The sequence below is a fragment of the Microtetraspora sp. NBRC 13810 genome, from assembly GCF_030268685.1.
Classification (GTDB): domain Bacteria; phylum Actinomycetota; class Actinomycetes; order Streptosporangiales; family Streptosporangiaceae; genus BSRQ01.
Genome location: NZ_BSRQ01000015.1, coordinates 1 through 52,895 on the forward strand (window position 1 = coordinate 1; position 52,895 = coordinate 52,895).

Annotated in this window: 64 protein-coding genes, 1 tRNA gene and 1 pseudogene (1 of these 66 running past the window's edge); 50 read left to right on the forward strand and 16 right to left on the reverse strand. The window is 68.4% G+C overall.

Features of this window, described 5'->3' with window-relative positions:
- Positions 1-188 precede the first annotated feature (188 nt).
- Positions 189-728, reverse strand: coding sequence for a DinB family protein (locus tag QSK26_RS26650; protein ID WP_285778000.1), 540 nt, complete (start codon positions 726-728; stop codon positions 189-191).
- A gap of 246 nt (positions 729-974) precedes the next feature.
- On the opposite strand from QSK26_RS26650, the gene QSK26_RS26655 reads away from it, so the two are divergent.
- Positions 975-1,232: a PIN domain-containing protein gene (locus tag QSK26_RS26655; RefSeq protein ID WP_285778001.1), complete on the forward strand. Its 258-nt coding sequence runs from the start codon at positions 975-977 to the stop codon at positions 1,230-1,232.
- A 59-nt stretch (positions 1,233-1,291) separates the two neighbouring features.
- Here QSK26_RS26655 and QSK26_RS26660 read toward each other — a convergent pair.
- Positions 1,292-1,576: pseudogene (locus QSK26_RS26660) on the reverse strand (inositol monophosphatase family protein); the annotation flags it as partial.
- Between the two features lie 15 nt (positions 1,577-1,591).
- On the opposite strand from QSK26_RS26660, the gene QSK26_RS26665 reads away from it, so the two are divergent.
- The 3 genes from QSK26_RS26665 to QSK26_RS26675 all read left to right on the forward strand — a co-directional run bounded on the left by QSK26_RS26665 (position 1,592) and on the right by QSK26_RS26675 (position 3,589).
- Positions 1,592-1,855 (forward strand): site-specific integrase, encoded by a 264-nt coding sequence (locus QSK26_RS26665; RefSeq protein WP_285778002.1) that lies wholly within the window; start codon positions 1,592-1,594, stop codon positions 1,853-1,855.
- Positions 1,856-2,036: 181 nt separating this feature from the next.
- Positions 2,037-2,540 carry a SigE family RNA polymerase sigma factor gene (locus QSK26_RS26670; protein WP_285778003.1) on the forward strand — a complete coding sequence of 168 codons (504 nt, stop codon included), beginning with the start codon at positions 2,037-2,039 and terminating at the stop codon, positions 2,538-2,540.
- 5 nt (positions 2,541-2,545) lie between these two features.
- Positions 2,546-3,589, forward strand: coding sequence for a hypothetical protein (locus QSK26_RS26675; RefSeq protein ID WP_285778004.1), 1,044 nt, complete (start codon positions 2,546-2,548; stop codon positions 3,587-3,589).
- Positions 3,590-3,832: 243 nt separating this feature from the next.
- Here the strand turns inward: QSK26_RS26675 and QSK26_RS26680 are convergent, their stop codons facing one another.
- Positions 3,833-4,429 (reverse strand): hypothetical protein, encoded by a 597-nt coding sequence (locus QSK26_RS26680; protein WP_285778005.1) that lies wholly within the window; start codon positions 4,427-4,429, stop codon positions 3,833-3,835.
- A gap of 167 nt (positions 4,430-4,596) precedes the next feature.
- Here QSK26_RS26680 and QSK26_RS26685 point away from each other — a divergent pair, with 167 nt between their 5' ends.
- Positions 4,597-4,851, forward strand: coding sequence for a site-specific integrase (locus QSK26_RS26685; RefSeq protein ID WP_285778006.1), 255 nt, complete (start codon positions 4,597-4,599; stop codon positions 4,849-4,851).
- A gap of 270 nt (positions 4,852-5,121) precedes the next feature.
- Here the strand turns inward: QSK26_RS26685 and QSK26_RS26690 are convergent, their stop codons facing one another.
- The gene (locus QSK26_RS26690) at positions 5,122-5,394 is read right to left on the reverse strand and encodes a hypothetical protein (RefSeq protein ID WP_285778007.1); all 273 of its coding nucleotides are present in this window, start codon (positions 5,392-5,394) and stop codon (positions 5,122-5,124) included.
- Between the two features lie 15 nt (positions 5,395-5,409).
- On the opposite strand from QSK26_RS26690, the gene QSK26_RS26695 reads away from it, so the two are divergent.
- From QSK26_RS26695 to QSK26_RS26705, 3 genes are all read left to right on the forward strand, one after another.
- Positions 5,410-6,147, forward strand: coding sequence for a hypothetical protein (locus QSK26_RS26695; RefSeq protein ID WP_285778008.1), 738 nt, complete (start codon positions 5,410-5,412; stop codon positions 6,145-6,147).
- Between the two features lie 296 nt (positions 6,148-6,443).
- Positions 6,444-6,959, forward strand: coding sequence for a hypothetical protein (locus QSK26_RS26700; protein WP_285778009.1), 516 nt, complete (start codon positions 6,444-6,446; stop codon positions 6,957-6,959).
- Between the two features lie 311 nt (positions 6,960-7,270).
- The gene (locus QSK26_RS26705) at positions 7,271-7,744 is read left to right on the forward strand and encodes an SMI1/KNR4 family protein (protein WP_285778010.1); all 474 of its coding nucleotides are present in this window, start codon (positions 7,271-7,273) and stop codon (positions 7,742-7,744) included.
- A 46-nt stretch (positions 7,745-7,790) separates the two neighbouring features.
- Here the strand turns inward: QSK26_RS26705 and QSK26_RS26710 are convergent, their stop codons facing one another.
- Positions 7,791-8,249 (reverse strand): hypothetical protein, encoded by a 459-nt coding sequence (locus QSK26_RS26710; RefSeq protein ID WP_285778011.1) that lies wholly within the window; start codon positions 8,247-8,249, stop codon positions 7,791-7,793.
- Positions 8,250-8,584: 335 nt separating this feature from the next.
- Between QSK26_RS26710 and QSK26_RS26715 the strand changes: the two genes are divergently transcribed.
- Positions 8,585-9,070, forward strand: a complete 486-nt coding sequence (locus QSK26_RS26715) for a DUF4265 domain-containing protein (RefSeq protein WP_285778012.1) — start codon at positions 8,585-8,587, stop codon at positions 9,068-9,070.
- 200 nt (positions 9,071-9,270) lie between these two features.
- Positions 9,271-9,609, forward strand: a complete 339-nt coding sequence (gene cutA, locus QSK26_RS26720) for a divalent-cation tolerance protein CutA (protein ID WP_285778013.1) — start codon at positions 9,271-9,273, stop codon at positions 9,607-9,609.
- Here the strand turns inward: cutA and QSK26_RS26725 are convergent.
- Positions 9,569-11,020, reverse strand: a complete 1,452-nt coding sequence (locus tag QSK26_RS26725) for a helix-turn-helix domain-containing protein (protein WP_285778014.1) — start codon at positions 11,018-11,020, stop codon at positions 9,569-9,571. The two genes, cutA and QSK26_RS26725, sit on opposite strands and share 41 nt — an antisense overlap.
- 340 nt (positions 11,021-11,360) lie before the next feature.
- Here QSK26_RS26725 and QSK26_RS26730 point away from each other — a divergent pair, with 340 nt between their 5' ends.
- From QSK26_RS26730 to QSK26_RS26765, 8 genes are all read left to right on the forward strand, one after another.
- Entirely contained in the window at positions 11,361-11,627 is a 267-nt protein-coding gene (locus QSK26_RS26730; RefSeq protein ID WP_285778015.1) for a hypothetical protein, read from the forward strand.
- A gap of 98 nt (positions 11,628-11,725) precedes the next feature.
- Positions 11,726-12,457 (forward strand): GntR family transcriptional regulator, encoded by a 732-nt coding sequence (locus tag QSK26_RS26735; protein ID WP_285778016.1) that lies wholly within the window; start codon positions 11,726-11,728, stop codon positions 12,455-12,457.
- A 121-nt stretch (positions 12,458-12,578) separates the two neighbouring features.
- The gene (locus QSK26_RS26740; protein ID WP_285778017.1) at positions 12,579-13,001 is read left to right on the forward strand and encodes a plasmid replication, integration and excision activator; all 423 of its coding nucleotides are present in this window, start codon (positions 12,579-12,581) and stop codon (positions 12,999-13,001) included.
- Positions 12,998-13,291 carry a hypothetical protein gene (locus QSK26_RS26745; protein ID WP_285778018.1) on the forward strand — a complete coding sequence of 98 codons (294 nt, stop codon included), beginning with the start codon at positions 12,998-13,000 and terminating at the stop codon, positions 13,289-13,291. The genes QSK26_RS26740 and QSK26_RS26745 overlap by 4 nt, the downstream gene beginning before the upstream one ends.
- An 85-nt stretch (positions 13,292-13,376) precedes the next feature.
- On the forward strand, positions 13,377-14,804 hold the full coding sequence (locus QSK26_RS26750) for an FtsK/SpoIIIE domain-containing protein (RefSeq protein WP_285778019.1): 1,428 nt from the start codon (positions 13,377-13,379) through the stop codon (positions 14,802-14,804).
- A 44-nt stretch (positions 14,805-14,848) separates the two neighbouring features.
- On the forward strand, positions 14,849-16,462 hold the full coding sequence (locus QSK26_RS26755; RefSeq protein WP_285778205.1) for a replication initiator: 1,614 nt from the start codon (positions 14,849-14,851) through the stop codon (positions 16,460-16,462).
- The gene (locus QSK26_RS26760; RefSeq protein WP_285778020.1) at positions 16,459-16,713 is read left to right on the forward strand and encodes an excisionase family DNA-binding protein; all 255 of its coding nucleotides are present in this window, start codon (positions 16,459-16,461) and stop codon (positions 16,711-16,713) included. The genes QSK26_RS26755 and QSK26_RS26760 overlap by 4 nt, the downstream gene beginning before the upstream one ends.
- Complete coding sequence (locus QSK26_RS26765) at positions 16,713-17,891, forward strand: tyrosine-type recombinase/integrase (protein WP_285778021.1); 1,179 nt, start codon at positions 16,713-16,715, stop codon at positions 17,889-17,891. Before QSK26_RS26760 ends, QSK26_RS26765 begins: the two co-directional genes overlap by 1 nt.
- Positions 17,892-18,125: 234 nt before the next feature.
- Here the strand turns inward: QSK26_RS26765 and QSK26_RS26770 are convergent, their stop codons facing one another.
- A complete protein-coding gene (locus QSK26_RS26770) occupies positions 18,126-18,611 on the reverse strand; it encodes a hypothetical protein (RefSeq protein ID WP_285778022.1) in 486 nt (161 codons plus the stop codon).
- 752 nt (positions 18,612-19,363) lie between these two features.
- Between QSK26_RS26770 and QSK26_RS26775 the strand changes: the two genes are divergently transcribed.
- Both QSK26_RS26775 and QSK26_RS26780 read left to right on the forward strand, forming a co-directional pair.
- Positions 19,364-20,047 carry an HNH endonuclease gene (locus QSK26_RS26775; protein ID WP_285778023.1) on the forward strand — a complete coding sequence of 228 codons (684 nt, stop codon included), beginning with the start codon at positions 19,364-19,366 and terminating at the stop codon, positions 20,045-20,047.
- Between the two features lie 204 nt (positions 20,048-20,251).
- On the forward strand, positions 20,252-20,812 hold the full coding sequence (locus QSK26_RS26780) for an NUDIX hydrolase (protein WP_285778024.1): 561 nt from the start codon (positions 20,252-20,254) through the stop codon (positions 20,810-20,812).
- Here QSK26_RS26780 and QSK26_RS26785 read toward each other — a convergent pair.
- Positions 20,793-21,923, reverse strand: a complete 1,131-nt coding sequence (locus tag QSK26_RS26785) for an NsdA family TPR-like regulatory protein (protein WP_285778025.1) — start codon at positions 21,921-21,923, stop codon at positions 20,793-20,795. The two genes, QSK26_RS26780 and QSK26_RS26785, sit on opposite strands and share 20 nt — an antisense overlap.
- Before the next feature lie 203 nt (positions 21,924-22,126).
- Here QSK26_RS26785 and QSK26_RS26790 point away from each other — a divergent pair, with 203 nt between their 5' ends.
- The 3 genes from QSK26_RS26790 to QSK26_RS26800 all read left to right on the forward strand — a co-directional run bounded on the left by QSK26_RS26790 (position 22,127) and on the right by QSK26_RS26800 (position 23,645).
- Positions 22,127-22,537 (forward strand): hypothetical protein, encoded by a 411-nt coding sequence (locus QSK26_RS26790; RefSeq protein ID WP_285778026.1) that lies wholly within the window; start codon positions 22,127-22,129, stop codon positions 22,535-22,537.
- Positions 22,534-22,836, forward strand: a complete 303-nt coding sequence (locus QSK26_RS26795; RefSeq protein WP_285778027.1) for a hypothetical protein — start codon at positions 22,534-22,536, stop codon at positions 22,834-22,836. Before QSK26_RS26790 ends, QSK26_RS26795 begins: the two co-directional genes overlap by 4 nt.
- Before the next feature lie 92 nt (positions 22,837-22,928).
- The gene (locus QSK26_RS26800; protein WP_285778028.1) at positions 22,929-23,645 is read left to right on the forward strand and encodes a GntR family transcriptional regulator; all 717 of its coding nucleotides are present in this window, start codon (positions 22,929-22,931) and stop codon (positions 23,643-23,645) included.
- An 87-nt stretch (positions 23,646-23,732) separates the two neighbouring features.
- Here the strand turns inward: QSK26_RS26800 and QSK26_RS26805 are convergent, their stop codons facing one another.
- Positions 23,733-24,086, reverse strand: a complete 354-nt coding sequence (locus QSK26_RS26805; protein WP_285778029.1) for a hypothetical protein — start codon at positions 24,084-24,086, stop codon at positions 23,733-23,735.
- A gap of 307 nt (positions 24,087-24,393) precedes the next feature.
- Here QSK26_RS26805 and QSK26_RS26810 point away from each other — a divergent pair, with 307 nt between their 5' ends.
- From QSK26_RS26810 to QSK26_RS26845, 8 genes are all read left to right on the forward strand, one after another.
- Entirely contained in the window at positions 24,394-24,828 is a 435-nt protein-coding gene (locus QSK26_RS26810; protein WP_285778030.1) for a plasmid replication, integration and excision activator, read from the forward strand.
- Complete coding sequence (locus tag QSK26_RS26815) at positions 24,825-25,133, forward strand: 4a-hydroxytetrahydrobiopterin dehydratase (protein WP_285778031.1); 309 nt, start codon at positions 24,825-24,827, stop codon at positions 25,131-25,133. The genes QSK26_RS26810 and QSK26_RS26815 overlap by 4 nt, the downstream gene beginning before the upstream one ends.
- 86 nt (positions 25,134-25,219) lie before the next feature.
- Positions 25,220-26,662, forward strand: coding sequence for an FtsK/SpoIIIE domain-containing protein (locus tag QSK26_RS26820; protein ID WP_285778032.1), 1,443 nt, complete (start codon positions 25,220-25,222; stop codon positions 26,660-26,662).
- Positions 26,655-26,810 carry a hypothetical protein gene (locus QSK26_RS26825; RefSeq protein WP_285778033.1) on the forward strand — a complete coding sequence of 52 codons (156 nt, stop codon included), beginning with the start codon at positions 26,655-26,657 and terminating at the stop codon, positions 26,808-26,810. Before QSK26_RS26820 ends, QSK26_RS26825 begins: the two co-directional genes overlap by 8 nt.
- On the forward strand, positions 26,810-28,423 hold the full coding sequence (locus QSK26_RS26830; protein ID WP_285778034.1) for a replication initiator: 1,614 nt from the start codon (positions 26,810-26,812) through the stop codon (positions 28,421-28,423). Before QSK26_RS26825 ends, QSK26_RS26830 begins: the two co-directional genes overlap by 1 nt.
- Before the next feature lie 13 nt (positions 28,424-28,436).
- Complete coding sequence (locus tag QSK26_RS26835; protein WP_285778035.1) at positions 28,437-28,643, forward strand: helix-turn-helix domain-containing protein; 207 nt, start codon at positions 28,437-28,439, stop codon at positions 28,641-28,643.
- Positions 28,643-29,440, forward strand: a complete 798-nt coding sequence (locus QSK26_RS26840) for an N-terminal phage integrase SAM-like domain-containing protein (protein WP_285778036.1) — start codon at positions 28,643-28,645, stop codon at positions 29,438-29,440. The genes QSK26_RS26835 and QSK26_RS26840 overlap by 1 nt, the downstream gene beginning before the upstream one ends.
- Complete coding sequence (locus tag QSK26_RS26845) at positions 29,437-29,964, forward strand: site-specific integrase (RefSeq protein WP_285778037.1); 528 nt, start codon at positions 29,437-29,439, stop codon at positions 29,962-29,964. The genes QSK26_RS26840 and QSK26_RS26845 overlap by 4 nt, the downstream gene beginning before the upstream one ends.
- Before the next feature lie 102 nt (positions 29,965-30,066).
- Here QSK26_RS26845 and QSK26_RS26850 read toward each other — a convergent pair.
- Positions 30,067-30,140: transfer RNA gene (locus QSK26_RS26850), tRNA-Gly, on the reverse strand.
- Positions 30,141-30,290: 150 nt separating this feature from the next.
- Between QSK26_RS26850 and dcd the strand changes: the two genes are divergently transcribed.
- The 3 genes from dcd (at position 30,291) to QSK26_RS26865 (ending at position 32,841) form a co-directional block, all read left to right on the forward strand.
- Positions 30,291-30,866: a dCTP deaminase gene (gene dcd / locus QSK26_RS26855; RefSeq protein WP_285778038.1), complete on the forward strand. Its 576-nt coding sequence runs from the start codon at positions 30,291-30,293 to the stop codon at positions 30,864-30,866.
- Between the two features lie 352 nt (positions 30,867-31,218).
- A complete protein-coding gene (locus QSK26_RS26860) occupies positions 31,219-31,836 on the forward strand; it encodes a DUF47 domain-containing protein (RefSeq protein ID WP_285778039.1) in 618 nt (205 codons plus the stop codon).
- A 6-nt stretch (positions 31,837-31,842) separates the two neighbouring features.
- Positions 31,843-32,841, forward strand: coding sequence for an inorganic phosphate transporter (locus QSK26_RS26865; protein ID WP_285778040.1), 999 nt, complete (start codon positions 31,843-31,845; stop codon positions 32,839-32,841).
- A gap of 7 nt (positions 32,842-32,848) precedes the next feature.
- On the opposite strand, the gene mshD is transcribed toward QSK26_RS26865, so the two are convergent.
- Entirely contained in the window at positions 32,849-33,733 is an 885-nt protein-coding gene (gene mshD / locus QSK26_RS26870) for a mycothiol synthase (RefSeq protein ID WP_285778041.1), read from the reverse strand.
- A gap of 104 nt (positions 33,734-33,837) precedes the next feature.
- Between mshD and QSK26_RS26875 the strand changes: the two genes are divergently transcribed.
- Positions 33,838-35,556 carry a bifunctional metallophosphatase/5'-nucleotidase gene (locus tag QSK26_RS26875; RefSeq protein WP_285778042.1) on the forward strand — a complete coding sequence of 573 codons (1,719 nt, stop codon included), beginning with the start codon at positions 33,838-33,840 and terminating at the stop codon, positions 35,554-35,556.
- Positions 35,557-35,619: 63 nt separating this feature from the next.
- Here QSK26_RS26875 and QSK26_RS26880 read toward each other — a convergent pair whose 3' ends face one another.
- Positions 35,620-36,333, reverse strand: a complete 714-nt coding sequence (locus tag QSK26_RS26880; RefSeq protein WP_285778043.1) for a winged helix-turn-helix transcriptional regulator — start codon at positions 36,331-36,333, stop codon at positions 35,620-35,622.
- Positions 36,334-36,542: 209 nt separating this feature from the next.
- Between QSK26_RS26880 and QSK26_RS26885 the strand changes: the two genes are divergently transcribed.
- The 10 genes from QSK26_RS26885 (at position 36,543) to QSK26_RS26925 (ending at position 42,578) form a co-directional block, all read left to right on the forward strand.
- Positions 36,543-36,794: a MoaD/ThiS family protein gene (locus QSK26_RS26885; RefSeq protein WP_285778206.1), complete on the forward strand. Its 252-nt coding sequence runs from the start codon at positions 36,543-36,545 to the stop codon at positions 36,792-36,794.
- Positions 36,795-36,867: 73 nt separating this feature from the next.
- The gene (locus QSK26_RS26890; RefSeq protein ID WP_285778044.1) at positions 36,868-37,551 is read left to right on the forward strand and encodes an LmeA family phospholipid-binding protein; all 684 of its coding nucleotides are present in this window, start codon (positions 36,868-36,870) and stop codon (positions 37,549-37,551) included.
- Entirely contained in the window at positions 37,532-38,095 is a 564-nt protein-coding gene (locus tag QSK26_RS26895; protein WP_502888751.1) for a sigma-70 family RNA polymerase sigma factor, read from the forward strand. Before QSK26_RS26890 ends, QSK26_RS26895 begins: the two co-directional genes overlap by 20 nt.
- Before the next feature lie 2 nt (positions 38,096-38,097).
- Positions 38,098-38,910 (forward strand): anti-sigma factor family protein, encoded by an 813-nt coding sequence (locus QSK26_RS26900; RefSeq protein ID WP_285778207.1) that lies wholly within the window; start codon positions 38,098-38,100, stop codon positions 38,908-38,910.
- Between the two features lie 87 nt (positions 38,911-38,997).
- A complete protein-coding gene (locus QSK26_RS26905; protein WP_285778208.1) occupies positions 38,998-39,363 on the forward strand; it encodes a TlpA family protein disulfide reductase in 366 nt (121 codons plus the stop codon).
- Between the two features lie 84 nt (positions 39,364-39,447).
- Positions 39,448-39,531, forward strand: coding sequence for a putative leader peptide (locus QSK26_RS41890; protein WP_352244406.1), 84 nt, complete (start codon positions 39,448-39,450; stop codon positions 39,529-39,531).
- A gap of 57 nt (positions 39,532-39,588) precedes the next feature.
- Positions 39,589-39,990 carry a DUF4395 domain-containing protein gene (locus QSK26_RS26910; RefSeq protein WP_285778046.1) on the forward strand — a complete coding sequence of 134 codons (402 nt, stop codon included), beginning with the start codon at positions 39,589-39,591 and terminating at the stop codon, positions 39,988-39,990.
- 14 nt (positions 39,991-40,004) lie between these two features.
- Positions 40,005-40,844: a sulfurtransferase gene (locus QSK26_RS26915; protein ID WP_285778047.1), complete on the forward strand. Its 840-nt coding sequence runs from the start codon at positions 40,005-40,007 to the stop codon at positions 40,842-40,844.
- Positions 40,844-41,149: a DUF1416 domain-containing protein gene (locus QSK26_RS26920; protein ID WP_285778048.1), complete on the forward strand. Its 306-nt coding sequence runs from the start codon at positions 40,844-40,846 to the stop codon at positions 41,147-41,149. The genes QSK26_RS26915 and QSK26_RS26920 overlap by 1 nt, the downstream gene beginning before the upstream one ends.
- A 211-nt stretch (positions 41,150-41,360) precedes the next feature.
- Positions 41,361-42,578 carry a hypothetical protein gene (locus QSK26_RS26925; RefSeq protein ID WP_285778049.1) on the forward strand — a complete coding sequence of 406 codons (1,218 nt, stop codon included), beginning with the start codon at positions 41,361-41,363 and terminating at the stop codon, positions 42,576-42,578.
- Here QSK26_RS26925 and QSK26_RS26930 read toward each other — a convergent pair.
- The 3 genes from QSK26_RS26930 to QSK26_RS26940 form a co-directional block, all read right to left on the reverse strand.
- Positions 42,562-43,605, reverse strand: coding sequence for a hypothetical protein (locus QSK26_RS26930; protein WP_285778050.1), 1,044 nt, complete (start codon positions 43,603-43,605; stop codon positions 42,562-42,564). The genes QSK26_RS26925 and QSK26_RS26930 overlap by 17 nt on opposite strands.
- 80 nt (positions 43,606-43,685) lie before the next feature.
- On the reverse strand, positions 43,686-44,399 hold the full coding sequence (locus QSK26_RS26935) for a hypothetical protein (protein WP_285778051.1): 714 nt from the start codon (positions 44,397-44,399) through the stop codon (positions 43,686-43,688).
- Positions 44,396-44,992, reverse strand: coding sequence for a hypothetical protein (locus QSK26_RS26940; protein ID WP_285778052.1), 597 nt, complete (start codon positions 44,990-44,992; stop codon positions 44,396-44,398). The genes QSK26_RS26935 and QSK26_RS26940 overlap by 4 nt, the downstream gene beginning before the upstream one ends.
- 239 nt (positions 44,993-45,231) lie before the next feature.
- On the opposite strand from QSK26_RS26940, the gene QSK26_RS26945 reads away from it, so the two are divergent.
- The 4 genes from QSK26_RS26945 (at position 45,232) to QSK26_RS26960 (ending at position 52,330) form a co-directional block, all read left to right on the forward strand.
- Positions 45,232-47,172 carry a hypothetical protein gene (locus QSK26_RS26945; protein ID WP_285778053.1) on the forward strand — a complete coding sequence of 647 codons (1,941 nt, stop codon included), beginning with the start codon at positions 45,232-45,234 and terminating at the stop codon, positions 47,170-47,172.
- A 115-nt stretch (positions 47,173-47,287) separates the two neighbouring features.
- Entirely contained in the window at positions 47,288-50,332 is a 3,045-nt protein-coding gene (locus QSK26_RS26950) for an ATP-binding protein (protein ID WP_285778054.1), read from the forward strand.
- 59 nt (positions 50,333-50,391) lie between these two features.
- Entirely contained in the window at positions 50,392-51,621 is a 1,230-nt protein-coding gene (locus QSK26_RS26955) for a Mur ligase family protein (RefSeq protein ID WP_285778055.1), read from the forward strand.
- Positions 51,611-52,330, forward strand: a complete 720-nt coding sequence (locus QSK26_RS26960) for a type 1 glutamine amidotransferase (protein WP_285778056.1) — start codon at positions 51,611-51,613, stop codon at positions 52,328-52,330. The genes QSK26_RS26955 and QSK26_RS26960 overlap by 11 nt, the downstream gene beginning before the upstream one ends.
- Before the next feature lie 55 nt (positions 52,331-52,385).
- Here the strand turns inward: QSK26_RS26960 and QSK26_RS26965 are convergent, their stop codons facing one another.
- Entirely contained in the window at positions 52,386-52,748 is a 363-nt protein-coding gene (locus tag QSK26_RS26965) for a DsrE family protein (RefSeq protein ID WP_285778057.1), read from the reverse strand.
- A gap of 92 nt (positions 52,749-52,840) precedes the next feature.
- Here QSK26_RS26965 and QSK26_RS26970 point away from each other — a divergent pair, with 92 nt between their 5' ends.
- Positions 52,841-52,895: the start of a heme-binding beta-barrel domain-containing protein gene (locus tag QSK26_RS26970; protein ID WP_285778058.1), read on the forward strand. 452 nt of this gene lie beyond the right edge of the window; 55 of the gene's 507 nt are visible here — the first part of the coding sequence; it begins with the start codon at positions 52,841-52,843; the stop codon falls past the right edge of the window.

Sequence of the window (52,895 nt, forward strand, 5' to 3'; positions counted from 1 at the left end):
CAACCGCCTGGTCGGCATCCTCCACGGCTGCCTCAAAACACATACCCCCTACGACCAGGCAACCGCCTGGTCACACCGGCAACACGACCTCGCCGCTTGACATTCCGGCTCCAGGGATGTCTGACCCTGAGAGTCCGATCACGGGCGGCCCGTCGGCGACGAGGCCCTCAGGCCGCCCTCTGTCACAGTCAGGCGGTGCGCAACCGGCGGAGCAGGCCGATCTCGCCGGCGTTCTTCATCAGCTCGATGTTCACCCAGGCCAGCACCTGCCCCAGCGGCAGGTCCCCGCCGGCGAACCAGCCGCTGCGCGCGGTGGAGCCGAGATCGTCCTCGGTCAGTGAATCCAGCGCCTCGGCCCAGCGATCACGACACGCCGTCAGCCAAGCGACCCCGGCCTCCGCGCTGCCCGGCCACGGTGTCACCGCCGCGCTCGCGGTGAAGTCGAGGGTCTTCCCCGAAGCGTACGCGTCGCCGAAGGTGTGGCTGTAGGCGTGGTCCCACCAGAAGCCGACGTGCCACATCACCCAGCCGACGCTCGTCATCGGGACCGGATCGGGCTCCGGCATGGCCCAGTCGGCGGCCCAGGAACCGTCAGATTGCGGGCGCACCGACCAGGAGCCGGGGGCCGGCTCCCACACACACTCCTCATCGGTCAGTTTCTCAAGGTTGAGCGCCGTCAGCGACCAGGACACGTCGAGCTGCCAGCGCAAGAGGGGAATCGCGTTCACCGGGACAACCTACGGCCCGGCCCTGATGATCCACTAATGGTTTTATCCGCGCCCGCCGACGCGGACGCGCGGATCCTCGTCGGCCCCGGGCCCGGCGCGGTGCACCTCGCCGAGGGCGCTCCGAGGCGTGGGCGCGGGCGACCGCGCCGATCGTCGGCCGGGCCAAATTAATGCAGTCGACTCCAAATATAGAGCGCCCGTGCTGACGACCTCCGCGTCATCACCTCTGCCGCCACCCTCGTCGAGATGGTCCACCCTCACGTCAACCGGCCGGCTCTGGAGTGGACGCTGTCCCGCCTTACCATCGAGCCGGTCACCGAACCGATCGCCCGCCACGCCGCCACACTCTTGTCCAACGCCGGCTTGCACGGGCACAAGTACGCCATCGATGCCCTGCTCAGCGCCACCGCCCTCGCTGCCCCTGGCCCCGTCACGGTCCTCACCTCCGACCCCGAGGACCTCGCCGCACTGTGCGGTGTACGCGTTACTGTCATCAAGGTTTGAGCTATGCCCCATGGTTCTGACAGGGTGATCATGACCCTATCGCCGATCGCCACGATCGCGGTTTGCAGGCCGCAGGCATCGCTCACTCGAATTGCGGACCCGTTGGCGACAGCGCCGGTACCTTTGGCCGCCGAGTAACGGAGGTTGAAGAACGGCAGGTCGATCACCCCGAGTGTGGGTGTGTCCTTGTCGACCAGCCCCAGAGAGACGCCGCAGAGCGGGATGCCGTGCAGGAAGTTGGCAGTTCCGTCCACAGGGTCCAGTACCCATGTCAGGCCGTCGCCCATACGGCTGACGCCTTTCTCCTCGCCGAGGAATCCGATCTCTGGCGTCTCGCGTGACAGGAACTCCCGTACGGCGTGAGATGGCGGGCCGACCTTCTCGGCAAGGGCGTGTCACCGGGCATGATCGCGAAGGCTTACCGCCTGCTGAGGGCTGTGCTCATGACCGCTGTGGAGGACGACGGGATCATCCCGCGCAACCCATGCCGGATCCGCGGTGCACACGCTGAGCATGCCGAAGAACGTCCAGTGCTGACCGTGCCTCAGGTCTTCGAACTGGCGGACCGCCTCGGCCGTCGTCCTTTCGGCAACGTGCGCAAGGTCAAGGACGCCCGGCGGTGATCGGCGGTTCGCGACTTGGGCGTGAATATGAGCGGTCGTAAGGGACTATTCGCCGCAGGCGCGCCCAGAAGTCCGCTGCGGAGCCGATGGAACGCCGAGGCGCTGGATCGCGTCGCGGGGCAACCTTCTCGCGCCCCGGCGGCGTAGGACGGGTGACTGTCGTTTTGAGGGAGGCCGGTGAATGGCGGATCGGTCGGAGTACGACGCGTTCGTTGCGGCGGTGTGGCAACGGTTGCTCCGTACCGCCTACCTGCTGACCAGGGACTGGGCGGTGGCCGAGGACTTGGTGCAGACGGCGCTGATGAAGGCGTGGCTGGCTTGGCCGCGCTTGGGGAACGAACGCGAGGCGTACGTCCGCAAAATCATCGTCAATGTGCACGTGTCGTGGTGGCGGCGGCGCTGGAGACAGGTGGAGGTCACGACCGGATCGCCGCCTGACCGAACACAGGCGGCCGACGACATGGGACAGGCCGATGAGCGCGAATTCGTCTGGCAGGCGCTTGGACGGCTGCCCGCCCGGCAGCGAGCTGTGGTGGTGCTGCGGTTCTTCGAGGACATGACTGAGGCCCAGGCCGCCGAGACGCTGGGGTGCAGCGTGGGGACGGTCAAAAGCCAGACCAGTAAGGCGCTGGCCAAACTGCGGGTCGACGACTCGTTCGCGTCCACGTTCGTGAGAAGGGGGTAAGCCTTATGCCCATCAACCGGCGAGATCTCCATGACCTTCTGGAGGAGCGCAGCCGTCCGGCGGTCGAGCGCCCGATCCCGTGGGAGTCGCTGCGGACACGGGTGCGTGGCGTCCGGCGCCGCCGTTTCACCGCCGTCACCGCCGTCGCCGTCGCAGGCTTCGCAGCTGTGGCGGTCGTGGCGTCGGGGAGCCTGCTGAACCTGCGCGGGCCTTACGAAGACGGCCAGATCATCGCGTCCGTCGCCGGCCAGATCCCGGCTCAGTTCCAGGAGGCGGACGGGACGGTCTACCGCAGGGTCGCCACGGCGACGCTCGATGCCCCCCGCAAGAAGTCGGTGACGTTCGACGTGGAGGTGCGAGGCAAGCCTCTGGCGGTCCTGGCGGACTGCCCTACGGAGTCCATGTTCATGATGCCGCACGTCACCGTACGGGTGCCGGGCGTATCCAAGGTGTTCACCCTGTCGCCCGGACCCTCCCTGTCGACCGGATGCCAGGGCAACAGGCCGGTCGATGTGATGCCGCTCCCGGCCGGGACGCGCCGGGCGACGTTCACCGTCGAAGCACCCAAGGGGTTCGAGAACGTCGCTCCGCACGAGCGCCTGGAGAGATGGCGGTTCGGCGTCTACGAGTGGACGCCTCCTGCCACGATGAAGGCCGCGTCGCCACCGGCCGAGCCGCCCGCGGCTTTCGGGGGGCGGCCACCCGAGTTCAACCTGATCACGAAGAAGAGCGACACCTGGCCGGCTGCCCGCGAAGTGACGATCATCGTGCCGAACAGGGGCCGGTCGCTGGCCTTCGTGGTGTACTGCGGAGGCGACATCGCGGGCCGCCTTATCCCGGAGCTCCGAGTGAACGGCCGCCTGATCAAGGGCCCCCTCGACTGCCCCGCCGCGTTCACCAACCGAGGGGGCGGCTACACGGACTTGGGCGGGCCGAAGCCGCGTAACCAGAAGACGGTGACCATTCAAATCCGGCTAGTAGCGAAGATATCTGAATATCGGCAGCGGCCGGGGACGCTGACGGTAGCCGTCTACGAGAAGTCCGGGTGAGCTCCGACCTGGCGAGGCGGCAGCAGCGCGGGCACGACCGCGAGTCCGGAAGGCGGCGATGCGGCCCGGGGCGAGGAAGCGGGCCTTGGTCTGCTCGGCTTGTCCCGGGGCGATGGTGGGCGGGATGATCAGGCATCCACCCCAGCCACCTACGGACCCAGACAGCCGACGCGGCGATCATCCCGGAGCCGGAGAGCCCCCGCCGGAGGCATGGGTCTGAGGGTCACGTCCGGTCGGCTGCGTTCACTCCTCATTCCAGTTGTCGAGGATGATGACGGGTGCCTCTTCTACATCCAGCCATTCGCTTTCAAGGCGCATGCCGGTGGATGCCTCGATCAAGGCGAATGCCGCGCTGAGCTTGCCGCGGTAGTCCTCCGGGTGGAGGCTGTCGAGCATAGGCAGGAAATCGGCCAGGATGTTGGGGTCGCCCTCCTGGATGCGGTGCTCGGCGAAGATGAAGTAGCCCATCCTTGCCTTGATCTCGCCGTTGGCCGCGTAGAGGACCGTGTATCCCCCGAAGGTGTGCCAGGTCGTCATCCATACCCGTGACGACTTGCTGAGTTCGACGAGGATGTGATCGGGTGTGGCGTAGCCGTAGCTGAACTCCAGAAAGCCGTAGGTTCCTTCGCCCTTGAAGGCGAAGAGCACCGGCTGATCCTCCGTATAGGCCCTCTCCGTGGGATATTCCATGGTGCGTTGTTGGGGCTCGCGGCCTCCGTTCAGCCGCAGCAGGAGGTCGTCCACGGTGATCTCTTCGTCCAGTGGTTGCACAACGGTCCAGCAGAGCGCGTCCTCTAACCACTGGTGCCGGTCGAAGAGATTGCGGTAGTGATCGATCACGGTGCTGATTGTCGCGGAAGACACCAGGCGGCGGCGTGGCAACCGTGCTCGGAGCGTTCGGTCGGTGCGGCGGGGCCGGCGCGCGGTGCCTGGCCCGGTGTCCCGCCGCCGTCCGGGACCGGCCACCAGGCCGCACGCCCGGACGGCGGGCGGGCGGAGGGCCGGGGGTGCGGCGCCGCGCCGCCGCCATGGGCCTGCCCGGTCTCCACCTCCATGATCTACGTCACACGGGCAACATGTTCGCCGCCGAGTCCGGTGCCGGGCTCAAGGACCTGATGGCCAGGATGGGTCACGACAACGTGAGGGCCGCGATGATCTACCAGCATGCCGTACGTGGTGCCGACGAGGTGATCACCGATGCGATCAACAGGCGGCTCGAAACGCGGGACGACGGCCAGCAGGACGAGGCGCCCACCGGATGATCCCGAAGCTAATGGCCCGCTAATGGCCCGAGAAGATCGAACAGCCCCAACAAAGATCAAGGCCCGGGTCGGGAAAGCATCCCTGACCTGGGCCTTGGTGTGTGGAGCGGGTGACGGGAATCGAACCCGCGCTGTCAGCTTGGGAATCGTATGGATCACGCCTCGTAGGACGGCTGACCTGCGCTTCGGACCGGTTGTGGGTGACCGTGGCTGACCCCTTGTTACCGGGGTTAATGGCACGCTAATGGCACGACGATCAAGTTCGTGGCCTCAGTCGTTGTCACCATGAAGGCCTGATGACACGAGCAGCTGTCCCACGCGGTGCCTCACCTGTGACGGCGTACTTGAAGAAGCCTCAAGGTCATGCTCGGTCCCGTTGTTGATCCGCTTGGCGACCTTGTTGTGCGGGTAACCTCGAAGTCCCTCAGGGCTCTCCACCGCGGCGACGTTCTCGGTGGTGCAGTACACCCGCATCCAGTCGCTATATAGAGGCGGCGTCTCAGTCGTCTTCCTTGGCGGCTTCTGTGCGAAGTCGAGCAGCATGGTTGGATAACCGGCATGACGGATTGGTCCCGGCTTACACATGCCCATGGCTCCGCGGAGAACGTTCCCGAACTGCTCGATCAGCTCGTACCGGATTCCCGCGCCGCAGTGTGGGACGAGCTGTGGTCGTGCATCTGCCACCAGATGACCGTCTACCCGGCGAGCTTCGCCGCGCTTCCACGTCTGGCCGAGATCGCCCGAAGTTGGGCCCCTGCCGACCGCACGATGATCCTCTCCCTGTGTGGCTCGATCGTGGCCGGGGCGAGACAGCCACACGGAGCCGGGGACGTGCGCATGATCCATGCTGCGGAGATCGAGGAACTGCTGCGCTTGACCAATGAGACCATGCATGCCGCGATCGACGAGGACTCGTTCATCTACATGCTGCAGGCGGTGCTTGCCTTCGAGGACGTGCCGGTGTGGGACGAAATGCTGGAGCAGTTGCTGCAAGGGGAGTACGAGCTGGAGAACTGTCCCGGCTGCGGTGTCCATCTTCTCGTCGCGATTGGTGCGGACGGCTATTTCGCTACCTCGGGTGACTACGCGATCGAGGACGACCCTGCCAAGGGCGAGCTGGCTCCCGCAGTTCCCTCCGAGCTTGACCATGTGGCGCGCCGAATGTACGACACGGCCCAGAGTCTCGGCCGGGAGAACCTCACGACGAGACTGCTTTACCTCTTCGGAAATGCGACCTGCCCCGACTGCCGGACGACGTTCCAAGTGGCCGACCAAGTGATCAAGCAGTACAGCTAGGCCCCGGGTTGGGAATCATCCGTTGACCTGGGCCTTTGCGCGGGTGGCGGGGATCGAACCCGCGCTGTCAGCTTGGGAATCATCTACTGACCTTGCTGCCCTGAGCTGGGAAAACAGGAGTGCAGGTCAGGGTGGGTCGAGTCCCCGTGATTCCCCGTGAATAACCGTGGTTCCCCGCCTGTTCTGGCACGCATCTGGCACGGGAAACGCGCTCGTCGTCCATCCCTTGACGGCAGTCTGGTTGCGCTGCCGCTGATAGCTGATCTTGTCGGTGGCGGAGTTTATGCTTCCCGTCCATGACCAGAGACGAGACTTCTGTCGTGCAGGTCAAGCAGCTGGAGGTGGAGGTGGATTACAGCCAGGTTTATCTCGTGGATGAGGGGTGTGATACGTCCGGCCAGTTCGACGACGTGCCGGGCCACCCTGTGGGAATCATCCGAGTGGAGACAGGCAAGGCTATCTTGATCGTGGGCCCTCAGTGGGGACCGGTGGAGTTCACGGTGGCTGCCGCCGATCGGGATCCTGGTGCCGACCTCGACGGCTACGAAGACATCGTCGAGATCAGCTACGAGTCCCCATCGGGTCGGCTTTCGCTGCAGGAGTGGGGAGGAGGGAGGACGTATCCTCTTCCTCCGCTGTCCGCCGGTCCCGGAACATATCGTTTGCGATACCACGTCAGAGGTATGGACGAAGAAATCGCAATCGAAATAGGTGATCACTACTTCCTGCAGATCTGGCCTGAACCGCCACATTATCCCACCGTGCTCAAATCAACGAGTTCATCCTTTCAATGTTGGCTGAACCCTGGATGATCCAGGCAAGCTGGCGTGGAATAGAGCGATCTGCATTGTCAGCTTGGGAAGTCTCTAACGCACCTGGTCGCTGAGCTGGGAAGACGTTGACCTGCGGGGGAGTGCTTCGGTTACCCGTCATTCCCCGTGAGTTCCCCTTGCTCCCTCTACTGACGGGCACGGGAACATCTGCTCCTTCGTCGCCCTGATGCTCGGTGGGCTGGGACTGAGGTACGAAGTCCCGGACCGTCGATCGCCCCCAGCCCTGTAGAAAGATCAGCCACCGCCGGGCGATCGTGAGGGTAGTAGCCGCGCTGATTGAGGCACATGAAGTGGGCTTCGATTACAGAGACGGTGCCGGCGTGGACTTTGAGCCATACCCCCAGTTCCTGACGGCAGCCGATACCGCGCAGTGGTGGCGGGCCTGGATGGGAAACCCCTCTGTCGATGGAGCCGAGTTTCGGGTGTTCGGGCAGGACGGTACTGGCGGTATGGCGGCGTTCTGGCTCGTCCGCAGCGGTGAGCCGCTCACGCAGCAGCCGGTGGTCTTCCTCGACTCTGAGGGCAGGACTGGGCTCGTAGCCCGCAACCTGGACGGCTACCTATGGCTGATTGCGGCCGGATTCGGCCCGTTCGAAGCAATGATGTACCCGACACATGAGCATGAGCCGCGCGCTGACGCGAGACTGACGCAGATCGCCGAACGCTGGGCACCGTCAGCCCGCCAGCCCGCGGCCGAGGTGATAGGCACCGCGCGGCAGGAGTTCCCGTACTTCGACGAGACGGTGGAGTCACTGTGTCGCTGAGGGACCGCTCGTCACCCTGGCTAATGGCACGCTAATGGCACGACGATCAAGGCTCTGAGCTGGGCTCGGCAAGGGACTCGGCGGCGATCGTGCGGAGTCGCGTGATCTCGGCGAAGATCTCTTGGTCGCTGAGCACGGACATGACGGTGAGCCCTTGCGGTCCCGGTTCGCTGTGGTACTTGCGGAGTGAGAAGCAGAGGCTGGCTCGGAGGTCTGCCAGTTCCCGGCGGAGCGCGTCGCGTTCGTTGGTCAGCTCTTCTACGTCGTCCAGGGTGAAGTGCGTCTGGGTGGGGCCGTCCATGGTCCTGTCGTGCTGGCCGGGATCCCAGAAGATGTCGACCTCGACGCCTTCAAGAGGGTCGCCACCGGGTGTCGCGTCTTGGGTGGTGGTCACGTTGAGATCTTCTATGCGGAGGGACCAATCCCCGGCGTTGACGTCGACCACGACGGGGGTTTCGCCGGGCAGGCCGGTGAGGTAGTCGAGGAGTTGGCGGACGGTGAGCATAGGCGCAGGGTGGCATGGACTGCGCACCTACGTACACTCCGCCCGTCTGATCATCCCGTCCGCCGTCGACCCGCCCGAAGGGGAAGCGGGACAGGGCCAGGGGTCAAGGTGGAGCGCCCCGCGGACGAACGACCTTGACCCCTGGCCCTGGTCTGCTCGGCTTGTCCCGGGTCGATGGCGGGAGGGATGATCAGGCCCTTACCTCAACTGTTGAGGACCGGATGGCTTTCGCGGGTCCTCGGCGATCATCCCGGAGCCGGAGTGCCCCCGCGCCTGAGACGAAAAGATCGAATGACCTACACTCTGCCGCACTAGGTGACGGCAAAGGAACCACGATGTCCCTCGACAATCACGTGAAGGTCATCTTTCCCTTGGAACGAGACGAGGACGATTGGCCGCCAGCGGGTGAGGAGTCCATATGGGCGGAGGTCACCGACGAGCCGGAGGTTGTACGCCTGGCGAACACGCCGTTCTTTGTGCGTGGGGTGGCTTGGGGTGATCGGGTCCACGTACGCCGAGACGCTAACGATGGGTCCTGGCAGTACGAGGCGTTAGTTCAGGAGTCGGGTCACTCGACGGTGCGCATCGTGCTATCTGACGAGGGATACGTGTCAAAGATCCATGCCAAACTGGCGGAGTTGGGATGTGAGTGGACGGGCATCCGCGCGTTCCCCAACTTAATCGCGGTTGATGTTCCTCCGGGCCTCCCCTACGGTCCGCTTCGGGCCTGGCTCGATGAGGGGGAAAAGGCCGATCGCCTTGGGTTCGAGGAAGGATGCATTTCTGCTCACCACCGCGCAGGCTGGGATCAGACGCGCTGAGCACTGACCTCTACGCCGGGGATCGATGGCGGATGCATGCATTGAAGGTCTACCGCGGACCGTATTGGTGCGACCCGAGCTGCTGCCGGCCGGGACCGGCCCCCAGGCCGCATGCCCGGCCGGCGAGCGGGCGTTGGGCGCGAGGCGGCGCGGAGCGACGCCCTTGATACCCATGAGATCAATTCGGCAATGTTGCGGGCATGGCTGAGTTCATCGAGGTGCACGTGACGGCCGGTGATCGGGATGAGGCCGAGCGGATGTGTTCGGCAGTGGTGGAGCGGCGGCTGGCGTCGGCTGCCCAGGTGGTCGCGCCGATCTCCTCGACCTACTGGTGGGCGGGTGAGGTCCGGCGGTCGGAGGAGTGGCTGGTGTTCATGAAGACCACCGGTGATCGCTTCGAGGAACTGGCGGCCTGTGTGCGAGAGCTGCACTCCTATGAGGTGCCACAGATCATCGCCGTCCCGCTGGTGTACGGCACGGCCGACTACTTGGAATGGATCAGGCGGGAGACGTCCCCCGGGACCGGCGGGTGGCGATGATGTCGCCGAGGAGTTCCCGGGCGGCCTGGTCGGGCCTGGTGGCGAGTGCCTGTTCCACCTTGGCGAGGTGTTTCATGCCCCAGGTGGATTCGGAGCGCTGGGCGGCTTCCAGGGAACGGCGGGCGTAGGAGACGCCCTCGCTCACGTCGCCGATCTGGAGTTGGGCTTGGGCGATGTCGGCGTAGATGACGGCGACTATCTTGCGGTCGGAGTCCTGGGCGGCCGAGGACAGAGCGGCTTGCCCGGCCTCGATCACGCGGCGTTCGTCGCCGAGTCGTACGTAGGTTGAGAGCTGGAAGGCAGCGATGCGGCCGGGGTCGAGGAAGCGGGTCCAGGCGCGCTCACGGTGGGGGCGGGCTCGGCTGTATGCCTCTTCCGCCCGGTGCAGGCGGTCGATGGCCTGCCGGTCGCCGAGGCCGGCCAGTTCTTCGGCTTCGCGGCACAGCAGCCATGCGCGTGTGGCGTCGTCGCCGTCCGCGGGGAGGTACGCCTGTGCCTGTCGCAGGACGTCGACGGCGGCTCGGCCTTCGACGGCGTAGGACTTGTAGCCCAGGCCGCACGCCTGGATGACCGGGTGTCCGCTCTCCTTGGCGGTCAGGGCGGCGACGCGATCGAATGAGGCAGACTGGCCGGGCTGTTTGAGGTCCCAGGCGATCCAGGCGGCCAGGGTGGCGGCTTCTCCGGCGCTGGCGGCCAGGCGGCGGCGGTACCGGTCGGCAGGGTTGCCGTGGAGCAGGGTGCTCAGTTCGTTGATATGGCCGGTGAGCCCTTGGTAGATCGTCCTGGCGGGGAGTACCGATTCCAGCCGGTGGAAGCCGATGGTCCGGGCCTCCAGGCGTTCCACGATGTCCTCGTCGAGCGACTGCGGGCCGCTAAGGGCGCGTGACAGCCGCTCCCAGGGGTCGGTGATGCTGGCGCCGACTTCGGCGGTCATACCGGCGGCCAGGAGCAACATGGTTCTTCGGTCCATGCGGGTGTCCAGCCTTCCCACTACCCAGGCCAGCGTCGGGAGATCGATATCTCCGGGATCGCCCGTCTGGTGGTCGTCCACAGCAACTTGTCCCACGGTAGGCAGGGCACTTGCTGGGGTTCCATCCCGACGCGGGATGCGTGTGGGCTGGGCAGGTGCCAGGCCAAGGGTCATGCGGGCGGGGTCGGGCAGGTGCAGGCCGTCGGCGATGCGCTCGATGACCTCGAACGAGGTGACCTGCACGGTTCCTTTCATGATTTCGCTGATCTTGCCCTGGCTGAGGTTCACCGCGACGCCGATGCGGGTCTGGCTGACTCCGGCGTACTGGCGGACCAGTCGCAAAATTGTGCCGATGTCGCGATTTCGGAGGGCTGTGAGCATTTCGGGGCGTTGCCAGAGGTCAGCCGGTATGACGACCGGTTGTGCCGCATGTGCGGGCATCTGCCTTATCCCCTTGCGTCCTTGGACTGGCGGTAGTCCAACGCTCACGGCTTGGAGTCATCCCGTCAAGGGATACCGGCCATCCGGCGCAGGGATGTCGCCTCGGGATGGGATGCGTATCCCCTGGTGAAGAACCTTGATCCATGACGACCAAGGGGGAGCCGAGAAGCGAGAGGTGCCGAGCCTGCCGGGGTAAGGGCTGGCGCTGGGTCCGCAAGAGCCGGGCCGGTGCCGGGCAGCGCCTGGACGGCGGGGCGATCGAGCTGGGGCAGGTCGGCTGCTTTGAGTGCTCTGGTGTGGGGAGACGGCGGGTGGCGTGATGGAGATCATCATGAGCTGTATGAGCCCGCATGTGTCGCTGGCTCGGCGGGATCACATGCGGCTGGTCTGGCAGGAGCCGTATCACGGTGTGGAGCGGGTCCGGGTGCTGTTGTGGACATGTGACTGCCGGGCAACGGTCTATGAGCTGTGCCAGGCGGGCGGGCAGACGTTCCTGCGCCGGACGCTGCGGTTCGAGAAGGAACGGCAGGTGCACGAGACGTACCGGTGGACGTTCGCGCAGGCGTACGAAATCTGGGTGGCGTTGCTCTGCGGCGCGGCCCGGTAAGTCCTGGTGACGGTGTCCTGTCGGTTGAAGGGGTTCGCATGGGCAACATGCGCTGCTAGCCTGCTTGGCTAGGCAGGCATGTTGATTGTGGGGCTCTGATGACGTTTGAATATACGCCGCCGAAGTATGCGCAACTGATCGCGGAGCTGGAACGGCGCATCGATTCGGGCGAGTACCCGCCGGGTTCCCCGCTGCCCAGCGAACACCAGCTCATGGCGGAGTTCGGGATGGCCCGCCCGACCGTGGTCAAGGCGCTGGGCGTACTACGCGATCAAGGCTGGATCGTCACGCATCAGGGCAAGGGCCGCTTTGTGCGCGGGCGTCCCGCGATGCCGACCGCCCAGCAGGTCAGGACCGGGCGTGAGCTGCTGGATCGGAACGAGGCCCAGGTATCCGGGCGGCTGCTCAGTGCCGGTGAGGTGGAGGCGCCCAACAGGATCGCGACCTATCTCGGCATCAAGCCCGCCTCGCCGGTCGTGCTGCGCCGGTCGTTGGTGGAGCATGACGGGGAGCCGATCGAGATCTCTTCGGCGTGGCTGCCGGTCGCGGTGGCTGACGGTACGGCGCTGGCCGAGTCCGCCGATCTCAAGCACGGGGTCCGCCGGTATGTGGAGAGCGCGGCCGGCGCTTCCCTGGATCACATCGTCGAGCACGTCACCGCGCGGAACCCGACCAAGGAGGAGTGTGGCCTTCTCGGGGTGAAGAGTTCAGCCGCGCTGCTGACCGTGTACGCGGTCGCCTGTGACGCGACGGGCAGGCCGTGGGTGGTCGTGGAGACCGTTCTTCCCGGCGATCGTCACGAGCTGGAAGACGCGTATCCGATCTTGTAGCTCCAACTTTCTCGCGAAGCCCGCTTGGTGCACTTGACTGGCCAAGTGGGCTTCGTGCTTAATGGAGTCACACAGCTTGGTCAGTCAAGCAGTCTGACCAGTCAAGAGAGGAGATCGCATTATGGCTATCCAGGGACCCATTCCGGTGACGTTCGGGCAGGTCTTCCCGCACGGCTGCTTCGCCGTGGGAGACGTCGAGCCCGTCAAGGACTTCGAAGCCTCCACCAACGGCCGGTTCGTCCAGGCCAGGGACAAGCAGACGGGCGAACTCGTCTGGCAGATCCCGGTCATGGACGCCGACCCGACCCTCAAGGCGGCACAGAAAACGGTGTCGGTGAAGCTCCTCGGCGCGGTACAGCCGGTTCCCCCGGCGCCGGTGGCGGGCGTGCCGTTCGTCCCGGTGGAGTTCGACGGCCTGACCATCACGCCCTACGTCAACGGCGCGGGACGGCTGGCCTACTCGATCAAGGCGCGGCAGATCCTCGCTCCGCGCACCAACACCAGCACGACCAAGACCACGAGCAAGGAGGCAGCAGCGGCATGACCGGCTTCACCTACACCAGCGTCTCACTGGCACCCGGTTCTGAGCCTCGTGTGGCGATCTCCGTCTTCCTCGATGAGAGCACAGAGGTCAGCTACTTCCCAACTACGCCCGATGGGCGGGCATTCATCGCGATCAAGCACGGCAAGGTGTCCGTGCACCTCGGAATCTCCTCGGACGCCGAGATCATCGATGAAGACCTCCGGCTCGCCCGGGAGCTGCACGACGCGACGGCGCGGTTCCTGGCCGATTGCGAGCGCCTGCACGCCGATCAGGACTCGGCTGCGGCCTGACAGGTAAGCGGGGCCGCTGGAAGCGGCAACTTCCGGCGGCCCCCTGGATCTCTCCCGACACCTCATCAAGAGAGGACATCAGCATATGTGGCGACGACTGCCCGGCGAAGAAACCGCGGGACTGGTCTCCACGAGTCCCGGGACACCGGTCGTGTTCCGGCCCACCGTGGTCCCCACCCCCGCCTTCATCACGATCATCATCTTGACGTGGCGTCTGATCTGGGGCGCCCTCATCACCATCTATCTGCACCCGATTGCGGCAAGCCTCGTAGCCGCGACCGCGACCGCGACGGTAGTGCTCGGCTGGAAAGTCACGCTCTTCGGGGCGGGGGCCGTGGCGTCTGCCCTTGCGCTGTGGGCGAATCTGGCCTTCCCTTCATTCCTCACCTGGGTCGGCTGGCCGCTGCTGGCGTTCTGGCGGTGGCTGTGGATCTACCGGCGTCACTGGCTCGCCGTCGTCGCCGTTTCCGGCCTGGGCCGCTCCCTCAAGGGGCGCGACTTCACTCCCCACCTCGTGGGCGTCCGCTGTGACGGCCAGGTGGACCGGGTGACGGTAAAGATGCTGAAGGGCCAAAGCGACAAGGAGTGGTGCGACCGGAGTCCCAACCTCGCGCACGGCTTCGGCGCTACCTCGTGCCGGGTGTCGGTGGAAAAGGCCGGCCGACTGGTGCTGACCTTCCCGCGCCGTGACCCGCTGGCAGTGCCGTTGCCTGCGCGGCCTCTGCCCGAGTGGCCATCCGTGGGACCGGTGGAGATCGGCCAGTGTGAGGACGGCACGCCGTACAAGCTCAAGGTGCATGGCACGCACATCCTGATCGCCGGAGCGACCGGGGCCGGTAAGGGGTCGTGGCTGTGGTCGGTGATCCGTGGGCTGTTGCCTGCGGCGCGTGCTGGGCTGGTCCAACTGTGGGCGATGGACCCCAAGCTCATGGAGCTGTCATTCGGCCGGTCGCTGTTCCACCGCTACGCCGACGCCCCCGAAGATTGCGCCTACCTGCTCGAAGAGGCCGTGAAGGTCATGCAGGAACGGGCGGCACGGTATGCCGGGGTCCGGCGCAACCACGTCCCGACGATCGCCGACCCGTTCATCTTGCTCCTGGTGGATGAGCTGGCGTTCCTCACCGCGTATCAGGCCGACAAGGGCCTCAAGCAGCGCATCACGGCGGCCCTGGCCACGTTGACGACGCAGGGCCGGGCGGTCGGTGTCGGGGTCATGGCGGCGTTGCAGGACCCGCGCAAGGACGTCGTGTCAATCCGCAACCTGTTCCCCGACAAGGTCGCGCTCAGGCTGGATGAGTCCGAACAGGTGGACATGGTCCTCGGCGACGGCGCTCGGGACCGGGGCGCGCTGGCCGACCTGATCTCACCCGATCCCGCGATCGGCGCGGGCGTCGGATACGTCTGGCTGGAGACCTCGCCCGATCCGGTGCGGGTGCGGGCGGCATACGTGTCGGACAACGACATCCGGCACATGGTCCTGCGCTACGGCCGGGGGACAGGTGAGGCCCTGTGACCCATGCCAATGACCGGAGCATCCCCCGTGCCCTCCGCCAGTCCATGCCCGTCGCGCTCGACGTGGCGGAAGAGATCGCCAAGGTCAACGGGGTGTGTCTCCAGCCGTTGGAGTTCAAGCGCATCGACACCCTGACCGGACAGATCACGCTCATCGATGTCCCGTGCGGGGCCACGCTGGAAAGCAAGTGCGCCCCGTGTGCGAAGCGGAACCGGCAGCTTCGCATGGTCCAGTGCCGGGAAGGCTGGCACCTCGACCACGAACCGGTCACCACCCCGGATGAGCCGACCGACGAACAGTCCTGGCTGGTGGAGTTCCGCGCCGACCTCCAAGCCCAGCGCGACGCCGCCGAAACGGCCGGGCAAGACACCGCCGACCTGGACGCCGCGATCCTGGCCGTGGACGACGAGATCAACGCGGCGGGAATCCGCGGGAACGTGCTGGGCCGGGCGGTCAAGAAGCGCAATCGCTCGACCCGCCGCCGCCAGGACGCCCCCGACCTGCCCAGGCGACCGATGACCAACACAACCCTCGGCCGGACCTTCACCGGCAACGACGGCAAGGTCTACCGGCCCTCGATGTTCATCACCCTGACCCTGCCCTCCTACGGCAAGATCCGAGACGGCGCGCCCATCGACCCATCGGCGTACGACTACCGGGCGGCTGCTCGCGACGCGTTGCACTTCTCCAAGCTGGTGGACCGGTTCGTGCAGAACCTGCGCCGGGTGGCCGGGTATGACGTGCAGTACTTCGCCACCGTCGAACCTCAAAAGCGGTTCGCCCCTCATCTGCACCTGGCGATGCGGGGCACCCTGCCTAGGGCCGATGTCCGGGCTGTCGTCGCGGCGACGTATCACCAGGTGTGGTGGCCACCGGCCGACCGGGTCCTCTTCGAGGGTGACCACCTGCCGGTGTGGGTGGAACGGGAAGACGGCACACAGCAGGCCGGGGACTACTGCGACCCCGCGACCGGCGAAGTCCTGCCCACCTGGGACCAGGCGCTTGACCTCCTGGACGCCGACCCGGACGCCGAACCCCTGCACGTGGTCCGCTTCGGCACCCAAGTGGACGTGCAAGGCATCCTCGCCGGGTCGTCCGACGCAGACACCCAGATACGTTACCTGTCGAAGTACCTGACCAAGTCCCTTGGCGTCGGCTCCCTCGACCCCGAACAGGCCACCTACCAGGCCCGGCGGGACCACGCGGCCCGGCTGTGTGACGCGCTGCGGTACGAACCGTGCTCACCCTCGTGCCCGAACTGGCTGCGCTACGGAGTACAGCCCAAGGGCGCCAAGCCCGGGATGGTGCCGGGCCGGTGCAGGTCCAAGGCGCACAAGCCCGATCACCTCGGCTACGCCGGGCGGCGGGTGCTGGTCAGCCGCAAGTGGTCGAACAAGACCCTGGCCGAACACCGCGCCGACCGCCGTACCTGGGTCCTGGAAGCCCTCGGCCTCGATGCCGGCCAGTCTCCGCCGGACCCGCACCGGTTCATCTGGTGTCCCGTCCCGGCCGGGGACCCGAGTGCCACACCACGAGCGAAACGGCTGCTACGCGGGGTGGCCGAACGCTTCCGGTGGCGCAGATCGATGGAAGAGCTACAGGCCAGAGCGGAGGGACCACCGATCACGGATCTTTCGGCAATGCGGGGGGCCGCATGACACGGAAGACCACGACCGAGCCGACCAGTGCGCTCCCGGAGCTGGCGCGGGGACGGCTGCTCACCGTCCAAGAGGCCGCCGAACGGCTCAACACCACGGTTCGCTTCCCTCGCCGTCTCATCGAAGAGCGGCGCATCACCTTCGTCCACGTCGGACGCAACGTCCGCATCCCCGAAGCCGCGCTAGAGGCGTTCATCGCGGCCGGGGTCGTCCAGCCGATCACCACCACACGACGCAGAAAGGTTGCCTGATGACCACGACCACGAAGGACGAGCCCCGGCGTTCCACGGCCAAGAAGGGGAGCATGAAGCGGCGCTTCGGTCGCGTTCGGCAACTCCCGTCCGGACGGTGGCAGGCTCGATACAAGGGGCCTGACGGGCTGGACAGGGCGGCTCCTGAGACCTTCTCGACCAAGCGGGACGCCGAGGTCTGGCTGACCAAGAAGGAAGCCGAGATCATCGAGGGCGGCTGGACGAACCCGGACCTCGGCAAAGTCGCGTTCAAGGACTACGGCGAGGGCTGGGTGAGTGAGCGGCCTGGCCTGCGTCCCAAGACGGTGCAGCTCTACGAGGGTCTGCTTCGGATTCATCTCGTCCCGATCTTCGGCGGCATGGCCGTCAACGAGATCAAGGCCGCTCACGTGCGTAAATGGCGAAAGACGCTGTTGGACAACGGGGTCGGGCCGGTGACCGTGGCCAAGGCGTACCGGCTGCTCAAGGCGATCATGAACACGGCGGTCGAGGACCAGATGATCAAGACCAATCCGTGTCAGATCAAGGGCGGTGGCAAGGAGGAGTCTCCCGAGCGGCCGACGCTCACGGTGGAACAGGTCTACGCGCTGTCAGGTGCGATCGAGCCGCACTTCCGGGCGCTGGTGCTGGTGGCGACGTTCGGCAGTCTGCGGTGGGGGGAGTTGGCCGCGCTCAGGCGGAAGAACGTCGATCTGGAGAAGGGGACGGTCCGGATCGTGGAGAGCACGACGGACCTGCGAGATGGCTCGGTGGTCCTGGGGCCGCCGAAGTCCGCGGCGGGTGTGAGGACGGTGGCCCTGCCGTCCTTCGTCGTCTCCGCGCTCCGGACGCACATGGACAGGTACACGGCGGATCACGGTGAGGCGTTCGTCTTCCTCGGTGCCAAGAGGGCCGTGTTGCGGCGGGCCGCCTTCTCGCGTCCGTGGGCGAAGGCGCTCAAGCGTGCCGGGTTGTCGGGGATTCACCTTCATGATCTGCGTCACACGGGGAACGTGTTCGCGTCCCGGTCCGGGGCGACGTTGCGGGAGTTGATGGACCGGATGGGGCACTCCACCACGCGGGCCGCGCTGATCTATATGCATACGGAGAACGGGCGAGACCGGGCCATCGCGGACGGCATGGGGAAGATCGCGGAAGAGGTCATGCGGAAAGCGGCGGAAGAGGGATCGGGCACGTAGCGGGCACGGAAGATCGAGAAGGCCCAAGAAATCATCAAGGCCCGGGTCCGGAAACCAATCCTGACCTGGGCCTTCGAATGTGGAGCGGGTGACGGGAATCGAACCCGCGCTGTCAGCTTGGGAATTGTAGGGAACATGCCTTGTGGTGGCGCTGACCTGCGGCTGGGGTCGGTCATGAGTGACCGTGAGTGCCCTGTTCTTACCGGGGTTAATGGCACGCTAATGGCACGACGATCAGGGGAGACACGGCCAGAGTTCCAACCATTGATCAAGCTGCGTTCTCAGCGGTTCGCCGGTCACACGGTCGGCGATCGTCCTCATCGATCCGAGCAAGTTCTTGCAGGTACGCAGAGCCAGGATTTCGACTCTGGCTCGGGAGGCCCAATCGGTGCTCCACGCTTGGGCCTCCAGCAAGGACAGCGGCAGTGCGGCCAGAACATCCGCGCCGAGCACATCGGGATCCCACAGGGGATCTGCGTCCGATGGAAGCTCCCTGATCAGCAAGGCACGGAGGTTGAACCGTACGGCATCCGCATCCCGCTTGGGATATCCGGCCTTCTCCGCGCCGTCCAGTGCGAAGAAGACCAGGCGGGCGAACACCCGTCGCCCTTCACCTTGCTCGGGGAGTTGGGCATGGAGTTGGTTGAGTTGATAGGCGGCTATCCACTGGTCGCGTACGTCGCTGGCCGCGGCCAAGCCGTCTCCGTCTGCCATCTTCATTCAGCTTCGACCTACCGAGTCGACACGAGCGCGTTCGTGGCTCCGCTCATTCAGATGACCTCTCAGACACTCCCGATGGGCGGCGATGGCATGACTGCCGGGGCCGTCGGCGCTCCTGACATCCATGACCACCCCATCGCCACCTGGGCTCAAGATTGTGGGAGTGCCGCAGAAGTCGCACGGCCACTGAAAGCTGTCTAGGTCCCGGGCGCGGATGGTCAACCGCACCCATGCCGGCGGATGCCAGCGGCGGATCTCCTGAACTACCGCGTCAATCTCCGACCCGACAGCGGGATACTCCCCTAACCAAGCGCGGCTTTCGCCGGAAGGACTGTCGATCGATGCGCCGTCGATTGACGCGCCGATGTCCTCATGGCCGATGATCGTCGCGATGACTCCCCACGGGTGCTGATCAGTCACCCGGACTCGGACGCGCTGACCAGGGACGAGGTCAGCTCCAGCGGCGTCGAATCGTTGCACGAGTTCATTCTTCCGCGCGCTCGCGCAAGGTTCGCCCGACTGATCATCCCGTCTGCCGTCGACCCGCCCGAAGGGGAAGCGGGCCATGTCCAGTGGGTCCAGGTGGAGCGCCCCACCGGACGAACGACCTGGACCCACTGGCCTTGGTCTGCTCGGCTTGTCCCGGGTCGATGGCGGGCGGGATGATCAGGCCCTTACCTCAGCCACCTACGGGCGTGTCGGGCGATCATCCCGGAGTCGGAGGGCCCCCGCCGGAGGCATACAACTTAGAAATGTCACCCGCCATCAGTACGGTGCTGATTGTGCGGAATTTCGCGGATGAGGATATGCCGACCCACGAAGAGATCGCTCGCTACTGGTACTGTCGAGCGCTTCCGGGCAGCAACTACGTCCCCCTTATCGACCTTGGCGAGCCTGAATGCTTCGCCTGCGGCTGGTGCCGCCAAGAGCAAGTTCGCTCGGAGAAGGCGTTGGCGAATCTCTGGAAGGGGCTAGAGCGGGCCCATGTGGTGCCGCGTTCCCTCGGAGGTCCCACCAGTGTCGAGAACATAATTCTCCTGTGCCACGCCTGCCATCTGAGTGCACCAGACACGAGCGACGCATCGCGATTCTGGCGGTGGGTTGTTGATCATCCGAACAGTGGGGCTTTGGCATACCTCTTCGAGATCTCAGGACCTCACGATCCGCGCGCCCGCGACTACACGGGACCGCAGGCGAAGGACCTGCACGCTCTTTCCTCTCTCCAGATTAACGAGCTCAATGTCCTCACAGAGATCTGGGAGAACAACCCGGAAGGTACCCTTCGGCAACGCCTGCATGAAGCAGTAAAGCGCATCGGCGGGGTGTCGACTCACTGGGGTATCGGGCTCTCTTCCGGCACCGTGCTCGAACTTCTGCGAGAGGTCGTTCGGGATGAACTTGCATCACGCCAGAACCGGCTTGAGGAATCGGGTTGACCGCGGATGCGGCCCGAGCTGCTGGCGGCCGGGACCGGCCCCCAGGCCGCATGCCCGGCCGGCGAGCGGGCGTAGGGCCGCGAGGCGGCGCGGAGCGCCGCCCTTGATCACCCTTAAGAACAATTCGGCAACTGGCAGGACCCCGTCGGTGGTCTGCGCAGAGTTCCCGTGTACGTCGGCGCTGTTGGGCGGTAGCGTCGCGGTGTGGCTACCAACGAAGAGCGGTCGCGGTGGGTCGTGCACGGCGAACGGTTGATCTATGACAACCGGTGGATTCGCCTCGGGTTGGTTGATGTCGAGATCCCGGATGGAGAGCGGTTCGAGCATCACGCGGTGCACCTGGATCGAGCGGCAATTGCTGTGGTGGTCGATGACGACAACCGGGTGCTGATGATGTGGCGGCACCGGTTCCTGTTCGACCGTTGGGGCTGGGAGCTGCCCGGCGGTCTTGTCGAGGCGGGGGAGGACCCGATGGCGACGGCGGCCCGTGAGGTGGAGGAAGAGACCGGGTATCGCCCCAAGCAGATTGAGCACCTGGTCACCTATCAGCCCATGGCCGGCATGGTGGACTCCGAGCACATGCTGTTCCTGGCGCGGGGTGTGGTGTTCGTGAAGGAGCCGGACGGGGAGATTGAAGCGGACGTCATCGAGTGGGTGCCGATGAAGGAAATCCCAGACATGATCGCCCGTGGTGACATCTGGACCTCGGGGACGTTGGTGGGGCTGTACACGGCGCGGGAGCGACTTAATGGAGGGCGTGGGTAAGTCGGCGAGTGAGTTCGTCGATGCGCTTGCGCTGGCGGCGGGAGCCGGTCATGGTCGCCAGGTGGTGAGCGCGCTTGATGTGTGGCTGGGCGGCGTCTGGGTCGCCCAGTGCCAGTAGGGCATGTCCCAGGTCGCAGCGGAGGGCAGCTTCGGCGCGGTTGTAGGTGCCGTCCATCCCGGCGAGCGCTGAGCGCAGGTCTTCCATGCTGTCGGGGTCGCTGAAGCGAATGAGGCAGTTGCCGCGCCACCGGGCGAGATGGTGGACGTCGAGAGACAGGTACGGCATGTCCGGGTCGCCGTGACCGTCCGGTAGTAGAGCGGCGGCCTGGTCGAGCGCGGCTCGGCAGGTCGGTTCATCGCCGAGGATGGCGGCGGCTTCTGCTTCGGCTGCGGAGAGCCATGTACGCAGCCGGTTGGGGATGCGGTCGCGGTGGGTGGCGTGGATGTACTGAAGGAGTTCCGTGGCCTGGGCAGGCTGTCCCAGGTCCATGAGGACGTATGCCTGTTCGGCAGATACGTGGGCGATGATGGCAGGATCGCCAGCTTCGCGTGCGGCTGCTTTGGCGTTCTCGTAGTGGGTCCAGGCGTCGTTCAGGGCGCCGGTGTTGATGGCTTGCCATCCGGCGAGTGAATGTGTTTGGGCGAGTACGTGTGCCAGTTCGGCGCGGATTCCTGGGCGTACGGCGTGGTGATGGGCGTGCTCTATTTGGGATATCTGGGCGCGCATTTTGTCGGCGATGGCGGCGCTGCCGACGCGACGGTCAAGTAGTCGAAGGTTGTTGGTGTCGGTGTTGAGGATCATCACCATCATGGGGTCGATAGCGGCCGCGGCTTCGATCCGGGCGGTGAGTTCTTCGGTCTGCTCTCGATACTCGTCGTCGTGATTGCCGGTGGGTGAGGCGATGTCGGTGGGGGCGAGTCCGAGCAGCATGCGGGCGTGGTCGGGCAGGCCGAGGCCGGCGGCGATGCGCTCGTAGACCTCAAGGTCGGTGACCTGGCGTTGGCCGCGTATGTGCTGGCTGATGCGGCCTTGGGCGATGCCGGTCGCGGTGCTGATGCGTACCTGGCTGGCGCCCGCGTACTTGACGGCGAGGTTGAACAGCCCTGCCATGTCACGTTTCTTAAGTATTTCCCGGCTTTCGTCGCGGTCCCATACCCATGTGGGGATCTGGATAGGTTCGAAAGCGTTCCCGTGCATCCGTCCTCCGGCCATCTCGGACTGGTGTGCATGGCTGTCGCTGAGAACTCTATATCCCTCGGTGGTATATCCACGGGAAATATGGCTGCGCTCTTGCGCGATCCATTCTTTCCGGCATGACAACACCAGTTAAGTGCACCGCGTGCGACGGGCGCGGCTGGAAGATCGTCACCCGGCGCGGGCATGTGACGGCCGCGATGCTCGGAGAGGCGACCTCGTCGCAGGAGGACTGCGTGTACTGCGACGGGCCTGACCCTGTGGTGGAGATGTTCGAGTGGGAAGTGTTCGTCACCATCGACGGCGTTGACGAGATCGGGCCGTGTGGGACCAGTTCGGGGCAGGCCACGTCAATGGACGCACTGCGTATGGCACTGCGCCGGACGGACCTGGGCGGCAAGCCATGGGGCCGCATCACGCACCGCATCTACGAGTTCGGGACTTTCCCCGACGACTGGTCCCGGCGGGTGATCTTCCATGCGACGCTCGACCCGGCCGGATCGGTGCGGTTCAAGCGCGCGGACCGGTGATCGACCAGATCTCAGCCTGGGACATGCCTTGCCCGGCTCCACACCTGCCTCCCTTGCAGAAAGGCAGCACGCCTCTTGGCTGGCACGTCGTGCACCGGTTCGCCCGGTACAGGGTGGTGGCTTGGACCTGTCACGAGCATCGCGAGACCTGGTACGAGCTGTGTTCCGCCGGTGGGCTGGTCTTCGTCCGGCGGATGACCGGCGACCCGATGAAGCCACAGATCGCGCAGACTGATGCCTGGTGTGAGGTTGAGGCGCGAGCGGTGTGGGTGGCGCTGCTGTCCGGCAGGGTGAGATAGCCGTCCCTGCCAATGGCGGAGGTCCTGACACGACAACACTCAGCCGCTACTGTACTTATGCAGACAAGTGGAAAAGTGATTGGGCGGTTGGCATGAGCATGGACTTTGCCCCTCCGAAGTACGCCCGGGTGATGGCGGCGATTCAGCAGCGTATCCAGGACGGGGAGTACGCGCCGGGCGACATGCTGCCCTCGGAGACGCAACTCGTCCGGGAGTTCGCGGTGGGCCGGACGACCGTGGTTCGGGCGCTTCAAACGCTTGCTATGCAAGGCTGGATCGAGCGTGAGCATGGCCGCGGGTCCTATGTGAAGGGCCGGCCGGAGAGTCCAGCCTCGCGGGTACGGCCCGGCGTGGCGACGACTGAGCAGCCCGAGAGCGCTGACAGCATCCTGGACGTGCGCCGCGTGCCGGCCCCCCGGCACATCGCCCGACTGATGGGCGTTGACGAGCGAACCCCCGTGATCGCTCGCCAGCGAGTGACCAGACAGGGGGACCGGGTATCCGCGGTCGAGACGCTGTGGTTCTCCCTGGACATCGCTCTCGGCACGGACCTGGAAAAGCCGGACCCGCTACGGCACGGCATCCGTCAACACCTGTTGGCCGTCAAGCATCTGCGCTTCGACCACGTCACCGAGCGTCTGACCGCTCGCAAGCCGACCAAGGACGAGGCTGAACGGCTCGGTTCGTCCGCTCCAGTGCTGGCTGTGGCGGCTACGGTGCACGACCCGGCCGGGACCGTCCTCATGGTGGTGAGCGTCGCACTGCCCGGCGACCTGCACGAACTTGAGGACGTCTACCAGGTGAGCTGATCGCCGTGTGAGTCGGGCGCAGTCACCGCAGCGGTCGGCTCGATGCTGGGAAGCTCGGCGGCCCGGCAACTCGGGGAGAGTCGAAAGTCACTCGTCGTCATCGCCCAGGTTGCCTAGCGCGTGGCCGTCATACCACACCTGAATGCGCCCAGCGAGGAGCGTCAAAGTCTCGGGGATGCTTTTCTCCAGCGTGTCCGCCGCGTGGGCGAGGTTGGTCGCCTCGGCCTCCGACAGGTAGACGGTCAGGCGGTAAGGGCGGCCGTTGGAGAAGTCGCTCGGAGGGGTGTTAAGCCTAGCGGTACGCCAGCCGCGCGGGCGGCGCTGGTCACAGCCACTCTCGTCACAGCGGTGGATCTTGGCGTCGCAGTGCCCGCACCTGGCGGATTCGGACGAAGGGGCAAGGACGACCGTGTAGAGCCGGTCACCGGTGAGGTCACTCATGCCGAGCCTTTCGTCAGAGGGATGTTCTTGCTCTGGCTGGCTCAACGAGAGGGACAGCCGGAACGCCCTTGCGCAGACCGGGGGAGGCTGGCGTCACTGCTGAGCTGGACCTCCCGAATGTTGATCAGGCGTCGCGACAATAACCACTCCTACTGACAAAACTACGGCGAGCCGAATCTGAGGCCTGACTGCAGCTCCACTTTTTTCGCTTGTTTACTTGTGCGGACGAGTGGGGAGCCTTAGAGTTGCACTCGTCCGGACAAGTGGACGACCACCTAGCTAGATCCATCGTGAAAGGACACGGCACATGGCCATCCAGGGACCCATCCCGATCAGCTTCGAGCACGTCTTCCCGCACGGCTGCTACCTCGTCGGGGAGGTCGAGCAGGTCAAGGACTTCACTGCCTCGACCGGCGGCCGGACTGTCTACGCCAAGGACAAGACCACGGGGGAGCCGGTCTGGCAGGTCGCCGTCATGGACGCGGACCCGGCGGCCAAGCTCGCTCAGAAGACCGTGGCGGTCAAGATCCTGTCCGTGGTGCAGCCGGTACCCCCGACAGCTCCGGCGGGCTTGCCGATCACGCCGGTGGAGTTCGAGGACATGACCGTCACGCCGTACGTCCACCAGAACACCGGCCGCCTGGCCTACTCGCTGCGGGCCAGGGGGATGCACGCCCCCAAGCCCGCCACGACCACCACCACCGCCAAGCAGGCCACCGCCGGTAAGGAGGCGGCGGCATGATCTCCGATCCGTACACCTACGTCACGATGTCGATCAATCCCGGCGGACCCGCGTACCTCGGCGTCTCCTTCTACTCGGCCGACATCCAGGTCAGGGCCTCAACGGTCGACTCCGGGCGGCCCTACCTCGACATCGCCTGCAACACCGTGCACGTGCAGATCTCCACCGCCGGGGCCGGACCGGTCACGGACAGGGACCTCGACCTCGCCCGGCAGATCCGCGACGCTGCCTCGCGCTACCTCGCCGACTGCCAGCGACTGCACCTCACAGCACGCTCGGCCGATCCCGGCGACACAGCGCTCTGACACGCAAGCGGGGCCGCTGGAAGCGGCAACTTCCGGCGGCCCCTTGATCTCCCACACACGCGAATGCTTGGAAGGACTCCAGCCTAATGTTCCGGAAACTACCCGGAGACGAGGCACGCGACCTCGTCTCCACCACCCCCGACACGGCGGTCGTCTTCCGCCCGGCCGTCGTCAAGACCCCCGCGATCCTCACCGTCATCATCTGGCTGGCCCGCCTCGTCGCGAGCCTGTTCCGGGTGATCTGGCGGCACCCGATCGCGGTCGCCATCCCGGCCGCCCTCGGCGTCATCTGGACCCTGCACGGCTACCAGTGGGCGCTGGCCGTCGTCGCCTTCACTGGTACCGCCGTGATGTCCTGGGCGCTGCTCGACGTGAACTCGTTCCGCGGGCTGGTCGGCTGGCGATTGCTGGCCTGGTGGCGGCTGATGTGGGTCTACCGGCGGCACTGGCACTCGGTGATGGTCGTCTCCGGCCTTGGACGCCACATACGCGGCCGTGACTACCTGCCCCACCTGGACAAGGTCACCTGCACCTCGTGGGCCGACCTCGTCACGGTGAAGATACTCAACGGCCAGGCGGTCAAGGACTGGACCGACCGGGCCGACCACCTTGCCCATGGTTTCGGCTCACGAAGCTGCCGTATCTCCATCGCTCGTGCCGGCCGCCTGGTCCTCACCTTCCCCCGGCACGACCCATTAGCCGCTCCGCTCCCGGCCGTTCCCATCCCTGACGTGGTCTCGGTCGGCTCGGTGGAGATCGGCAGGCAGGAGGACGGTCGCCCGTTCCGGCTCAAGGTGCATGGGACGCATGTCCTGATCGCGGGTGCCACCGGCTCGGGCAAGGGCTCCTACCTGTGGTCGGTGATCCGCGGGTTGCTCCCGGCGATGCGGGAGGGCTTGGCCGAGGTCTGGGCGCTGGACCCCAAGCGTATGGAGCTGTCCTTCGGACGGCCCCTGTTTCGCCGCCGGTACGCGGCCACCCCCGACGAGTGCGCGGACCTGCTTGAAGCCGCCGTCGCGATGATGCAGGAACGAGCCGACCGCTACGGCGGTGTCCAACGCTCCCACGTCCCGACCATCGCGGACCCGTTCGTCCTGGTGCTCGTCGATGAGGTGGCGTTCCTGACCGCCTACCAGTCCGATAAGGCGCTCAAGCACCGGATCAACGCCGCTCTCGCCGTTCTCACCACACAAGGCCGGGCGGTCGGGGTTGGGGTCATGGCGGCGTTGCAGGACCCGCGCAAGGAGGTCATGAACATCCGCAACCTGTTCCCCGACAAGATCGCCCTGCGGCTGGACGAGTCCGAACAGGTGGACATGGTCCTCGGTGACGGCGCCCGTGATCGCGGCGCACTGGCCGACCACATCTCTCCCGTGCCTGCGGTCGGGGCGGGCGTGGGATACGTCCGGCTCGAAACCTCCCCTGATCCTGTCCGGGTGCGGGCTGCGTACGTCTCCGACGACGACATCCGCGCCATGGTCGCTCAGTTCACGGCCTTCAAGCGGGAGGAGGTGCCTGCCTGTGGTTGAGATCGCTCACCTGCTGGACGACCTTGCCTGCGCGGGCTGCGGCACTTCCAACGTCCTGTGGCTGTACCCGGTCCGGGGCCTGGTGGAGTGCCGCGAGTGCGGGGAGAAGACGTCGATCCTCATCGAGCCCTCGGACGGTGAGTGGTGATGAACCTGAACGACAGGGCGACGCCTCGGGCGGTACGGCTGGCTCGGCCCCTTGCCCGGGACGTGGTTGAAGAGATCGCCAAGCAGTACGGCGTGTGCATCCGCCCCATCCCGCTGCGGCGGCTGGACACCTGCACCGGGAAGACAGAGATCATCGATGTTCCCTGCGGGGCGACGCTGGAAGCCAAGTGCCCGCCGTGTGCCAAGCGCAACCGGCAGCTCCGCAAGGCCCAGTGCCGGGAGGGCTGGCACCTGGAGGCGGAACCCGCGATCACCCCGGACGATCCGAACGAGGATCAGCGGTGGCTGGTGGAGTTCCGCGCCGACATCCAAGCCCAGCGCGACCAGGCCCACGAGGCCGGCCAGGACACCACCGACCTGGACGCCGTCATCACCGGCCTGGACGAAGAGATCAATGCCGCCGGAATGCGCGGCAACGTCCTCGGCCGGACCGCTCCCAAGCGATGCCGTTCGACCCGTCGGCGGCAGGACGCCCCGGATCTGCCCAAACGCAAGATGACCGCCACGACCCTCGGCCGGACCTTCACCAGTTCCGACGGCAAGGTCTACCGGCCCTCGCTCTTCGTCACGCTCACTCTGCCCTCCTACGGCAAGGTCCGCGACGGTGTCCCAGTCGATCCAGAGAGCTACGACTACGCTCGCGCGGCTCGTGATGCGCTGCACTTCTCCAAGCTCGTAGACCGGTTCGTGCAGAACCTGCGCCGCGTGGCCGGGTACGACGTGCAGTACTTCGCCGCTGTTGAACCACAGAAGCGGCTCGCGCCGCATCTGCACATGGCGATCCGCGGCACGCTGCCCCGTGCGGAGATCAAGCAGATCGCCGCTGCCACCTACCACCAAGTGTGGTGGCCATCGACCGATCAGGTCGTCTTCGACGGGGATCATCTGCCCGTGTGGGAGGACGGCACCGGCTACCTCGACCCGGCCACCGGCGAAGTGCTGCCCACCTGGGAACAGGCCCTCGACACCCTCGACCAGGACGACGACGCCAAGCCCCAGCATGTGATCCGTTTCGGCTCACAGATCGACGTACAGGGCGTGCTGGCCGGAACTCCGGACGCCGACCAGTGCATCCGCTACCTGTCCAAGTACCTCACCAAATCCCTCACCGACACCCTCGACTCCGACGACACCGCCCAGCGTGACCACGCCGCCCGCATGGCAGACGCACTGCGATACGAGCCGTGTTCACCCACCTGCCCGAACTGGCTGCGCTACGGCATCCAGCCCAAAGACGCAAAGCCCGGCATGGCTCCAGGCCGATGCAGGGGCAAGGCTCACAAGCCCGAACACCTCGGCTACGCCGGTCGCCGCGTCCTGGTATCTCGCAAGTGGTCGAACAAGACCCTGACCGAGCACAAGCAGGACCGCCGCACCTGGGTCCTGGAAGCCCTCGGCGTGCCCAGCGACCCGATCGACCCGCACCGCTACGTCTGGCGGCACGTCCCGTCTGGAGACGCGAACGTCCCTCCGCTCGCCATGCGGCTGCTGCGCTCCATCCATGAGCGCCAGCGCTGGCGAGCCCATATGAACGCGCTCGAAGTCAGAGCGACAGGACAACCAGATTCTTCGGCAACTTCACCGGCTGCCTGACGGGAGGACCTCGTTGGACGAACTACTCAAGGCCGATGAGGCCGCCGCGCTGCTCCACACCTCGGAGCGCTTCATTCGTCGTCTGATCGCGGAACGGCGGATCGAATTCGTGAAGATCGGCCGACACGTTCGCATTCGTGAATCCGCATTGCTGGCCTTCGTAGCTGCGGGGACGGTCGAACCGCTGGGGGCTCATGACATCACCGGGAGGGTGGCCTGATGGCCAATAAGGACGGCCACCGGCGTTTCGGCAACATCCGCAAGCTTCCCTCTGGACGTTTCCAGATTCGATATCCAGGCCCGGACGGGCGGATGCGCACCGGGTCCGAGACCTATGAACGTAAGGGCGACGCCGAACGGGCGCTGTCCCTGGTTGAGGCGCAGATCATCAAGGGGGAGTGGACAGACCCGGATCGCGGCAAGATCAAGCTTCAGGAGTATGCAGAGACCTGGGTCTCCCAGCGGCCGGGTCTTCGACCCCGCACGGTGGATCTCTATCGCTGGCTGCTCAAGAAGCACGTGACGCCCTACCTGGGCGGGATGCAGCTCGGGAAGCTCTCCACCGCGATGGTTCGGCAGTGGCGGGCCGATCTTCTCGGCAACGGGGTGTCGGTCAGCATGGCGGCCAAGGCGTACCGGCTGCTGCGGGCCGTGCTGATGACGGCGGCGGAAGAGGACCACATCATCCCGCGTAACCCGTGCCGGATCCGCGGGGCTGGCGACGAGCATGCCCCAGAACGCCCGGTGCTGACCGTGGCCCAGGTCTTCGAGCTCGCGGAAAGGGTGGGCCGTCGTCCGATCGGTAACGTCCGCAAGGTCAAGGACAACGTCTATCGGTTGCGCTTCCAACGCCATGGGAGATGCGGACCCATCCGGAGGTCTTCGCTTCGCGGAATGTCGCTGAGCGCGCGCTATGGAAGATGGGGGCCGATGGCCGGGCCGACTGCGCTCATGATCGACGCTTTCGTGCTCTGGTCCTGCTGGCAACGTTCGCGAGTCTGCGTTGGGGTGAGGTGAGTGCGCTTCGCCGGAGCGACATCGACCTGAACACGGGGACGGTGCGCGTCCGGGCAGCTTTTGTCGAGCGGTCCACGGGGGAGATGGTCCTCGGCCCGCCCAAGTCCAAGGCCGGCCGCCGCATCGTCGGCATCCCGCAAGCCGTCATCCCCCCGTTGCGGGAGCACCTTACGACCTATGTGCCGGATGACCCCGGTGCGCTCGTCTTCCCGGGAGTCAAAGGCGGTCCGCTACGGCGGAGCGGGTTCAACACTCGTACGCGGTGGGTGGACGTGGTCAAGGACATGGGCCTGCCCGGTCTCCACCTCCATGATCTACGTCACACGGGCAATATGTTCGCCGCCGAGTCCGGTGCCGGGCTCAAGGACCTGATGGCCCGGATGGGGCACGACAACGTCAGGGCGGCGATGATCTACCAGCACGCCGTACGCGGTGCGGATCGGGCGATTACCGATGCGATCGACCGGCAGATCAACCGAAGCGAAGACGACGGCCCGGCCGAAGCGATGGCCCCGGTGAGCTGATCGAACGTCTAATGGCACGCTAATGGCACGCGAAGATCAAAGAGTCTCAGAGACGAACAAGGCCCGGGTCGGGAATCCATCCCTGACCTGGGCCTTGGTGTGTGGAGCGGGTGACGGGAATCGAACCCGCGCTGTCAGCTTGGGAAGCTGAAGTTCTACCATTGAACTACACCCGCAGCGGTGTGCCGCGAGGTCTACTGTAGCGGAAACTCAGGGGTTCTCGCCCCGGTCTGGCGGGGGAAGCGGGGCCTGTGGGTGGGGGATGGCACGGCTTGTGGGTGGGGAGAGCGGGGCGTGGGGGTGGGGGAGCGGGTAGGTTGCCTCACGTGCTGCTTTCGGATCGGGACATTCTTGCGGAGATCAAAGCTGGTCGGGTGGGGCTGGAGCCGTTCGAGCCGGCGATGATCCAGCCGTCGAGCATCGACGTGCGACTTGATCGGTTTTTTCGGGTGTTCGAGAACCATCGGTATCCGCATATCGATCCGGCGGTGGAGCAGCCCGACCTGACCCGGCTGGTGGAGCCGGAGGGGGACGAGCCGTTCATCCTGCATCCGGGGGAGTTCGTGCTGGCCAGCACGTACGAAGTGATCAGCCTGCCGGATGACATCGCGTCCCGGCTGGAGGGGAAGTCGAGTCTGGGGCGGCTGGGGCTGCTGACGCATTCGACAGCCGGGTTCATCGATCCGGGGTTCGAGGGGCATGTGACGCTGGAGCTGTCCAACGTCGCGACGCTGCCGATCAAGCTGTGGCCGGGTATGAAGATCGGGCAGTTGTGCATGTTCCGGCTGAGCTCCCCGGCGGAGTTCCCGTACGGGTCGGAGAAGTACGGCTCGCGCTACCAGGGGCAGCGGGGGCCGACGCCTTCCCGGTCCTTCCTGAACTTTCACCGGACCGTTATCTGAGGCCGCTCATCTGATTCGTGACCACATCGTTACCTGCGCGGGTGGTCGGCTTCGGCGTGCCCGGAGGCGGGGACGGTTCGCTGTGGCGTGTCCCAGGATGCGACCCACCCCTACACCCCCAACAGCCAACATCTCACGACATAGTGCTAAAAATAGGGATAAATCGGGGTAAATGGGGGGTCAGGGTGGCGGGTCGGGTAATCCGGCTACGCGGGTGGTGTCGTGGATCATCTGGTGGGTAGCGTGAGGAAGAAGATCGGGTAACGGCAAGGTGTGCGGGAGGTGAAGTTCGCATTCCCGCTGGTTACCCGTACTCTTTCTGCGGACCATCCCCGCACATCTGGAGTACGACGTGCGTCTGCGTCTCACGCCACGTGAGGACAGCTACTACGACTTGTTCGCCGACTCGGCGAACAACCTCGTCACCGCGTCTCGCCTGCTGGTGGACATCATCAGCGACGGTGCCGACCGGGAGGCGCTCGCCGAGAAGATGCGCGCCTGCGAGCACGCGGGTGACGAGCGCACTCACGCGATCATGAAGCGGCTCAACGAGAGCTTCATCACCCCCTTCGACCGCGAGGACATCTACCGCCTCGCCTCCAACCTCGACGACGTCATGGACTGCATGGAGGCGGCGGCCGACCTCATCGTGCTCTACCAGATCGACCACCTGCCCAAGGAGGTCATCCGTCAGGTCGAGGTCCTGGAGCGGGCCTCGGAGCTGACCGCGGAGGCGATGCCGCGGCTGCGCTCGATGCGCAACCTGAGCGAGTACTGGATCGAGATCAACCGGCTGGAGAACCAGGGCGACCAGATCTACCGCCGCCTGCTGGCCAAGCTGTTCAGCGGCGAGTACGACTCGCTGACCGTGCTCAAGATGAAAGAGGTCATCGACCAGCTGGAGAGCGCCGCCGACGCCTTCGAGCACGTGGCCAACACGATCGAGTCGATCGCGCTGAAGGAAAGCTAAGGTCCAGTGGAGCTCGCACTCGTCATCGGCGTCATCGTCGTGGCGTTAATCTTCGACTACACCAACGGCTTTCACGACGCCGCCAACGCGATCGCGACGTCGGTGTCCACCCGGGCGCTGACTCCGCGGGCCGCGTTGTTCATGGCCGCGGCGATGAACTTCCTGGGCGCGCACCTCGGCGAGGAGGTCGCGAAAACCGTCGGCTCGGGCATCATCGAGCCGCCCGACGGCAGCCACGGCCTCGTGATCGTGGGTTCCGGCCTGGTCGGCGCGATCACGTGGAACATCATCACCTGGTACTTCGGCCTGCCCTCCTCCAGCAGCCACGCGCTGATCGGCGGTCTCGTCGGCTCCGCCCTGGCCGCGTCGGCGGTGGTCAAGTGGGACGGGGTGGTCGAGAAGGTGGTCATCCCGATGATCCTGTCCCCGCTCATCGGCTTCGGCCTGGGAGCGATCATCATGATAGCGATCTTTTGGATCTTCCGCCGGTCAACGCCGGCCAGGACCAACCGCGGGTTCCGTTACGCCCAGACCGTCTCGGCGGCGGCCATGGCCCTCGGCCACGGACTCCAGGACGCGCAGAAGACCATGGGCGTGATCTTCCTCGCTCTGATCGTCGGCGGCTACGCCCAGCCCGGCGACCCCATCCCGCAGTGGGTCATCTTCTCCGCCGCGGCGGCGATCTCGCTGGGCACGTACGCCGGCGGTTGGCGGATCATGCGCACGCTGGGCCGGCGCATCATCGCGCTCGACCCGCCGCAGGGCTTCGCCGCCGAGACCGCGGCGGCCACCGTCCTGTACGGGGCCGCCATCGGCTTCCAGGCGCCGATCTCCACCACTCACACGATCACCAGCGCGATCATGGGCGTGGGCGCCACCAAGCGGATGTCGGCGGTGCGCTGGGGCGTCGCCGGCAACATCGTGACGGCCTGGGTCCTGACGATCCCGGCCGCGGCGCTGGTGGCGGCGCTGTCCTACTTCGCCCTGCACTGGATGCTGGAGTAGCCGGGGCTCACCTGCTGTACATCACGTCGGTGTCGAAGTGGGTGAATCCCAGCCCCTCGTAGAGGCGGACGGCCGCGGTGTTGGCCTCGTCCACGTAGAGGATCACGTGGGCGAGGCCCCGCTCGCGCAGATGGGCCAGACCGGCCAGGGTCAGTGCCTTCCCCAGGCCGGTGCCCTGCTGCCCGGGGTCCACGCCGACGATGTAGACCTCGCCCACGGGCTCGTCGCCCTGGTGCACCTTGGTCCAGTGGAAGCCGACCGTGACCCCGCCGCTGTCCGCGAGGAAGAAGCCCTCGGGGTCGAACCACGGCTCCTGCTCACGGCGTTTGAGGTCCTCGATCGTCCACGCGCCCTGTTCGGGATGGTGGGCGAAGGCCCTGGCGTTCACCGCGATCCACGCCTCCTCGTCCGCGCCGGGCACGAACGCGCGCAGCCGTACGCCCTCGGGCAGGACGGGGGCCGGGACGGGGAGCGACAGCGGGCGGCGCATCCGCCACAGGGAACGCGCTCGGGTGAAGCCGTTGGCGGCGGCGAGCCGGGCGGCGGCCGGGTGGTCGCCGTGCGCCCACACCCGCAGCCGGCCGCCGGTGTGCTCCAGTACGGCCCGCAGCAGCGTGCCGCCGTGTCCCGAGCCGCGGAAGCCCGGATGCACGACCAGCTCCCCGACCGGCCCCTCGTCGGAGGGGTCCACGTGCGCGTAACCGGCGAGCGTGTCGCCGGCGAAGAGGAGGGCGGCACGGGACGGCTCGTCGCCGCCGTAGCGCAGTTGCAGCATGGCCTGCTCGTTGAGCGGGTGCACGCCGTCGGCCTCGCCGGCCGCCTCGACGAGCGTCAGAACGCCCGCCACTTCCGCGTCGTCGAGGCGACGCTGGTACTCCACGCGGACGTTCATGGATGAAGCCTAGGTCACATGGCAATTCACGCCATCTTCTGGTCATAGGTTTCGTTACCTGTGCGACCTTCGCCGTATAGGTGGCCACCCTAGGGTCGTGACACATGACGCCACGTACCAAGAAGCGGCTGGCCATCGCAGGGCTGGCCGCGGCGACCTGTATCGCCGTAGCGGTCGGTCCTCCCGCGACCGCCGCCACCACCCCGGCGGCGACCACGCACGGCAAGCCGGGCAAGCCCGCCAAGACGGTTCCGGTCCGTCTCATCGCCATCAACGACTTCCACGGCAACCTTGAGGCGCCGACCGGCTCCAGCGGCCGGATCGTCAACGAGTCCGGCCAGACGGTGAACGCGGGAGGCGCCGCCTTCATGGCGACCCACCTCAAGCGGATGGCCGACAGGAACACCGTGATCGTCGGCGCGGGTGACCTGATCGGCGCCAGCCCGCTGATCTCGGCCGCCTTCCACGACGAGCCCACGGTGGAGCTCCTCGGCAAGCTCGGCCTCGACGTCTCCTCGGTCGGCAACCACGAGTTCGACGAGGGCTACAAGGAACTGCTGCGGATCAGCAACGGCGGCTGCCACCCGGTGGACGGTTGCACCCCGGCGGGCAGGTGGCATGGCGCGAAGTACGACTACGTCGGCGCGAACGTCCGCCTGAAGAAGGCTCCCGAACTGCCCGCCCTCGCGCCCTTCTCGGTCAAGAAGATCAACGGCGTCAAGGTCGGCTTCATCGGCCTGGTCACCAAGTCGACCCCGTCGATCGTCACCTCCGAGGGCATCAAGGACCTGACCTTCGTCGACGAGGTGGAGGCGGCCAACCGCACCTCCAAGGCCCTGAAGCTGCTCGGCGTCAAGGCGCAGGTCGTGCTGGTGCACGAGGGCGACCAGATCGCCCCGAACATGAGCCCGGACGCCTGCCCGGTGATCGCCGGCGCCGGCACCCGGATCGCGCAGGGCGTCAGCGCCGACGTCGACCTGGTCGTCATGGGCCACTCGCACCAGGCGTACGTCTGCAAGACCAAGGACCCGGCGGGCCAGGACCGCTACGTCACGCAGGGCTCGTCCTTCGGCCGCGTGCTGACGCAGTTCGACTTCCAGGTGGACACCAGCACCGACGACGTCGTGCGTTCCTCGGTGGTCGCCGACAACCACGTGGTCACCCGCGACGTCCCCGCCGACGAGAAGACCACGGAGTTCGTGGATGACTGGATCGACCGGGTGGCCGATGTCGCCGACCGGCAGGTCGGCACCATCACCGCCGACATCACCCGGCAGTCCGCGCCCTCCGGTGAGACCCCGCTCGGCAACCTGATCGCGGACGCCCAGCTGGAGTCCACGAAGACCGGCGGCAACGCAGAGATCGCGCTGATGAACCCGGGCGGCGTGCGCGCCGACCTGACCGTCGGCTCCGACAACGGCGTGGTGACGTACGGCGACGCCTTCACGGTCCAGCCGTTCAACAACCTCATGCAGGTGGTCACCCTGACCGGTGCGCAGCTCGACGCGCTGCTGGAGCAGCAGTACCAGGTCAACAGGACGCTGGCGCCGTCGGCGTCGCTCGGCTACACGGTCAGCGCCTCGGCGCCGGTCGGGTCCAAGGTGTCCGACATCAAGATCAATGGGACGCCGGTCACGGACGCCCAGCAGATCCGGGTCGCCGCGAACAACTTCCTGGTCGGCGGCGGTGACGGCTTCACGGTCTTCACCCAGGGCACCGACCTGTGGAGCGGGCAGCTCGACATCGACGCCTTCGTCGACTACCTGGGCGCGCACACGCCGACCGCTCCGCCGGCGACGAACCGCATCACCCGGGTGCCGTGAGCACGTTCTGAACAACCGTCCGCGCCGGTCTCCCCAGGGGGGCCGGCGCGGACGCCGTCGAGGTCAGTGGTGGACCGGCTCGCGCTCTTCCGACTGCTGCTCGCCGCGGTCGGGGACGAAGCGGTAGCCGACGTTGCGGACGGTGCCGATGAGGGACTCGTACTCGGCGCCGAGCTTGGCCCGCAGCCGCCGGACGTGCACGTCGACGGTCCGGGTGCCGCCGAAGTAGTCGTAGCCCCAGACCTCCTGCAGCAACTGGGCGCGGGTGAAGACCCGGCCGGGGTGCTGCGCGAGGTACTTCAGCAGCTCGAACTCCTTGAACGTGAGGTCGAGGGCGCGCCCGCGCAGACGGGCGGTGTAGGTGGCCTCGTCGATCGACAGGTCGCCGCTGCGGATCTCGTCCGGTACGTCCTCGGCCGCGGCGAGGGACAGCTTGCCGACCGCCATCCGCAGCCGGGCCTCGACCTCGGCCGGGCCGGCGCTGTCCAGGATCACGTCGTCGGCGCCCCACTCGGCCGTCATCGCCGCGAGCCCGCCCTCGGTGACGATCACCATGAGCGGGCAGTCGATGCCGGTGGTCTTGAGGAGCCGGCACAGGCTCTTGGCCTGGACGAGCTCGCGGCGCGCGTCGATGAGCACCGCGTCGGACGGCGGAGCGTCGAGCAACGCCGACGCCTCGGCGGGGGCGACACGGACCGAGTGCAGCAGCAGCCCGAGGGCCGGGAGCACTTCAGCGGACGGTTCCAGGGCATTGGTGAGCAGGAGCAAGTTGCTCACTAGGCTCCGCCTCCTTCCCGCGTTCTGACGGCAGAGGGCCGTTCAAACACGTAAGGACCCGGGGGCTACGTCGCCCAGGTCCCGTAGTACGTGAGGATAGCCGACGAGGATGGCGCGTCCAGAGTGGGTCCACCTGGTGAACAGCAGCTCACATGTTAAGAACTTCGCACTGTGGCCCGAAAATGGGTGTGAGAAAGGACGAACGAGCGATGGCGCACGGAAAGATCCGCTATTGGGCGGCCGCGAAGGAGGCGGCGGGCCTCGCCGAGGAACCGTTCGATGCGGTCACTCTTGACGAACTCATGACGAAAATCACAACGGATCGGGAGGAACTGGCCCGGATAGTCAGAAGATGCTCCTTCCTCGTCGACGGTCACCCGGTGGGCAGGCGCGCGCACGACACGGTCGTGCTGGCGGAGGGGGCTACGGTGGAGGTCCTTCCACCATTCGCTGGCGGTTGATTCCGTCCGTTCCGTAATGTCTGCACCAGGTTCGTAAGGTCGGAGGGCGTGTGGCGCGAGCCAAGGGAGTGCGATGCGGAAGCTGATCGTTTTTCTGATCCTGCTGGTCGTCCTCCTCGTCGTCCTGGACAGGGTCGCCGTCGCCGGGGTCCAGAGTGAGATCGCCCGGCAGGTCGCCGCGCGCTACGACCTCGACGCCGAGCCCGAGGTGCGCATCGACGGCATCCCCTTCCTCACCCAGGCGATCTCCGGCCGTTATGACGAGATCCAGGTGGACATGGGCCCGATGTCCCTCGAAGGCATCCAGCTCGCCGGCGTGCACGCCACCCTGTACGGCGTGAGCGCCCCGCTGTCCGACCTCATCCAGAACTCCGCCCAGGCGCAGATCACGGCCGAGCGGGTGACCGGAGCCGTGGTCGTCCCGCTGGAGACCATCGAACGACGCGCGCCCGAGGGCGTGAACCTCGAAGGCGACGGCGACGGGCTCAAGGTTTCCGGCGAGATCAGCGTGCGCGGCGTCCGCGTGCCGGTCGAGGCCGGCGTGCGCATCGAGGTGCTGGACGGCGGGGTACGGCTCACGCCGCGGAACGTCACCCTGGCCGGCGGCATCCCGGTCCCCGCAGAGACGACCAGATCCCTCACGTACACCATCCCGATCGAGAACCTCCCGCTCGACCTGAAGCTCACCGAGGTGAAGAACACCCCCGAGGGCCTCCAGGTGACGGGTGAGGCCACCGATGTCCCTCTTCGGGGATGAACCGGACAGCTCCGCCGTACGTCATGGAGATGTGAGCCCAGCCGGAACCGCTGATGAGCAGCTCGTCCGAGCCCTTTTCGACGACCACGCCGGGCCACTCTACGGTTACGTGTTGCGATTGACCGGTGATCCGGGACGAGCGGAGGATGTCGTGCAGGAGACGCTGCTGCGGGCCTGGCGGCACCCTGACGCGCTCTCCGGCCGTACGGTGCGCGCGTGGCTGTTCACGGTGGCCCGCAATCTCGTCGTCGACCACCACCGGGCGCGCCGGGCGCGCCCCCAGGAGACCGGGGACGAGGCGCTCGCCGTCCTCCCCGCGGCCGACGACCTGGAACGCGCCGTCGAGTCGTGGGCGGTCGCGGACGCGCTGTCCTCGCTGCGGCCCGAGCACCGCGAGGTGCTGATGGAGGTCTACTACCGGGGCAGGTCGGTGAAGGAGGCGGCCGAAGAGCTCGGCATTCCGCCCGGCACCGTCAAGTCCCGCACCTACTACGCCCTCCGGGCGCTCAAGCTGGCACTCGAGGAGCGAGGGCTGGCGCCGTGAACATGTCGTGTGAAGAGGTCAGGATGTCACTGGGCGTCCACGCGCTGGGCGCGCTGGACCGTGACGAGGCGGCCCTGGTCGAGGCCCATCTCGCGGACTGCGCCGAGTGCCGGGCGGAGTACGAGGAGCTCGCCGGGGTGTCGGCCTTCCTGGCGAAGGTGTCGGAGCAGGACATCGCGCACGCGGGCAGCCCGCCGCACGCCGTGCTGGACCGGCTGCTGAGCGCCAAGGCCAGGCGCCGGCGCAGGGCCAGGCTGTTCCTGGTCGCGGCATCGGTCGCCGGGCTGGCCGTGCTGGGCGGCGTGGTCGTCAGGGCGGGGCTCACCGGCTCGGGCGGGGTCGACAGCCAGGCCGCGGCGCCCGCGTCGGCATCCTTCACGGCGTCCCCGCCGGCGCAGGACAGGCGGGCCGGGCAGGAGTTCGGGGAGCCGCTGGTCGCGACCGGGCCCTCCGGCCAGCGGTCGCGCACCGGGCCGCCGGCCGAGGCCGTCCCCAAGGACGAGGCCACGGCCGCGAAGGCCGACGTCGACGTCCAGCAGAAGAACGGCGAGGTCAGGGCGCACCTCAAGCTCTTCGCCCGGACGTCGGGAAGCGCCGTGCAGATCGCGCTCTCCGGAGTCCCCGGCGGCACACACTGCAGCCTGATCGCGGTCGCCCACGACGGCTCGCGGGACGCGGCGGGCAGTTGGCGGGTGTCCACGGCCGGGTACGAAAGGTTCACCGGCAGCACCGGCTTCGCCCCGGGGGCGATCGACAGGTTCGACGTCGTCACCTCCAACGGCGACGTCCTCCTGTCGATCAAGGTCAGGGCCTGAGACGCGGGAAGCTTTCCGGCCAGGGAGAGGTTGCACGATGCGATGACCGGCTGGTGGATTCTCCTGGGCACGCTGCTGCTCGGCACGATGATCGGGGTGGTACGGCTGCGCCGCGACGGTGACCTGCGCCGGGGGGCGCGGCAGACGCTGACCGCCGCCGACCTCGGCGGCGAACTGGGCGAGCGGGCGACGCTCGTGCAGTTCTCCACCGCGTTCTGCCAGCCGTGCCGGGCCACCCGGCGGGTGCTCTCCGACGTCGCGGGCATGGTGGACGGGGTCGCGCACGTCGAGATCGACGCGGAGTCCCGGCTCGACCTGGTCCGCGCGCTCGACGTCACCCGCACCCCGACCGTGCTCGTGCTCGACGCGTCGGGGGGCGTGGTCAGGCGAGCCGCCGGGCTGCCCCGCAAGGCCGACGTGATCGCCGCCCTGGGAGAGGCGGTCGGCCCGTGAAGCGGTGCAACGGAGAGAAAAGCTTGTATCTCATAAACCGGACGGGATGTGACAGACGCCGGGGCGACGGGTAACCTCTTGACCGTGAATCCAACGACAGAGTTGCTGACGAAGCGGCGGGCGGTCGATTTCTGCCGCGTCGCCACCGCGCTCTGTCGTTTTTCCTGAGGGCGATTTCGTGCGGCTGCTCGCCGCCCCGTCGACACCCTTTCAGGAGATCCCGCGATGCAGGTCGATCCCCGAGTTCCGCGCTTTTCCGCGATGATCACGACGGCGATCCTGGCAGTCGTCCTGGTGACCGGCAGTGGCTGGTTGCTGGCTGTGCAGGCCGTCCTGTTCGCCCTGGGAGCCGCGGGAGTCTCGCCTTACCGGCCGCTCTTCCGGCTGCTCGTCAAGAGCCCGCCGGCCGAGCTGGAGGACGCCGCCCCGCCGCGCTTCGCGCAGGGGGTCGGGCTCGTGTTCGCCATCGTGGGACTGGTCGGGTTTATCGCGCAGATCGTGCCGCTCGCGCTCGCCGCGACGGCCGCCGCTCTACTAGCCGCCTTTCTCAACGCGGCCTTCGGCTTCTGCCTGGGCTGCGAGATGTACCTGATCGTTCGCCGTCTCCTGCCCGCCGCATTCCGATAAACCGGAGGATTCCAATGAGCCGTTCCGCCGCACTGGTGGACGCTGAGTGGGTCGAGAACAACCTCGACACCCCTGGTGTCGTCATCGTCGAGGTCGACGAGGACACCAGCGCCTATGACAAGGGCCACATCCGTGGCGCCGTGAAGATCGACTGGAGGAGCGACCTCCAGGACCCGGTTCGTCGTGACTTCGTGGACAAGGCCGGCTTCGAGGCCCTGCTCTCCGACCGCGGCATCGGCAACGACGACACCGTGGTGCTCTACGGCGGCAACAACAACTGGTTCGCCGCCTACGCCTACTGGTACTTCAAGCTCTACGGCCACCAGGACGTCAAGCTGCTCGACGGTGGCCGCAAGAAGTGGGAGCTCGACTCCCGCGAGCTGGTCACCGAGACCGCGCAGCGCGCCAAGACCAGCTACACCGCCACGGAGCAGGACTCCAAGATCCGCGCGCTCCGCGACGACGTGCTCGCCGCGATCGGCAAGCTCAACCTGGTCGACGTCCGCTCGCCCGACGAGTTCACCGGCAAGCTGCTCGCCCCCGCCCACCTCCCGCAGGAGCAGGCGCAGCGCGGCGGCCACGTGCCCACCGCCCGGAACATCCCCTGGTCCAAGGCCGCCAACGACGACGGCACCTTCAAGTCCGACGACGAGCTGAAGCAGCTCTACACCGAGGCCGGCGTCGACTTCGGCAAGGACACCATCGCCTACTGCCGCATCGGTGAGCGCTCGGCGCACACCTGGTTCGTCCTGCACGAGATCCTGGAGCAGGACAACGTCAAGAACTACGACGGTTCGTGGACCGAGTACGGCTCGCTCGTGGGCGTGCCGATCGAGTTGGGGGAGGCCCGCTGATGAGCAGCACCACACAGGGTTGCGCCGCACCGGAGCAGACGGTCGCGCTGCCGGCCGGCATCGATCTTTCCACCCAGGCCGTGATCCAGGGCGTCGTGACCGGTGCCACCACCGCCTACGCCCGCCTGCTCGACGGTTCCGGCGAGTTCACCGGTGAGGTCGTGGTGTCCGACGAGGGCATCTTCCGCTTCTTCGCCGCGCCCGGCGACTGGACCGTCCGCATCATCGCCGGCGGCGGCGTCACCAAGGACATCGCCGTCGAGGCCAGGCTGGGTGAGGTCTCCCAGCTCCAGGTCACCGTCTGACCTCAGGCGGTCACGACCTCGGCACGTCCGCGACAGGGCCGGCGCATCTCGGTGCGCCGGCCCTGCCGCGTCTCCGGCCCGGGGCTGCGTCTCCGGCCCGGGGCTGCGTCTCCGGCCCGGGGCCGCGTCTCCGGCCCGGGGCCGCGGGGGCGGGCGGCACGATCCGGGGAGTGGCCCGCACGGCGGGGCGCGGATCGGTACGATTCCCGCGATGTCTGGAACGTCTGGCTTGCTGGCCGCTCCCCGCCCTGCCGAGCCGCAGCGCCCGGGGCGGGCCGCGCCGTCCGCGTTCTTGCTGCCACTGCACGCGTTCCGGCTGCTGGGCACCCGTGGCGTGGGCGTGGCCGGGTGGTTCTCGGCGGGCCAGGCGGCCACATCCGCCCTGCTGTACCTCGGCGTCGAGGCGCCTGCGGGCGAGCCGGGCCGGGTCGTCACGATCACCGTCCTCACCCTGGTCGTGGTCGCGCACCTGGTCGCCACGGCCGGCATGCTGCACGCGCTGCGCGGCGGCCTGGCGGAGTTCCGCGCCCGTCGTATCGGAGCCGGGCCGGACGAGCGGCTCCTCGTCGCGGTGGACCGGGCCGCCCCCGCGTTCGCCCTCCTCTACCTGACCTGGGGACTCACCGGGGACGACGCCCGCGAACTCGCCCGGCTCGCCGCCCTGCACGGAGTGGCGGGCGGCGACGCGGCCGACTGGCCGGCCGGGCTGGACGTGCGGGTCACGCTGGGCGTCGCGGTGATCGGACTGCTGGTCAGGACGGCCTGCGGATGGTGGTATGGCAGGCGGCAGGGGCGCGTCGCGGGCTCGTTGGCCGCGCTCGGCGAGGTGTGCTTCGCCTTCTTCGGGCTTCTCGCGGTCGCCGCGGCCCTCGGCTCGGCCTGGCTGGAGCGGCGGGCCGTCGTGGCGTGGGCCGGGGACCTGGTGACGCGGTACGAGGGCGTGCTGTCCGGGCCGTTCCGCACGTGGGCGGGCGAGCTCCTGCCCTACGCGACCCAGGCGGTCCTACTCCCGCTGATGTGGCTGGTCGTGGGCGCGCTGGTCCTCGGCGCGGGCTCCCGCCGCCGCGGCGGGTCCACGGCCGACCCCGACGGCGGCCTGACGCGGGGGCCGCGCGGGCGCTGCCTCCCGGTGCTCCGCGCGCTGCGGCTCGTCGTGCGCGGCGGGGCGCCGCTGTTCGGCATGTTCTGCCTGTGCTTCGTGGCGCTCCGGGCCGGCGTCGGGTACGCGGAGCGCGGCGCCCGCCAGCTGATCGGCCCGCAGGAGGGCCCACTGCACCTGGTGTACGACCGGCCGCTGGCGCTGCTCGGCGAGCTGCTGCTCACCGCGCTCACCGTCTGCCTGCTCGCCGCCGCCCTCGACCTCGCCGCCACCCGGGCCAGGGCGTTCGCCAGGCCCGGTGACGACGAGCCCGTCACCGCTCGAACCTGAGCACGTCGGCGACCGCGCGAGACGATTCCCCCAGGCCCTCCAGGCCCCTTGGGCCCCCCGGGCTTCCCATTCCCGCGTGCATGACGGCGGTGCGCGGCGCGCCGGGGGCGAGATGGAGTTCGACCTCGTCCGCGACCGCCGCCGGCACCAGGCTGACCAGCTCGTACCGGTAGCCGACGCCCACCGCGCCCGCCGTACCGTCCGCCGGGGCGTCGTCGCCGACGACCTCGGCCGTCCACGCCCGGCCCCGGTCGTCGCGCATCTCGAACACGGGCGCCTCGTGCGGCACCGCGCCCTCAGCGTCCACCGCCGTCCTGGTCACCGTGCTCTTCAACCAGGTACGGCCGGGCCCGGCGGGCGGCAGGCCGGGCACGTCGTCCGCCGGGTCCACCTCCGCCCGCCAGGAGACGTGCTCGAAGGTGAATGCCTGCCCGGCGGGCACCGGGTGCAGCCGGTCGGGCGTCTCGTAGTCCCGGTAGAGGAGATAGCCGTCCACGGCCGGCGTCCCGAAGGCCACGGCCGCGAGCACCGTCGCCAGCATGATCCGCAGCCGGCTCCCGCCCTTGCGGGCCGGCGGCGGAACGGCCTCGGCCGCCGCCCTCTCCTCCGCGGCGCGGACCCGATCCCGCAGGGGCACCCGGCGCGGCAGCGGCGGCCCGCTCCTCCGCGCGCCCCCCTCCGCGCGTCCACCGGGTGGGACGGCGCGCTCACCGGCCGGGAACGTCGCCGGGCCGCCGGATGCGGGGGCCTGCTCGCGGAGGGACACCGCCTCGGCGCGGCCGCCGGGCGTGGGCTGCTCGCCCGCCGGGAGCGCGGTCGCGTCGGGTTCGGCCGGGTTGGGGGTGGCGGTGCGGGGAGGGGGTGGGGTGTCGTCGGTGATGGCGGGGAAGGGCTGGGTGGAGCTTTCCTCGGCGTCGGCCGGGGGCGGGGGGAGCGGCCAGACGAGTTCGTCCGGCCAGATGCGCCTCGGACCTCGCGGCCGGGGACGGAGGGGTGGCAGCGGGCGCCTCGCCTGCCAGACGCCCATGTGCGGGGGTCTTCTCGGCACACGGGGGGCGAACCAGTCGCGGTCTTGGGGTTCGGCGGGGCCTTGCTGGTCCATACGCGTCAGCTTTCACCCAGGCGATATGTTTCTCCGGCCTCGGCGGCGAGATCGTCGGCCGCCCTCCGCCCGAGGTTCAGATCGATCCCGGCACGCGGTGTGCTGTCGTCGTCCGGGATCCCGATGATGACCTTCGATCCGGTCAGGGCGGCCCGGGGTACCTCGAAGACGAGGACGCCCTCGGTCCACCAGCCCGGCTGGACGTAGGCGCGGCGCAGGGTGAGAAGGTCGCTCACCTTGTCCGTCTGGTCATACTGCGAGCCGTTCCCGGCCCGGAGCAGGCCCTCCAGGCGTACCGGCCGCTTCGGCACGGTCGCCGCCGCCCGGACGACGAGGAAGAGGTGGTCGGTGCCGATCCGCCGTTCGCCGCCCCCGGCGTCGCGCACGGTGAGCGAGCGCGCGGCGGTCACCGAGCCGACCCGGACGGAGAAGCCGCCCGCGGACACCTCGCCGCCGACGCCGCCGGTGAAGGTGGGCACGCCGTCGCCCGGCCGCCCGGCGGGCGCGACGTACTGCGCCGCCACCGCCGCGGCGGCGAGTACGAGGCCCAGCACCGCCCCGCCCACCCGGGCCGGAAGACCGGGCCTACGCGGAACCTCCGCGACACCGGGAGCGACACCGGGAGCGACACTAGGAGCGATGCCGGGGGCGGTGCCGCGGGTGTTCGGTGAGGGGGTGACGGGTGTGTCGTCGTCCGGTGGTCCGGAGGCGCGGGTCATGCCGCCTCCCGGCGGACCGGAAGGGTCACCTCGGCCAGTGTCTCCGGTGTGCGGCCGGGCCGCGCGGCCGGTCGCCAGCCGTGCCCGGCGGCGTACTCGTGCCCGCCCATCGCGAGGACGAGCCTGGCCGGCGGTTCGGCGGCGAGTTCGTAGCGGAGGACGACCCTGCCGGTGATCCCCGGGTGGAGTTGCGCGCTCTCGGCGCCGTCGCCGAGCACCAGGCCCTGCGGGGCGTACGTGACCGCGAGCGGCGGGGTGATCCGGAGCACCGACGCGGCGAACGTGGCCCCGGCGGCGGACGGCTTGGCAGGGCGGGCCGGACCGGGGCCGGGCGGGCTGCCGACCCGCTGGGTGCGGGCGCCGAGGTTGGTGACCTCGAAGTCGATCTCCAGGATGCGTTCCGGTACGGCGGGGCGGCCGTGCGGCGGGGTGACGACGAGCCTGGCACCCAGGATCCTGGTACGGAACTGTCCCTGTTCCAGGATCGACCCCTCACCGAGCCGTCCGGGCCGGTACGGCGTCTCGTCGAACCCGCCGAGCGCCACCGTGGTCCCCACTCCCGCGGCGAGGAGGACGGCGAACACCGGAACCATGACCGGCCGTTTCCTTCCGCCGGGGGGAGACGTCATAGGAATGGATGCTAATGGGTGAGGCTGTCCCAGTTCATCGGTGCCTCACATGCCTCTTTAGTCACATCGGGCACAAAGGCACCGTACGTTACCATGATCGCCGGGAATTCCATCCCTTTGGAGGGAACCCTGCCCCAAAGGGATGGGCTGCTTTATACGCTGTCCCGGAGGCGACGATGGCGGCCGGAGGTCCCGTGGCGGACGTGCATCCCGAGCATGCGCAGCTCCAGGCGGACCGGATCTACCTGGGCTGGCAATACGTCCTGCTGCACCGCGACCCGGGGCCGCCGCCCAAGCGGCCCTCACCCGGCGAGGCCCCCGAGCCAGAGGCCCTCGACGCCGAGTGGGTCCGCAGGGAGCGGATGCGGGAAGACCTGCTCAACCGGCCGGTGAAGATCTTCCGGACGTTCATGGCGCTCCTCGCGCTGCTGATCTTCGGCCTGGGCGTGACCGAGCTGATGAGCTGGTCCTTCGCGGCGATCGGGCTGGTGGCCGCCGGCGGTGTGGCGGTGATCTGCACCTACGCCATCCACCAGGGGCACAAGGCGGTCCGGCACCGGGCGCGCGAGCAGCAGGCCAGGCACGACCGGGCGCGGGCCGAGCGCGACAAGGAGCTGTTCCGCGCGCAGGAGGAACACGCCCGGCGCTACCGCGAGTGGCAGGAGAGGAAGGACCGCTTCGACCGGCAGGTCTCCTGGTACGCGGTGGCGGTGCCGGACGAGATCGACCGGATCGACGTCGCCGGCGGCACGCTGCCCGGCTGGTCGGCGCTGGTCACGCTGATCGGCGCGACCAGGCTCTACAGCGGCGGCCACCTGACCGTGCTCGACCTGTCCGAGGGCGCGATCGCCAAGGACCTCATCGAACTGGCCACCCGCGGCGGCGACGACCCGCTGGTGTGGGTGCTGCCGGTGGACCTGCCCCGGCTCGACCTCGGCGCGACGCTCAGCGCCGAGGCGTTCGCCGACGTGCTCGCGCACGTGGTCAGCGTCAGCGAGGAGCACCGCACCAGCAGGGACCTCTCCTTCGACAACGCGATCCTGGAACGGGTCCTGGAGGTCCTCGGCGAGAACGCGACGATCAACCAGGTGACCGCCGCGCTGCGGGCGCTGGCCCAGGTGGGCGACCCGCGCGACGACCTGCGCTACGGGCTGATCACCGCGGACCAGCTGGAGCGGATCGGCACGCTGTTCGGCCGCGGGGTCAGCGACCGGGTGGTCATCGAGCGGGCGTGGGCGCTGGAGTCGCAGCTCCGCAAACTGGAGACCCTGGGCAGCGAAGCCGTACGGCTGCCGCCCGCCCGGCTGCGCGTGGTGAGCATGGACCGCCAGGCCGGCGTCTTCGGCAACCGGGTGCTCGGCACCTACGTCGCGACCGCGCTCACCCACATCCTGCGCCAGTCGCCCGCCTCCGAGCGGCCCTGGTACCACACGATCATCGTCGCCGGCGCGGAGAAGCTCAGGGGCGACGTGCTCGACCGGCTGATGGACGCCTGCGAGACCTCCAGGACCGGCCTGGTGCTGACCTACCGCAGCCTCACCCCGACCGTGCGGGAGCGGCTCGGCCGGGGGCACGCCGCGGTGGCGTTCATGCGCCTGGGCAACGCCGAGGACGCCAGGGTGGCGAGCGAGCACGTGGGCACCGAGCACCGGCTGGAGCTCGCCCAGCTCACCGAGACGATCAGCGCGGCGGTGGACGGCATCGACGGCGCCTACATCTCCACGGTGGGCAACACCGACGACGCCGAGGAGACGCCGGAGACGCCGCCCGCCGGGCTCAAGGAGGACATCACCGAGTCCACCGAGTGGGGTCGCGCGGCGTCCAAGGCGATGGGCGAGACCGAGCGGGTGCTCCACCGCTCCCGGGAGTTCCTGGTCGAGCCGCACCAGCTCCAGCAGCTCCCCACCACCTCGGTCATCGTCACCGACGCCACCGCGGAGGGCAGGCGGGTGCGGCTGGCCGACGCCAACCCGGCGATCCTGACCTTCCCCAAGACCACGCTGGGGGAGCTGGAGGACATCAGGGAGGCGCTGCTCCGGATCCCCGAGCAGGAGGCGGAACCGGAGATCGAGATCGAGCCCGATCCGGTGCCGCCGAACCTGGGGCCGCCGCCCGCCCGGCTCGACTGGCGCAGGCGCCGCTGACGATCCGGTCATGAACGTTGCAATGAATGGTCAATGCGGCTGTGGGCGCTTGCTCGGCTGCCCAGCGTAGGAGTAGGCCCCTTTGCCAGAACGCGGGAGTCAAATGCAGCCCAGCATGTCGCCGTCGGGACTCACCCGCGCGCCCTCGCCGTTCCCCGGACCGCCGACGCACGTGCTCAGCGGTCCCTGGTACCGCGTGCAGGCGATCGCGGCGCCGTCACGGAGCTCGTCGGCGGAATGGGACTTCGTCACCGTGCTGCCCGCCGTGCTCTCGGCCGCGCAGCTCAGGCGGCCGTTCGTCATCGGCTGGCTGTCCCGCGGCTCGGGGACGCCGCTCGAACTGGTCACCAACGCCGGGCCGCTGACCCCGCCGCGGTCGCCCCGGCGCGCGGCGGACCTGCCCGCGGAACCGCCGCCCGACGGGCCGCAGCCGCTGCTCTTCCCCGGCGGCGCCAGGGGCGTGCAGATCGGCGACGAGTGGCTGCGCGACCTCGCCGACCTGCACTGGACGGTGTGCCCCGGCCGTCAGGCGCCGCCGCTCGGCGGACGCCGCGAACCGGATCCGGACGAGGTCAAGCTGCCCACCCTCTTCGAGTCCACCCTGGTCACCCTGATGTCCCGGCCGTTCGCCTGGCTGGTGGTGGCCGAGCCGACCGACCTGCTCGACGCCGAGATCACCCACCTGCGCACCCAGCTCAACGTGCTCCGGCAGTACGGCGACGCCTCCGAGCGCAGCAGGTTCGACGCCGAGCGGGCCGAGCGGCGCATGCAGGAGCTCGACGCCTTCCGCGAGGCCGGGCTGTGGAACGTCCGGGTGCTGGCCGGCGCGGCGGGACCGGAGGAACTCCGCCAGGTGGCGCCGGTGCTGGTCGGCTCGGTCGAGATGAGCCAGCACCCCTACCGGCTGCGCAGCGCCGTGCAGACCGGTCACACGCTCGCGGAGGCGCTGTCGGCGACCGTGCAGGACCCGGCCGACGGGGCCGCCGCGCCGTTCGCGGCGACCGCCGGGGCGCTGGCCGCGCTGGCCGGGCTGCCCCGCAGGGAGGTGCCGGGCGTGCGGGTGCTCGACTCCGGGTTCTTCGACGTGACCAGCGAGGCCGACGGCAGGGTGCCGGAGGAGGCGCTGATCGACCTGGGCGCGATCGTCGACGGCCAGGACCGGGCGGTCGGCGCGTTCCGGGTGCCGCTCGCCACGCTCAACCGGCACGCGTTCATCACCGGGGCCACCGGTTCCGGCAAGTCGCAGACCGTGCGGCACCTGCTCGAACAGCTCACCGCGAAGGGCATCCCGTGGCTCGCCATCGAGCCCGCCAAGTCGGAGTACGCGGCGATGGCCGGCCGGGTGGAGCACCTCGCCCCGCTGACCGTGATCAACCCGTCCGCGCCGGGCGACGTGCCGTTCAGCGTCAACCCGCTGGCGCCCGAGCCGGGCTATCCGGTGCAGGCGCACATCGACATGGTGCGGGCGCTGTTCATGGCCGCCTTCGACGCCGAGGAGCCGTTCCCGCAGATCATGTCGCTGGCGTTGCAGCGGGTCTACGAGGCCAACGGCTGGGACGTCGTCACCGGCGGCGGCATCCCCGGGGCGGCGGTGCGGCCCGCCGTACCGACCCTGGAGCAGTTGCAGCAGCACGCGATGGACGTCATCCACGAGATCGGCTACGGCCGGGAGGTGCAGGCCGACGTCGAGGGGTTCATCCGGCTGCGGCTGCGCAGCCTGCGGGTCGGCTCGGCCGGGCGGTTCTTCGAGGGCGGTCACCCCGCCGACATCGGCGGCCTGCTGCGCCGCAACGTCGTGCTCGCGATCGAGGACGTCGCCAACGACGAGGACAAGGCGTTCCTCATGGGCACGCTCATCATCCGCGTCGTCGAGCACCTGCGGATGCGCGCCCGCCAGGAGCGCACCTCCGGCCTGCGGCACGTCATCGTCATCGAGGAGGCCCACCGCCTGCTCCGCGACCGCGGCGAGGGCCGGGCCAGCACGCACGCCGTCGAACTGCTCGCCGGGATGCTCGCCGAGATCCGCGCGTACGGCGAGGGCATCGTCGTGGCCGAGCAGATCCCCACCAAGCTCGTCTCCGACGTGGTCAAGAACACCGCGCTGAAGGTCGTGCACCGGCTGCCCGCCGAGGACGACAGGCGGCTGGTCGGCGCGGCGATGAACCTCAGCGAGGAGCAGTCCCGCCAGGTCGTCTCACTGCGGCCGGGCACCGCCGCCGTCTTCGCCGACGGCATGGACCGGCCGCTGCGGGTCCGGGTCCCGCTGGGCGAGGACCGGGAGCGCGCCACGACCGGTCCGACGCCGCCGATCAGCGGCCGCCGCTCGCCCGCCTGCGGCGCCCAGTGCGGCGAGGGCAAGGCGTGCACGCTCGTCGAGCTGCGCGAGGCCGACCTGCTCGCCGACGCGCCCGAATGGGCCTGGCTGCGGCTGTGGACCGACACGCTCGTGCTGGCCTTCTGCACCAACCGCCCGCTGCCCGGCGTGCCGCGGACGCTCGCCGCGGACTGGGCCGCGCTGCCCGTCCGGCGCCGCGAGTGCCTGCTCGCCACGCTGGTGGAACGCAGCGTCGCCCGCCGCGCCTGGTCCCTGCGCACGCTGTACGACCCGTCGCTGCTCATCGAGCGGGTGGCGGCCACCGCGACCCGGCTGCTCGGCCCGTCGGACGCGGCCAAGGAGACCGGCGAGCGGCCCGGCCAGTCCTGGGTCATCCCGCAACTGCGCTGGCTGCACGAGGTGGACCGGCTCTTCCCCTACGGCCACCCGGCCCCCGACCTGCGCTCGCCCGCCCCGCCGATGGAGTACCCGCTGTTCGGCGCCGACTCCTACGGCCGGTCGCAGCCGAGCGGCGGGCCCGGCGACGGCGGCCGGGGAGCCGAACTGCTCGGCCACCGGGCCAAGGCGCTGCGCCACCACCCGCTGTCGATGGAGATGGACCGCAACCGGGCGCTCGCCTGGCGGGCCATCCTGGGCGACGACGAGCACGAGGTGATCGGCCGCGACATCGACACGGTCGCCGTCGGCGTCGAACCGCGTGACCGGCTCAGGCACGTGGCGCAGACCATGGCGGCCGGCTGGCTGGAGGCCGTGCTGTCCTGGCCGCGCCGGTTCGTGCTGCCCTTCGACGAGGGGAGCGAGGCCGAGATCTCGTTCGCCGAGTGACCGGCGATCTTCCTGCCATGGGCGGTATGCGAGGTGTTCCGCCGTTAGGATCTGGTGACATGAGTCAGCTTCCGCTCAGGGCGCAGGTCGCCAGCGCGCTCGGCCGGACCGCCGCCACGTTGTCCCGGATGACGGGGCGCGGTGACGGTTCGGTCATCGGGGGCCGCGTCGGTCTGGTGCTGGAGCCCGACCTGCTGCGCCAGCTCGCGCAGGATCGCAAGCTCGTGCTGGTCAGCGCCACCAACGGCAAGACGACCACGACCCGGCTGATCACCTCGGCCCTGCACGAGCTGGGCGACGTCGCGACCAACGCGTTCGGCGCCAACATGCCCGCCGGGCACGTCTCCGCGCTCTCCCAGGCCAAGCAGGCGCCGTACGGCGTGCTGGAGGTCGACGAGAAATACCTGCCCGAGGTCCTCGACACGACCGGCGCCGGCCTCGTCTGCCTGATGAACCTCAGCCGCGACCAGATGGACCGGGCGGCCGAGATCTGGCAGCTCGCGCAGAAGTGGCGGCGCGCCCTGGCCGGCCGGCCCACGCACGTGGTCGCCAACTGCGACGACCCGCTGGTCACCTGGGGCGCCTCGACCGCCGCGCAGGTGACGTGGGTGGCGGTCGGCCAGCGCTGGAAGGAGGACTCCTGGTCCTGCCCCGAGTGCGGCGGCCCGCTCGACCGCAAGGGCAGCGACTGGGCGTGCCGCGAATGCACCTTCCGCAGGCCCGAGCCGTCCTGGGTGCTCGACGACGACACGGTGATCGACCCGTACGGGCGGCGCTGGCGGCTCGACCTCCAGCTTCCCGGCTCGGCCAACCGGGCCAACGCGGCGATGTCGCTGGCCGTCGTCGCCCTCCTCGGGCTGCCGCCGGAGCGGGCGCTGCCCAGGCTGGGCGAGGTGAAGTCGGTCGCCGGGCGGTACACGACGGTGGAGCGCGAGGGCAGGCACGCCCGGCTGCTGCTGGCCAAGAACCCCGCGGGCTGGCTTGAGGCGTTCGACGTGTCCGACGCCGCCCTGCCGATCATCCTGTCGGTCAACGCCCAGGGGCCCGACGGCCGGGACACCTCGTGGCTGTGGGACGTGGACTACCGCATCCTGCGCGGCCGGCCGGTCTTCGTGACCGGGGAGCGGCGGCTCGACCTCGCGCTCCGGCTCGACGTGGCCGGAGTGCCGTTCCAGCTCGCCGGCGACTTCTCCGAGGCGCTCGCCGCCCAGCCGCCCGGACGGGTGGACGTGATCGCCAACTACACCGCCTTCCAGCAGATCCGATCGGAGTTCGGCCGTGCAGTCTGAGAGCGCCCTGCGGCTGGTCTGGATCTATCCCGACCTGCTCAGCACCTACGGTGACCAGGGCAACGCGCTGGTGCTCGAACAGCGGGCACAGCGGCGCGGCATCCCGGTCCAGACGCTGCACCTGCGCTCCTCCGACCCGGTGCCCGAGGGCGGCGACATCTACCTGATCGGCGGCGGCGAGGACCGCCCGCAGATCCTGGCCGCCGAGCGGCTGCGGCGCGACGGCGGGTTGCAGCGGGCGATCGCCCGCGGCGCGACCATGCTGGCCGTGTGCGCCGGCTACCAGATCATGGGTCACACGTTCGGCGGCGAGGAGGGCCAGCCGGTGGCCGGCCTGGGGCTGCTCGACATCGAGTCCGGCCGGGGCGCCCAGCGTTCGGTCGGCGAGCTGGCCGCCGACGTCGACGCCGCGCTCAACCTGCCGACGCTGACCGGGTTCGAGAACCACATGGGGCTCACCCGGCTCGGTTCCGGCGTCCGGCCGCTGTCCCGGACCAGGATCGGCATCGGGAACGGCGACGGCACCGAAGGCTGCTACGCGGGCCGCATCGTCGGCACCTACCTGCACGGCCCCGCGCTGGCCCGCAACCCCGCCCTGGCCGACCTGCTCCTGAGCTGGGCCGTGGGCAGCGCCCTCGCCCCCATCGACGACACCTGGTTCGACCGCCTGCGCGAGGAGCGCCTCGCGGCCGTCCTGCCGCCCCGCTGACCCGGACCCGCCGGGGGTCAGTGATCCGCCGGGGGGCAGTGATCCGCCGGGCGGGTCAGTAGACGAGCGCCTGGGCGCCCTCGGCGAGGGCCTCCTCGACGAACGTGGAGGCCCCCGCGATGCGCACGCCGCCGATCAGGTCGTCAACCGTGATCTCGCGGCGGGCCGCGCACTGGGTGCACACGGTCACCCGCCCGGCCGACATGACGACCTCCAGCAGGTCCTCCAGCGGAGCCGCGTGCGGAAGGCTGAACTCCTTGGCGCGTCCCGGCAGGCCGAACCACGACGCCTCGCCGGTCAGCCACAGGGACACCGGCACCCCGCTCGCCACCGCGGCCGCGGCCACCGTGAACGCCTGGTTGCACCGCTCGGGGGCGTCGGCGCCGGCGGTCACCTTGATCACCAATGATCGTGCCATATCGGTCACCCTAGTCCTGCTTCGCCGTTACCGGCCAGGCGGGCACATCACCGCCTCTCCGTCGTGTCCGGGAGGCCACTAGGCTCATGGTCATGGGCGTACCTGAACTGCATCCCCAACTGGAGCCGATCGCCTTCCTGCTCGGCC

Coding starts and splice junctions, on each gene's coding strand:
- QSK26_RS26765 (WP_285778021.1), top strand. CDS start 16,713: ATGACCACGACCACGAAGGACGAGCCCCGGCGTTCCACGGCCAAGAAG.
- QSK26_RS26820 (WP_285778032.1), top strand. CDS start 25,220: ATGTTCCGGAAACTACCCGGAGACGAGGCACGCGACCTCGTCTCCACC.
- QSK26_RS26730 (WP_285778015.1), top strand. CDS start 11,361: ATGAGCCCGCATGTGTCGCTGGCTCGGCGGGATCACATGCGGCTGGTC.
- QSK26_RS26940 (WP_285778052.1), bottom strand. CDS start 44,992: ATGGTTCCGGTGTTCGCCGTCCTCCTCGCCGCGGGAGTGGGGACCACG.
- QSK26_RS26755 (WP_285778205.1), top strand. CDS start 14,849: ATGCCCGTCGCGCTCGACGTGGCGGAAGAGATCGCCAAGGTCAACGGG.
- QSK26_RS26885 (WP_285778206.1), top strand. CDS start 36,543: ATGGCGCACGGAAAGATCCGCTATTGGGCGGCCGCGAAGGAGGCGGCG.
- QSK26_RS26695 (WP_285778008.1), top strand. CDS start 5,410: ATGACGGATTGGTCCCGGCTTACACATGCCCATGGCTCCGCGGAGAAC.
- QSK26_RS26790 (WP_285778026.1), top strand. CDS start 22,127: ATGACAACACCAGTTAAGTGCACCGCGTGCGACGGGCGCGGCTGGAAG.
- QSK26_RS26815 (WP_285778031.1), top strand. CDS start 24,825: ATGATCTCCGATCCGTACACCTACGTCACGATGTCGATCAATCCCGGC.
- QSK26_RS26760 (WP_285778020.1), top strand. CDS start 16,459: ATGACACGGAAGACCACGACCGAGCCGACCAGTGCGCTCCCGGAGCTG.
- QSK26_RS26775 (WP_285778023.1), top strand. CDS start 19,364: ATGTCACCCGCCATCAGTACGGTGCTGATTGTGCGGAATTTCGCGGAT.
- QSK26_RS26710 (WP_285778011.1), bottom strand. CDS start 8,249: ATGCTCACCGTCCGCCAACTCCTCGACTACCTCACCGGCCTGCCCGGC.
- QSK26_RS26690 (WP_285778007.1), bottom strand. CDS start 5,394: ATGCTGCTCGACTTCGCACAGAAGCCGCCAAGGAAGACGACTGAGACG.
- QSK26_RS26800 (WP_285778028.1), top strand. CDS start 22,929: ATGAGCATGGACTTTGCCCCTCCGAAGTACGCCCGGGTGATGGCGGCG.
- QSK26_RS26785 (WP_285778025.1), bottom strand. CDS start 21,923: ATGGCAGGGCTGTTCAACCTCGCCGTCAAGTACGCGGGCGCCAGCCAG.
- QSK26_RS26905 (WP_285778208.1), top strand. CDS start 38,998: ATGATCGGGGTGGTACGGCTGCGCCGCGACGGTGACCTGCGCCGGGGG.
- QSK26_RS26910 (WP_285778046.1), top strand. CDS start 39,589: ATGCAGGTCGATCCCCGAGTTCCGCGCTTTTCCGCGATGATCACGACG.
- QSK26_RS26955 (WP_285778055.1), top strand. CDS start 50,392: ATGAGTCAGCTTCCGCTCAGGGCGCAGGTCGCCAGCGCGCTCGGCCGG.
- cutA (WP_285778013.1), top strand. CDS start 9,271: ATGGCTGAGTTCATCGAGGTGCACGTGACGGCCGGTGATCGGGATGAG.
- QSK26_RS26715 (WP_285778012.1), top strand. CDS start 8,585: ATGTCCCTCGACAATCACGTGAAGGTCATCTTTCCCTTGGAACGAGAC.
- QSK26_RS26965 (WP_285778057.1), bottom strand. CDS start 52,748: ATGGCACGATCATTGGTGATCAAGGTGACCGCCGGCGCCGACGCCCCC.
- QSK26_RS26675 (WP_285778004.1), top strand. CDS start 2,546: ATGCCCATCAACCGGCGAGATCTCCATGACCTTCTGGAGGAGCGCAGC.
- QSK26_RS26950 (WP_285778054.1), top strand. CDS start 47,288: ATGTCGCCGTCGGGACTCACCCGCGCGCCCTCGCCGTTCCCCGGACCG.
- QSK26_RS26875 (WP_285778042.1), top strand. CDS start 33,838: ATGACGCCACGTACCAAGAAGCGGCTGGCCATCGCAGGGCTGGCCGCG.
- QSK26_RS26890 (WP_285778044.1), top strand. CDS start 36,868: ATGCGGAAGCTGATCGTTTTTCTGATCCTGCTGGTCGTCCTCCTCGTC.
- QSK26_RS26700 (WP_285778009.1), top strand. CDS start 6,444: ATGACCAGAGACGAGACTTCTGTCGTGCAGGTCAAGCAGCTGGAGGTG.
- QSK26_RS26900 (WP_285778207.1), top strand. CDS start 38,098: ATGTCGTGTGAAGAGGTCAGGATGTCACTGGGCGTCCACGCGCTGGGC.
- QSK26_RS26770 (WP_285778022.1), bottom strand. CDS start 18,611: ATGAAGATGGCAGACGGAGACGGCTTGGCCGCGGCCAGCGACGTACGC.
- QSK26_RS26750 (WP_285778019.1), top strand. CDS start 13,377: ATGTGGCGACGACTGCCCGGCGAAGAAACCGCGGGACTGGTCTCCACG.
- QSK26_RS26930 (WP_285778050.1), bottom strand. CDS start 43,605: ATGGGCGTCTGGCAGGCGAGGCGCCCGCTGCCACCCCTCCGTCCCCGG.
- QSK26_RS26735 (WP_285778016.1), top strand. CDS start 11,726: ATGACGTTTGAATATACGCCGCCGAAGTATGCGCAACTGATCGCGGAG.
- QSK26_RS26925 (WP_285778049.1), top strand. CDS start 41,361: ATGTCTGGAACGTCTGGCTTGCTGGCCGCTCCCCGCCCTGCCGAGCCG.
- QSK26_RS26740 (WP_285778017.1), top strand. CDS start 12,579: ATGGCTATCCAGGGACCCATTCCGGTGACGTTCGGGCAGGTCTTCCCG.
- QSK26_RS26655 (WP_285778001.1), top strand. CDS start 975: ATGGTCCACCCTCACGTCAACCGGCCGGCTCTGGAGTGGACGCTGTCC.
- QSK26_RS26830 (WP_285778034.1), top strand. CDS start 26,810: ATGAACCTGAACGACAGGGCGACGCCTCGGGCGGTACGGCTGGCTCGG.
- QSK26_RS26920 (WP_285778048.1), top strand. CDS start 40,844: ATGAGCAGCACCACACAGGGTTGCGCCGCACCGGAGCAGACGGTCGCG.
- QSK26_RS26670 (WP_285778003.1), top strand. CDS start 2,037: ATGGCGGATCGGTCGGAGTACGACGCGTTCGTTGCGGCGGTGTGGCAA.
- mshD (WP_285778041.1), bottom strand. CDS start 33,733: ATGAACGTCCGCGTGGAGTACCAGCGTCGCCTCGACGACGCGGAAGTG.
- QSK26_RS26840 (WP_285778036.1), top strand. CDS start 28,643: ATGGCCAATAAGGACGGCCACCGGCGTTTCGGCAACATCCGCAAGCTT.
- QSK26_RS26895 (WP_502888751.1), top strand. CDS start 37,532: ATGTCCCTCTTCGGGGATGAACCGGACAGCTCCGCCGTACGTCATGGA.
- QSK26_RS26915 (WP_285778047.1), top strand. CDS start 40,005: ATGAGCCGTTCCGCCGCACTGGTGGACGCTGAGTGGGTCGAGAACAAC.
- QSK26_RS26805 (WP_285778029.1), bottom strand. CDS start 24,086: ATGAGTGACCTCACCGGTGACCGGCTCTACACGGTCGTCCTTGCCCCT.
- QSK26_RS26935 (WP_285778051.1), bottom strand. CDS start 44,399: ATGACCCGCGCCTCCGGACCACCGGACGACGACACACCCGTCACCCCC.
- QSK26_RS26725 (WP_285778014.1), bottom strand. CDS start 11,020: ATGCCCGCACATGCGGCACAACCGGTCGTCATACCGGCTGACCTCTGG.
- QSK26_RS26745 (WP_285778018.1), top strand. CDS start 12,998: ATGACCGGCTTCACCTACACCAGCGTCTCACTGGCACCCGGTTCTGAG.
- QSK26_RS26810 (WP_285778030.1), top strand. CDS start 24,394: ATGGCCATCCAGGGACCCATCCCGATCAGCTTCGAGCACGTCTTCCCG.